Genomic DNA, 56,897 nt, shown 5'->3' with positions numbered 1-56,897 from the left:
CGGCGGGCGGTCGACCGTTTCCGCCGAGGAGTTCGCGGCCGGCGGCGCACCCGCCGGCACGGTCGTCACCGCCCTGCTGGTGCCCGCCGCGGGAGGGGCCGCCGCCTTCGAGAAGACCGCCGACCGGGCCACCCGGTACCCGGTGTGCGCCACCGCCGTACGGATCACCCCCGACGGACCGCGCATCGCCGTCACCGGAGCCACCGCCCGCCCGCTGCGGCTGCGCGGGGTCGAGGACCGGCTGCGCGGGGGCCCGTACACCACGGACGCCGTACTCGCGGCGTTCCGCGCCGAGCCCCGGGCGCTCTTCGTCCCCGGGCGCGGCACCTCGGCCGAGTACCTCGGCCACCTCGCGGGGGTGCTCACGGCCCGCGCGCTGGCAAGGGCCCAGGCCCTCGCCTGACCGTCATCACGGGTCCCACGCGGGGCCCATCACGGGGGAGTTGAGCAAGCAGTGGCCGACATGTCGAAAACGACCACGGGAGTCAGCGTGCACCCAGCCGCACCAGCGGCCAGTGCGCCCAGAGGTTCCGGCTTCTGGGTGGTGGGCGCGGTCCTCGTCCTGCTGATGCTCTCCTCCTCCGTGCCCTCCGCCCTCTACGTGCTCTACCAGGAGAAGTGGGACCTGTCCTCCGGCATGATCACGGTGGTGTTCGCGCTGTACGCGGTCACCGTGCTCGCCGGGCTCCTGCTGTTCGGGTCGCTGTCCGACACCCTCGGCCGGCGCCCGGTGCTGGCCGCCGGGCTGCTCCTCGCGATCGTCTCGATGGGCCTGTTCGCCTCGGCCCAGGGGCTCGGGCTGCTGCTCGCCGCCCGCGCCGTGCAGGGACTCGCCGTGGGCCTGGCCACCGGGGCGATGGGCGCTGCGCTGCTGGAACTCAGCCCCGCGTCCCGGCCCGCGCTCGGCGCCCAGGTCAACAGCGCCGGACCGACGGTGGGGATCGGGCTCGGCGGGATCGGGGCCGGCCTCCTCGTCCAGTACGCGCCCGCGCCGACCGTACTGAGCTACCTGCTGCTGGTCGGGGCCTTCGCCGTGACCCTGGTCGGTGTGGCCCGGATGCGCGAGAGCGCACCGGGGGCGGGGGGCCGCTTCCGGGTGGTCCCGCACCGGATCCACGTGCCGGCCGGCGCCCGCGGCCGGTTCGCGGTCCTCGTCCTGACCATCGTCGCCGTCTGGTCCGTGGGCGGCTTCTACCTCTCGCTGGGCCCGCACCTGGCCCTCTCGCTCCTGGAGTCGACCAACTACCTCGTCGGCGGAGCCACGGTCGCACTCCTCGCGGGCGCCGCCACCGCGGCCCAGCTGATGCTGGGCCGCACCGAGGCCCTGCACACAGCCGTGCTCGGGCTGTGCGGACTGCTCGCCGGGCTCGCCCTGGTCCTGCTCGCGCTGGGTCTCGGCTCGGCCGCCGTGTTCCTGGTGGCCACGGCGGTCCTCGGCAGCGGCTGGGGCGCCGCCTTCCTCGGCTCCTTCCGGGCGCTGAGCGCGCTGGCGGACCCGGCGCACCGCGGCGAACTGACCGCCGCCGTATACGTCTTCGCGTACCTCGCCATGAGCGTGCCGGCGGTCCTCGCCGGGATGCTCACCAACATCCACGGGCTGCACCGCACCTCGGTCGGCTTCATGGCCGCCGTCGCCGGGGTGTGCGCGCTGGCCCTGCTGGTCACCCTGCGGCTCGCCGCCCGCACCCGGGCCGAGGGGAGTCCCGCGTGAACGCCCTGGAACTGAGGTCCGCGCTGCGCGGGCTGGAGATCTTCGCCGGGATCACCGAGGACCAGCTGGACTGGCTGGTCTCGGTCTCCGAGCCCCGGGTACTCGCCGACGGCGAGGTGCTCTTCCGGGACGGCGAGGAGGCGACCGGCTTCCACGTCCTGCTCTCGGGCGGGCTGGTCGTCACCAAGGTCGTCGACGGCCGGGAGGAGGTGCTCACCCGGCACTCCACCGAGGAGGAGAGCGCCGCCGCCGAGGACCACGACGGCAAACCGTCGGCCGCCCACCGGTTCACCGGCGAACTGCCGCTGCTGACCGAGGGCTCCTACGTTGCCACCGCGGCGGCGAGCGGGCCGTCGACCACCGTCGTGGCCTACGCGAAGCCGGTCTTCTTCGAGATGCTGACCCGCTGCCACGGGGTGGCCGCCGTACTGATCCCCGTACTGGCCTGGCGGATCAAGTCCTCCGAGGTGCAGGCCCGCAAGCGGGCCACGGTGGAGGCGCTCGGCACCCTCGCCGCGGGCCTGGCCCACGAGCTGAACAACCCGGCGGCCGCCGTGGCCCGGGCCGCGCAGGAGCTGGCCCCCGCCCTCGACCGGCTCACCCGCACCGCCCAGGCGTGGGGCGCGGCCGCCACCGGCGCGGAGCGATCCGTGTTCGACCGGCTCGCGGAGGAACTGGACAAGCTGCCGCCGCCGGACATCACCGACCCGCTCGCCCAGGCCGACGCCGAGGAGGAGATCGCCGACTGGGCCGAGGAGGCGGGCACCGAACGGTCCGGTCTGCTCGGCTCGGGGGTGGCGGACCTCGGGCTGGAGCTGGGCTGGCTGCTGGAGCGGCTGGAGGGCGTCGGCGAGCCCGCCCTCGCCGCCGCCCTGGACCACCTGGCGGCGCTGCTGGAGATCCGCTCGCTCGCCGCGGAACTCCGGGCGGCCGGCCCGCGCATCTCCCAACTCGTCTCCGCCACCCGGGATTACGCCAATCTCGACCGCGCGCCCGAACAGCGCTTCCCGGTGACCGAAGGGCTGGAGAACACGCTGGTCGTGCTGCGTGCCAAGCTCGCCGGGATCAGCATCGTGCGCGCGTACGAGCCGGACCTGCCCGAACTGACGGGCTATCCGAGCGAGTTGAACCAGGTGTGGACCAACCTGGTCGACAACGCCGCCGAGGCCATGGAAGGGGCCGGCGTGCTCACGCTGCGCGCCCGTGCCGAAGGCGTCTGCATGGTCGTGGAGATCACCGACACGGGCCGCGGAATCCCGGAGGAATCCCTGCCGCGGATCTTCGAACCCTTCTACACGACGAAGGACGTGGGCAAGGGCACGGGCCTGGGGCTGCACCTCAGCTACCGCATCGTGACCCAGCGGCACCACGGGTCGATCACGGCCCGCTCGCGCCCGGGCGAGACCCGGATGGTCGTGCGGCTGCCGTTCGCCGGGAGCACCCAGTCCTGCGCCTCACCTGCCGAAGCACCCACTCCGACCAGTTCCCCGTCCAGCTCCTCCACCAGTTGAATGAACGGAGTCGACATGGCCAAGTACGACATCTCCAAGCTGCACCCGGTGTTCGTCCGCCAGATGGAAGCGCTGGCCGCCCTGGACATCGAGGCGGTCATGAAGAACTACACCGACGACGCGGTGCTGTTGCGCTTCGAGGGGGTCTCGGTGGGCATCGACGCCGTTCGCGAGACGTTCACCGGCTATCTCACCGTGAAGCCCACCCTGGTGGAACTCCAGGAGTACATCGAGACGGACGACACCATCTTCTATCGGGCGATCATGAACCTGAACGGTGAACCGGAGCACGCGTTCGGGACACTTGTCGTCCGCGATGGCCGAATCTGGCGGCAGACTGCCGGATTCGGCGGCTGACGGCCGAAATCTGGGTAGCGTGTGCGGGGAGGGCGGGGGGCGTACGCCCTCCCCGTATGTGCGAGTCGTAGATATATGCAGTGGCGAAGGGGAGGCCATGGAACGCGAAACCGGACGGATCGAGGCATTCAGTGATGGTGTATTCGCCATCATCATTACGATCCTCGTCCTGGAATTGAAGGTTCCGGAGGAAACGGGATCCGATTTCTGGCACGGGGTCCGGGAACAGTGGCCGCATTACGCCGCGTACGTGGTGAGTTTCCTCATCATCGGCGTGATGTGGGTGAATCACCACACCATCTTCAGTCACCTCAAGCGCGTCGACCGCCCGCTGTTGTTCCTGAATCTCCTGGTGCTGATGGTGGTGTCGGTGATTCCGTACACGACCAATGTCCTCGCCGAGCACCTCATGGAGGAAGGCGGTTCGGCGAACGCCGCGGCCGTGCTCTACAGTCTCGTCACCGTGGCCTACGCCTTGGCGTTCCTGGCCTTCTGGTGGTACGTCACCCAGGTCGGACACCTCTTCCACGAGCAGGTCGACAAGGAAGGTGCGCGGGCGACCAGGGTTCGTTTCGGTCTCGGCGCCATCGCCTACCCCCTGACCGTGCTCCTCGCGTTCTTCTCCGCACCGCTCACGCTTGTCGCACACTTCCTGATCGCGCTCTACTATGCGGCGAACCAGATCCCCATCCCACTCGTGGTAGAGGAAGAGCGGCTCGATACTGCCAGCGACCTCAGGAAGTAGCCGCCGGGGCCTACGGCCGTTCTCTGCGGTCAAGTAGGGTATTGGATCTAGCTGGTCGCGGGGGAGGCCCACATGGCTCGCGTAGTCCTGCCGGAGGATTCCACGAAGGAAATCTCCGAATTGATCGACGTCCTGATCTCTCTTCTCTTCGAGTCGTTACCCCGGCGGGACCAGCGAAACTGGGCCCGCGTTTATCTGAACGGCCTGGTGCGGACCACCGGAAAGAAAACCATCCGTAACATCGCCGGAACAGGAGCCAGTTCCGTCGAGCAGAGTCTTCAGCAGTTCATCAGCAAGTCCCCCTGGGACTGGACCCCGGTCCGCCGCTCCCTCGCCCAGCACCTCGAACGCACCGCGCAGCGCCCGCTGGCCTGGGTGCTCCAGCCCATGGTCATAGAGAAGGCGGGCGACCGCTCGGTCGGCGTCGGCCGGCAGTTCGTCCCCCAGCTCGGCCGCACCGCCAACTGTCAGCAGGCCAGCGGGATCTGGCTCGCCTCCAGCGAGGCGAGCTTCCCGGTCGAATGGACCCTCACCCTCCCCGGGCCCTGGACCAGCGAACTCCTGCGCCGCCGCAGGGCCGGCATCCCCGACACGGCCCGCTCCCTCACCCCCACCCAGGACGCCGTACACGCCGTCCAGCGGATGGCCGCCACCTGGCAACTCCAGCGCCGGCCCGTGGTGATGGAGGTCTCCAACGCCGACCTCCCGCAGAGCATCGAGTCCTTCGCCCTCCAGGACATCCCCTTCGTCTTCAAGGTCGACGGCTCGCTGCCCGTCTCCTTCGGTGGCGCCGGCCGCCACAAGCCGGGCCCCCACACCGCGCCCGCCCGCGAGCTCATCGACTCCCTGCGCTCACAGCGCCGCGTCGTCGAATGGACCCGGCACGGCAGGTCCGAAGGCGCGGTGACCCTGCTGACCTCGGCTTCCATCCTCGCCACCCCCAGCGAGGACCGGCCCGCACCCGCGCCGTCGACCCCGCTGCTGCTGCTGGGAGCCTGGACCGAAGCCGCCCTGCTGCCCTCCGAGTTCTGGATCACCAACATCGGCGACCGGCCCCTCGCCCAGCTGTTCCTGCTCGCCAAGCTCACCGACCGCGTCTCCCTCGACTTCACCGATATCTGCGAACCCGTGGGGATCCGGGACTTCGAGGGCCGCTCCTTCCGCGGCTGGCACCACCACGCCACCCTGGCCAGCGTCGCCCACGCCGCGAAACTCCTCGGCGCGCGCGACCCGGCGCACGACGCCTACACCGGAGCCGCCCGTTCCGTCGCCGCCCGTTCCGTCGCCACCCGGTCCGCCGCCGCGGCCCGGCCCGCCCTCCCCCGGCCGCCGGCCCCGGCCGTCATGCCGCCCCGGCCGCTCATTCCCGGCCAGACCCCGCGCCGTGAGTACATCCGCTGATGCTCGACATAGCCGAGGAGCTACGCGCGTGGTGTGCCGCGCGCCGGGAATTCGCCCTGGCCACCGTCGTCTCCGTCAGCGGCAGCGCGCCACGCGGACCGGGCGCCTCACTCGCCGTCGACGACCGGGGCACAGCGCTCGGCTCCATCTCCGGAGGCTGCGTGGAGTCCGCCGTGCACGAGCTCTGCCTCGACGCGATCGAATCCGGCCAGGGCGGCCTGCACCGCTTCGGCTACAGCGACGACGACGCCTTCGCCGTGGGCCTCACCTGCGGGGGAGTCCTGGACGTCCTGGTCACGCCGGTGCGCGGGCGCGACCCGGTGCGCCCGGTCCTCGGCTCGGTGCTCGACGCCGCCGCCGGCGGGACGCGGGCCGCGCTGGCCCGAGTGGTCAGCGGCCCCCGGCCCCAGCTCGGCCGAGCACTCGCCGTGCACGCCGACGGATCGCACGAGGGCACCCTGGGCGCGGGCGCGGAGCTGGACCGGGCCGCTACCGTGCAGGTCAGGGCGTTGCTGCTGGCCGGGCGCACCGGCACCGTCGAGCTCGGCACGGCCGGCGGACTGTGCGGAGAGCCGCTGACCCTGCTGGTCGAATCGGCCGCCGAACCGCCCCGGCTGATCGTCTACGGAGCCATCGACTTCGCCGCGGCCCTGGCGCGGATCGGCGCCTTCCTCGGCCACCGCGTCACCGTGTGCGACGCCCGGCCCGTCTTCGCGACCCCGGCCCGCTTCCCCGACGCCGACGAGGTCGTCGTGGACTGGCCGCACCGGCACCTGGCCGAGGAACGGGACGCGGGGCGGCTGGACTCCCGTACCGCCGTCTGCGTCCTCACCCACGACGCCAAGTTCGACGTACCCCTGCTCGCGCTCGCCCTGCGGCTGCCACTCGCGTACGTCGGCGCAATGGGATCGCGGCGCACCCACGCCGAACGGGCCGCGCGGCTGCGCGAGGAAGGAGTGCCGCAGGCCGCCCTGGACCGGCTGCGCTCCCCGATCGGCCTCGACCTGGGCGGCGCGACCCCCGAGGAGACGGCCCTGGCCATAGCCGCCGAGTTCACGGCGGTCCGGCACGGCGGCTCCGTCCTCCCACTGGCGCAGCGCCGCGGCCCGGTGCACCGGCGCACGGCGCAGGCCGCCGGGGCCGCCGTGAGTGGGTGAGAGACCGGCGCCGGACCGAAGTTCTGTAGGAACAGACCAGGCGGCCCGGTATGTCCTGGACGATCGACCCGGGCGGTGTAAACCCCGGGTCATGGGAGAATGAAGTACGTGCGTTTCCTCGGCTGCTGCCCTGTCGAGGCCATAGAAAGATCCTCCGATCGACTGGGATGTTCAGCACGTGCGTTTCCTCAATGACCTGAAGCCGCCGTACGACCTGACGTACGACGATGTGTTCATGGTGCCGAGCCGCTCCGCGGTCGGTTCCCGTCAGGGCGTCGACCTTTCCGCGCCCGACGGCACCGGCACCACCATTCCGCTCGTCGTGGCGAACATGACCGCCATCGCGGGCCGCCGGATGGCCGAGACGGTCGCCCGCCGCGGCGGCATCGTGGTCATCCCGCAGGACATCCCGATCGAGGTCGTCACCGACGTCATCTCCTGGGTGAAGACCCGCCACCTCGTGCTCGACACCCCGATCACCCTGGCGCCCACCCAGACCGTCGCCGACGCGCTGTCCCTGCTGCCCAAGCGCGCCCACGGCGCCGGCGTCGTCGTCGACGGCGAGGGCCGCCCGATCGGCGTCGTCACCGACCACGACCTCACCGGCGTGGACCGCTTCACCCAGCTCTCCGAGGTCATGTCGAAGGAGCTGCTGCTCATCGACGCCGACATCGACCCGCGCGAGGCTTTCAACAAGCTCGACGCCGGCCACCGCAAGCTGGCGCCGGCCGTCGACAAGGACGGCAAGCTCGTCGGCATCCTCACCCGCAAGGGCGCGCTGCGCGCGACCCTGTACACCCCGGCCACCGACGCCAACGGCAAGCTGCGCATCGCGGCCGCCGTCGGCATCAACGGCGACTTCGTGGCCAAGGCCAAGCAGCTGCTCGACGCGGGCGTGGACACGCTCGTCATCGACACGGCGCACGGCCACCAGGAGTCGATGATCAACGCGATCAAGGCCGTCCGCGCGCTGGACCCGCAGGTCCCGATCGTGGCCGGCAACATCGTCGCCGCCGAGGGCGTGCGCGACCTGATCGAGGCCGGCGCGGACATCATCAAGGTCGGTGTGGGCCCCGGCGCCATGTGCACCACCCGCATGATGACCGGCGTGGGCCGCCCGCAGTTCTCCGCGGTGCTGGAGTGCGCGGCCGAGGCCAAGAAGTTCGGCAAGCACGTGTGGGCCGACGGCGGCGTCCGTCACCCGCGCGACGTGGCGATGGCGCTGGCCGCCGGCGCGTCGAACGTCATGATCGGCTCCTGGTTCGCCGGTACGTACGAGTCCCCGGGCGACCTCCAGCAGTCCGCCGAGGGGCGCCTGTACAAGGAGTCCTTCGGCATGGCCTCCGCGCGTGCGGTGCAGAACCGTACGAGCGAGGAGTCGGCCTACGACCGGGCCCGCAAGGGTCTGTTCGAGGAGGGCATCTCCACCTCGCGCATGTTCCTCGACCCGGCCCGTCCGGGCGTCGAGGACCTGATCGACTCGATCATCGCGGGTGTCCGGTCCTCGTGCACCTACGCCGGTGCCGGATCCCTCGCGGAGTTCGAGGAGAAGGCCGTGGTCGGCGTCCAGTCGGCCGCGGGCTACGCCGAGGGCAAGCCGCTGCACGCCAGCTGGAGCTAGCTCCCACGTTTCCTCCCGTGGCCCCCGGGCCCGTCCCCACGGACGGCCCCGGGGGCCACGGCCGTTTCCCGGGCCACGGCCCTGTCCAGCAGGGGCTCCGCCCCGGACCCCGTGCCCCCGGCGGAACCGGTCGACCGTTCGACTTGTTCGGCCGACCGGTCGGCGACCCGCGGGGCGGGATACGCCAAGCGGCGGATAACTCCACGGCACCCCTCCGTCACGCTCAGGTCATCCGACCCGGAAGGGGCACCCCGTGACCAGAACCCTGACCCGTCGCACCGACGCCCACGCCCTCGCCCGGCTGCACGGCGAGCACGGCAAGGCCCTCTACGGCTTCCTCCTCGGCCTGACCCTCGGCGACCGGCACCGCGCCGAGGACCTCCTCCAGGAGACCCTCTTCCGCGCCTGGACCCACCCCGAGGCCCTGGAGAGCTCCCACGCCTCCGTGCGGCCCTGGCTCTACACCGTCGGCCGGCGCCTGGCCATCGACGCCCGGCGGGCCCGCCAGGTGCGCCCCGCCGAGGTCGGGCCGGACGCCCTGGAGCACTCCCCGGCCGCCGACGACCGCACCGAGGAGGCCGTCACCTCCCTGGACCTGCGCGAAGCCCTGCTGTCACTCAGCCCCGAGCACCGCGCCGTGCTGGTGCAGATCTACTTCCGCGGAGCCTCCGTCTGCGAGGCCGCCGAGGTACTCGGAGTTCCTCCCGGGACGGTGAAGTCCCGTACGTACTACGCCTTACGGGCGCTGCGCGCCGCCATGCCCGGCTACGGACCATCGGCGCCGGGCGCCCGGGCCGCCGCCTGAGCCGCCACCGCCGCCCGCGAGCGCACCTGGAGCTTGGCCAGGATGTGCGACACGTGCGTCTGCACCGTCCTGGGCGACAGGAACAGCGCGCTCGCGATCTCCGGATTCGAACGGCCCTGCGCCACCAGCAGCGCCACCTTCAGCTCGGCCGGGGTCAGCGCCTCCCAGCCGTTCGCCGGCCGCCGCCGGGCCGACCGGCTGCCCCGGCGCACCCCCAGGCTCCGCAGCCGGGCATCGGCCCGGGCGATGTCCCACAGGGCGCCCAGGTCCCCGTACGCCGCCACCGCGCGCGTCAGCGCCGACCGGGACCCGGCCAGATCGCCGCGCCAGGCCCGGGCCACCGCCAGGTCCTCCAGGGTGTGACCCAGTACCAGCGGCCACCCGCCGCGCTCCCCGTGCGCCACGGCCTGCGCCAGCAGCTCCGGATCCTGCGCGAACAGGCCCCGGCAGCGCAGCAGGGCCAGTGCCGGCCCCGGGTAATCGGGCAGCGCCGTCGCCACCCGCCCGCACGCCGCCACCGCCTCCCGCGCCGTACCCGTCTCCCCGCTCTCCAGGGCGAGCCGGACGATCTCCGACAGCACCCAGGGGCGCTCGTACGACACCGCGTCCTGCGCGTCCTCGGCGAGCTCGGGCAGCAGCGCGCGCAGCGCGTCGGCCGGGCGGCCGTCCCGCTCCGCCAACAGGGCCCGGGCCAGCAGCACGTGGGAGGCGTACCGGCGTGCCGCGGGCGTACCGAAGGCATCGGCCGACAGCTCCGCGAGCTCCGCGCCCGCCGCCTCCCGCTCGTCGCGGTGGCCCAGTACCAGCGCCCGCAGCCCGTGCACCACCACCGGCAGCCAGCCGTCGGACACCGGCAGCGCACGCGCCCGGGCCACGCCGGACACGGCTTCGTCCCAGTCACCGAGCCGGTAGTGGAACTCGGCGAGCCGCGCCTCGGTCACCACCAGCCGTCCCGCCGAGCCGGTCGCGGCCGCCAGCTCCCGCGCCTCCCGCAGGGCCGCCGCCACGATCTCCGGCTCGTCGAAGCGCAGGTGGCCCTCCGCCTGGTTCGCCAGCAGCAGCAACCGCATGTCGTTGGCGGCCGGACTGCGCCGCGCGTACGCGATCCCCTCCGCGACGTGGTGCAGCGAGTCCCGCCCGCGCCCCAGGTGGAACAGCGCGAACGACATCGCGTGATGGGCCTCCGCCGCGCACAGCGGATCGCCCAGCCGCCGAGCGCCCGCAACCACCGGCCCGGCCAGCGCGAACGCCTCGGCCGGCCGGTGCAGATCGGCCAGCGCCAGCACCCGGCAGGCCTCCAGCCGAAGTCGCCAGAGCGCCGAGGGGAACTCCTCCGCAAGCGCCCGCTCGGTCACTGCCAGGGAACGGTCCATGTCCCCCTGGATCATCAGCGCCGAGACCAGCTTGAAGTCCACCGCCGCCCGCCGGTCGGCGTCCGTGGTCCGGGCCCGCAGCGCGTCGAGGAGAGCCGCGGACTCCGTTCGCCGCAGCATCAGTGCCGCGTCCGCCAGCTGTTCCTCCAGCGCCTCCAGGGTCTCCCGCTCCCGCGGATCGCCCTGCGCGATGGCCCGCTCCAGCAGCTCGGCCGCGGTACCCGGGACCTCCGCGATCAGCGCCGGCGCCGAAGCGGCCAGCCAGCGCACCGCCCAGGGGCTCAGCCGGCCCGCGCGCAGCAGCTGTCCGGCGGTCCGGGCCGGGGCCAGCCCCGCCTCGGCGAACGCCCGCGCCGCGTCCTCATGCAGGGCCGTGCGCAGGGCTCCCGGCGTCTGCGCGTACAGCGCGCGCCGCAGCGCCGGGTGGCGAAAGCGCAGCAGGTCCCCGCTGTCCTCCAGCAGCCCCGCCAGCAGCGGCTCCTCCAGATCCGCGAGCAACTCCCGTGCGGGCCTGGCCTGTACGAGGGCCAACTCGCGCGCGGTGAACTCCGGGCCCAGCAGCGCCGCATGCCGCACGGTGGTGCGCGCCGGGCCGGAGAGCAAGTCGAGCCCGTGCGCCAGGGAAGCGGGCGGCGGCGGCAACTCGGCCACCGCGACGGACAGTTCGGCGCGGCCGCCCTCGACCCGGACGAGTCCGGACCACTGGGCGAGCAGGTCCCGCAGCAGCCGGGGATTACCGCCCGCCTGCTCCGCCGCCTCCCGCAGCCGTGGCCCGGGCGGCGCCCCCAGCAGGCCACGGACCAGCTCGGCCGACTCCGCCGCGGTCAACGGCTCCAGCCGGACCGTGCGCCCGCCCGGCGCCGCACACGGCCGCTGCGCACCGGGCCTGCGGGGCAGCGGCCGTCTGGTCGCCGCCAGCAGCAGCGGGAGCCGCCCGGCGCTCGCCGTCCGGGCCAGGCGCCGCCACAGGAGCAGGCTTGCCGGATCCGCCCAGTGCAGGTCGTCCAGCACCAGCAGCAGCGGCCGCTGCGCGCACCACTCCTCGACCCCGGCCGCCAGCAGGTCCATCGCCGCCAGCAGGGCGCCGCCGGGTGCCACCGCCCGCTCGGCCTCCCGCAGCAGCGCGACCACGGCGGCCCGGGCCGGGCCCGAAGGGTGCACGCAGTCCAGCGCGGCACGCAGCGGCAGGTCCGCCGCGAGCGCGTCGGCCGCCGCGTACCGCACCCGGCAGCCCAGCGCCGCCGCCTGCACCAGTGCCTCCCGCACGAAGGCGGTCCGGCCCGCCCCGGGCTCGCCCTCCACCATCAGGCAGGCGCCGTGAGCACCACCGCCCCGCACACCCCCGCGCACCCATTCCCGTAACTCGTCACGCTGCTGTTCCCGCCCGACCCGCACGTCGGCAATCCTCTCCGGTCACGTCGCGCCGGTCGAAGGATGCCACGGGCCGCTGCCGTCAGTACCGGTGAGGCGGGTGGCCCGGCGGTGAACTGTGCACGCCCGCACGGTACTTGGGTATGCGCACGGTGACCTTCATGCCGGCCCCGACGCCCGTCTCGATCACCGGCCCGTACTCGTCCCCGTACACCTGCCGGATCCGCTCGTCGACGTTGGGCAGCCCGACGCCGGACGAGGGGCCCCGGTGCTCCCCGGCCAGGATCCGGCGCAGCAGGGCCGGATCCATCCCGACGCCGTTGTCCTCCACCGTGATCACCGCCTCCGCACCCGCGTCCCGCGCGGTGATCGTGATCCGGCAGTCCCGGGGGGAGTCCTCCAGCCCGTGCTTGACGGCGTTCTCCACCAGCGGCTGGAGGCACAGGAACGGCAGCGCCACGGGCAGTACCTCCGGCGCCACCTGCAGGGTGACCTTCAGCCGGTCCCCGAACCGGGCTCCGGCCAGCGCCAGATACTGCTCGACGGACCGCAACTCCTCGGCCAGCGTGGTGAAATCACCGTGCCGCCGGAAGGAGTACCGGGTGAAGTCCGCGAACTCCAGCAGCAGGTCCCGGGCCCGCTCCGGATCCGTCCGGACGAACGAGGCGATCGCGGCAAGGGAGTTGAAGATGAAATGCGGGGAGATCTGCGCCCGCAGCGCCTTGATCTCCGCCTCCATCAGCCGGGTCCGCGACCGGTCCAGCTCCGAGAGCTCCAGCTGTACGGACACCCACCGCGCGACCTCCGTGGCCGCCCGCACCAGCACCGCCGACTCCCGCGACCCGTAGGCCACCAGCGCGCCCAGCATCCCGTCCTCGCCCGTGAGCGGGGCCACCACCGCCCACTTCAGCGGACAGTCCGGCCGCTGGCACTCGGTCCGCACGCTCTGGCTGCGCCCCGAATCCAGCATCACCGCCACCCGGGCCATCGCCCGCCGCTCGTGGTGGTCGGCGCCGGGGCCGTCCCACGCCAGCACCGACTCCCGGTCGGTCAGGCACAGCGCCTCCGTGCCCAGCAGCGACCGCAGCCGCCGGGCGGCCTTGCGGGCGGCGTCCTCGGTCAGCCCGGCGCGCAGCGGGGGAGCGGCCAGCGAAGCCGTGTGCAGGGTGTGGAAGGTGGCCCGCTCCACCGGGGTCCCGAGATCGAGGCCGGCTGCCCGCTCACCGCGCCGGGCGTGCCGGCGGCCCGCCGCCCAGCCCGCGCCCAGCAGCAGGACCGCGCCCGCCACCGCCAGCACCGCTACCACCGCCCCCGTCACCGGGCGCCCGCCGTCCGGTCCCCGGCCACGTCCTCCGGCAGGTGCAGCCGCGCCAGGGTGGCCGCCGTCCCGCCCGGGATCCTCGACCGGGTGCCCAGCGACACCAGCACCATCGTCAGGAACCCCAGCGGCACCGACCACGCCGCCGGCCATGCCAGCAGCGTGTGGATCCAGCCCGCCGGGGCCACGCCGCCCCGGGTCGCCAGTACCGCGCTCAGCGCAGCCCCGCCGCCCGTGACCAGCCCGGCCACCGCACCCGGCGGGGTCAGCCGGGGCCACCAGATGCCCAGGACCAGCAGCGGACAGAACGACGAGGCGGACACCGCGAAGGCCAGCCCCACCGCGTCCGCCACCGGCACGTCGCGCGCCAGCACGCTCCCGCCCAGCGGCACCAGGATCGCCACCAGCACCGCGAAGCGGAAGCTGCGCACCCCGCGGGCCGGCAGCAGGTCCTGGTGCAGCACCCCGGCCACCGCCATGGTCAGCCCCGAGGCCGTCGACAGGAACGCCGCGAAGGCGCCCCCGGCCAGCAGCGCCCCCAGCAGATCCCCGAGCAGCCCGCCCAGCATCCGCTCGGGCAGCACCAGCACCGCCGCGTCCGCGTCGCCGGTGAGGGCGAGCTCGGGCGCGTAGATCCGGCCCAGCGCCCCGTACACCGGCGGCAGCAGGTAGAAGACCCCGACCAGCCCGAGCACGACCAGCGTCGTGCGGCGCGCGGCCCGCCCGTTGGGGCTGGTGTAGAAGCGCACCGCGACGTGCGGCAGGCCCATCGTGCCGAGGAAGGTGGCCAGGATCAGCCCGTACGTCGCGTACAGCCGGTACTCCCGGCGGTCCCCGGACAGCGGCTCCGACCAGCTGGACACCCCGAGGCCCGCCTCCGCCCGCGTGTCGGGGACGGGCGTGTCCGGGCTGAACTCCAGCCGCGCGCGGGCCCGTACGGAGTGCTGCCCGGCGGCCAGGGTCACCGGGGCGGCCTCGTACGTCCGCCCGTCCACCTGCCCGGTCACCGTCACCGTCAGCGGCGCCTCCACCGACAGCCGTACGTCCTCGGCCAGCGTGACGGCGGTGTGCTCGCGGAAGACGGCCGGGGCGTCGAAGGAGGCCCGCGGCGCTCCGTCCCCGGCCCACGCGGCGACCAGGAAGAAGGCCGGGACCAGCAGGGCGGTGAGCTTGAGCCAGTACTGGAAGGCCTGTACGAAGGTGATGCTGCGCATCCCGCCGGCGGCCACGGCGGCGCTCACCACGACGGCGACGACCACCCCGCCCACCCAGTGCGGGGCCCCGGTCAGGATCGCCAGGGTCAGCCCCGCGCCCTGCAGCTGCGGCAGCAGGTACAGCCAGCCGACCCCGATGACGAACAGCACCGCGATCCGGCGCACCGCCTGGGACTCCAGCCGGGCCTCGGCGAAGTCGGGCAGCGTGTACGCGCCCGAGCGGCGCAGCGGGGCCGCCACCAGCACGAGCAGCACCAGGTACCCGGCGGTGTAGCCCACCGGATACCAGAGCATCTGCGGACCCTGGAGCAGCACCAGCCCGGCCACCCCGAGGAAGGACGCGGCGGAGAGGTACTCGCCGCTGATGGCCGCCGCGTTCAGGCGGGGCCCGACCGTGCGCGAGGCGACGTAGAAGTCGGAGGTGGTCCGGGATATCCGCAGACCCAGGGCGCCGACCAGGACCGTGACCAGTACGACGACGGTGACCGCGGTCAGCGCGTACGTCTGGTTCACCGGGCGGTCCTTCGGCAGGGGGTGCGGGGGTCCCCCGGCGGAGCGAGGGGGAGGGTGACGGGAGTCTACGCACGCCCCCTGACAGGGCAACAGGCACGATTCGGACCGGGTGGGGGCCCTGCGGCTCAGATCGCCGGGTCGCGGTGTTCCGCGCAGTCGCGCAGGGCGATCTCCAGCTCCACGTACGACTCCTCGGCGCGGCGGAAGGCCAGCGTCAGCGCCGCTTCCGCCCGGGGCGGCACCTGGTCGCGGACGTCCTCGCCGGCCTCGTACAGGATGTCGGCCCAGCGTGCGGCCGCGCTGCGCAGCCGGGCCAGCAGCGCCTCGGCCTCGGCGGGCCCGGTGGGCCGGGTGCGGGGCAGTCCGGTGAGGGCGTCGAGCAGCGCCTGGATTTCGGACATCTCGCTCCTCCCGCGCCGGAAGATCCACGATACGCGGGGGCGGTGCCCGGCAGAGCCGTTCACCGGGGCGGTGCGGCCGACGGTTCCGGCGGATCGCCGTACGCCCCTCGGCGTGCGACGAACGGCACCGCCGCGCCGCCGGACGGTCGCCGTCGCCCGGCCGGCGGTCGGCCGGAAGGCCGCCGTGGCCGCCCCGGCTCAGCCGGTCGCCTGGCGCATCAGGAGGTCCCGCAGCTCCCGCGCGTGCCTGCGGCTCACCTGGAGCTCCGCCGAGCCCACCCGGACGCTGGTGGTGCCCGCGTCCAGTCTCAGCTCGTCGATCCGGGACAGCGCCACCAGATGACGGCGGTGGATCCGTACGAACCCGCGCGCCGCCCACCGCTCCTCCAGCGTGGACAGCGGGATCCGGACCAGATGGCTGCCCTCGTCGGTGTGCAGCCGGGCGTAGTCGCCCTGGGCCTCGACGTAGGCGATGTCGGCGATCGCCACGAACCGGGTGACCCCGCCCAGTTCGACGGCGATCTGCTCCGGCGCGCGGTCGGCGACGGTGACCTCGGCCGCCGGGCGGCGCGGCACCGGTACGACGGGCAGGGCCGGCGCGGCCGGCGCGGCAGCGGCGAACGGACCGCCCGGCGCGCCCCCGGTGGCGGCCGCCGGAGCCTCCCCGGCCCGGCCCAGCTGCGCGCACGCGCGCCGCACGGCCTCGGCGAGCCGCTCCGGGCGTACGGGCTTGAGTACGTAGTCCACGGCCTTGAGGTCGAAGGCCTGCACGGCGAACCCCTCGTGGGCGGTGACGAACACGATCAGCGGCGGCCGGGCGAACCCGGCCAGCAGCCGGGCGATGTCCAGCCCGGTCAGCCCGGCCATGTGGATGTCCAGGAAGACCACGTCGATGCCGTCGGCCCCGTCCGGGCCGGTCTCCAGCGCCCGGGTGATCCGGCGCAGCGCCTCGGTGGCGTCCGAGGCCCCCTCCGCGCTGAGGATCCGCGGATCGGAGCGCAGCAGGTAGAGGAGCTCCTCCAGGAGCGGCTTCTCGTCGTCGACGGCCAGTACGCGCAGCATGCGGTGGAGTCTATGGACGAGTGCGCCGCGGGGAAACGGTGCGCGGCCCGCCTGCCGGGGGGGAGGGGGCAGGGGGCCGCGCGGCTCAAAGGTGGGGGAGGGGGGAGGGCGGTGGTCAGGAGGTGGGGGAGTGGAGGGCGGTCAGGAGGTGGTGATCAGCTTGCCGTCGGGCGAGACCGCGTACCAGGTGCCGCCGACGCCCTGCCCGTTGATGTCGCCGGCCTTCTTGTCGCCGGTGAAGGTGTAGACGGGCCAGCAGTCGATCGCCTGCTGCTTCTTGCCGTCGGGGCGGTCCAGTACGGAGTAGCCCTTCTCCACGATGCCCTTGGCGTTGGCCTTGTCCACCGGGGGCACCACCGGCCACTTGGCCACGCAGTCGCCGGTGCAGTTGGAGGCCATCGGCCACGCGGTGTCCTTCTTGAAGCGGTACACGGTCATGCCGTTGCCGTCGACGATGTGCTCGCCGAGCTTGGGGTCCTTGGCCACGGTCAGGGCGCCCGCGGCCGGCTGCGCGCCGCCCGCCTCGGGGGCGGCACCGGTGCCGGGAGCGGTGCCCGAGCCGCCGGCCGCCTTCGCGGCCTTCTTCCCGTCGGGTGCGAGTGCGAACCAGGTGCCGCCCACGCCCTGCCCGTTCAGGTCGCCCGCCTTGGCGTCCTTGGCGTAGCGGTACACCGGCCAGCCCCCCACGGTCAGCTGCTTGCTGCCGTCGCCGCGGACCACCTCGCCGAGCACCGACGGGTCCATGCCGGCGGCGGCGGTGGCGTCGCCGGCCGCGACCACCGGCCAGGTCTTGGCGCAGTCCCCTTCGCAGTTGGACTTCGGGGGCTTGGCGGTGTCCTTGTCGAAGCGGTAGAGCGTGAGCCCGGCACTGTCGGTGAGGACCTGGCCGACCTGCTCGTTCTGGGCGATCGCCAGCTGTCCGGCGCCCTTGGCCCCCGTCGACTCGGCGTCGCCCGGAGCCGCGCCCGCGCCGTAGTCGGAGCCGTAGTCGGATCCGGAAGCCTGGGCGGCAGCGGCAGCGGCAGCGGCCGGCTTGGCGTCGCCGGCCTTGCTTTCGTACCCGCCGTCGCAGGCCGTGGAGGTCAGTGCGACGACGACTGCCACGGCGGCCAGGGTGGTTGCGCGCTTCATGCCCATCTTGATCTCTCCCACGTGTGGTGTCTCCGTGTCCGCCGCCCGTCTCCGGTGCGTCGGCAACTGTGTGAAGGACACGCCCTGTTGGGGTCGATCTGTTCAAGCCGATGCGTGTGGGCTGTTTCACTCACCCCGTTCCGAACCCGGCACGCCGCAGAGCCGTGGCCACAGCGAGGCCGAGTACCTGGTGTCCGGCGTCGTTGGGGTGGAGTCCGTCCGCCAGGTGCTCGGGACCGAGCAGGTCACGGCCCGGGAGCACGGCGAGGCGGTCGTCCCCGGCGGCCATCCGGTCCCGCGTGGCGCGCTCCATCGCGTCGCGCAGGGCGCCCAGGGTGGCGCCCAGCTTGTTCGGGGTGCGCTCGGCGTCGGGCCGTAGGACGGGGGAGACCAGCAGGATCGGGGTCCGCGGGTGCCCCTGGCGGACCAGGTCGAGGAAGGCGCGGGTGGTCTCGTAGAGCAGCGGGGCGGAAAAGGGCACCCGGGACCAGCAGTTGGTGCCGAAGGCGAGGGTGAGGACGTCGGCGGGCAGGCCGGCGAGCTGTTCGGCCGTGGCGAGCTCCCCGCGGGCGGCGCCCGCGTAGCCGAGGTTCACGGTGTCCCAGCCCAGCGCCCGGCCGGTGACCGCGGGCCAGCCGTGGGCGGGGCGGGTGGACCACCAGCCCTCGGTGATGGAGTCGCCGTGCACGATCCAGCGCGGGGCGGGCGGCGGCGGGGCGAGCGGGCCGCCGATTCCGCGCAGGCCGAGGACCAGCGGGGACTGGGTCTCGGGCGGGTGGATGGTGAACGGGCCGCCACCGCCGGGAAGTTCGATCCGTACGACGGCTTCGGCGGCCGGTTCGGTGAACACCTCGCGGACCACCCCGTGCCGGTCCCACAGGGCGAAGCCGTGCGCGAGGTCGCGCAGGGCGTCGGTGGGGCCGGGAACCGTGGCCCGGTAGCGGATCTCCACCGCCCGCGCGGTCCCGGTGGTGAATTCCAGCCGGACCCCGATGGGCAGGGTGGCCCGCTCGCCGGTGTCCCAGGGCAGCCGCATGGTGTCGGCCGGGTCGGCCCGCACCGGGCGCCCCTTGTCCAGCCAGGCCACCCCGCGCAGGAAGGGTCCGGGGTCCTGCCACTCCTCGTCGGCGCCGATCGGTCCTCTCACGCGTCTCCTCCGTTCGCCGGGTGCGGGAATCCGCGGCCGGGTGCCGCGCCCCGCCCGCCCCCGGGCCGCCGGGTTCACCCGTACCCCGCCGGGGCCCGGATCGACCGCCGACGGGCGGACCGGTGGGGCCGCTCGGCCCCGGCCGCACGCTGCGGCAGATCTGATGAAGTGTCAAGAATGGGAACGGAGCGTTACCGCGCAGTGATCGATCATCCGCGCGCAACAAAGGGCCATCCGGGACAGATCCGCGCAACGATCGTTCGTCAATGTGCAAGGATGGTGCATTACGGGCGCTATCCCTCAGCTCGTAGGCTCACTCGCTGTACGTGGAGTGGCGTGGACCGCCTGCTCGGCGGTCCCCCATGCCCAGGCGCGCTTTCCGCGCGCCTGCTCCTGCTCAGGACCGCTGCGGTCGATGCCTTATCCCCACCCGCAGTGTCAAAGGAGTCCCCCCGTGCTCGAAACCGGCCAGGCGCCACCGCTCACCTCCGAGCCCCGCAAGCCTGTGAACCCTTTGCTGCGCCGCAAGCCGGTCGAGCAGATGGTGGCCGAGGGCGGCCAGGGTGAGGGCGGCACGCTGCGCCGCTCGCTCACCATGTGGCAGCTGACGATGATCAGCATCGGCGCCACCCTGGGTACCGGCATCTTCGTCGTCCTCGGCGAGGCCGCCCCCAAGGCCGGCCCGGCCGTGACGATCTCCTTCATCATCGCGGGCCTGACCGCGCTGTTCTCGGCCCTCTCCTACGCGGAGCTGGCCGGATCCGTGCCGGTCTCCGGCTCCTCGTACTCGTACTCCTACGCGACCATGGGCGAGTTCATCGCCTGGATCTGCGGCTGGTGCCTGGTCCTGGAGTACGCCGTCTCCGTAGCGGCCGTCGCCGTCGGCTGGGGCCAGTACCTCAACGAGCTCCTCGACGGGACCATAGGCATCACCATCCCGGAGAAGCTCGGTGCCCCGCTCGGTGAGGGCGGCTGGATCAACCTGCCCTCGCTGGTCGTGGTCCTGCTCGCCATGGTCTTCCTGATGCGCGGCGCCAAGGAGAGCGCCATGATCAACTCGATCATGGTCGCGGTGAAGATCGTCACGCTGGTGCTCTTCATCGGCATCGGCGTCATGGGCATCAAGTCCGGCAACTACGCCCCGCTCGCCCCGCTCGGCGTCACCGGCATCAGCGCCGCCGCCTCCACGCTCTTCTTCTCGTACATCGGCTTCGACGCGGCCTCCACCGCCGGTGAGGAAGCCAAGAACCCGAAGAAGGACCTGCCCCGCGCGATCATGCTCTCGCTGGGCATCGTCACCGTCCTGTACGTCCTCGTCGCCTTCGTCGCCGTCGGCGCCATGCCGTGGCAGGACTTCGAGGGCACCGAGGCCGCGCTGGCCCAGATCATGACCGACGTCACCGGTACCAGCGTCTGGGGCGTCGTCCTCGCCGCCGGCGCCGTGGTCGCCATCGCCTCCGTCGTCTTCGCCGTCCTCTACGGCCAGACCCGCATCCTCTTCGCGATGTCCCGCGACGGCCTGGTCCCCAAGGTCTTCGCCAAGGTCGACGAGAAGACGGGCGCCCCGCGCGCCAACGTCGTGATCGTCTCCATCTTCTGTGGCGCCCTCGCCGCGTTCGTCCCCCTGGGCGAGCTCGCCAACGCGACCAGCATCGGCACGCTCTTCGCCTTCGCCCTGGTCAACGTCGCCGTCGTGATCCTGCGCCGCACCAAGCCCGACATGCCGCGCACCTTCAAGGTGGCGCTGTACCCGGTCACGCCGATCCTCGGCTTCATCGCCTGCGCCTACATGATGTACAGCCTGCCGGGCGCGACCTGGGTCGCCTTCGGTGTCTGGATGGCCGTCGGCCTCGTGGTCTACTTCCTGTACGGCATCCGCCGCTCAGCATTGGCCACAGCAGAGAAGTGATCCACCCGCAGTGCGACTGAACGATCTCGACGAACGCATCGTGCACGCCCTCGCCGAGGACGCCCGCCGCTCCTACGCGGACATCGGCTCCGAGGTCGGCCTCTCCGCCCCCGCCGTGAAGCGGCGCGTGGACCGGCTGCGGGCCGAAGGTGCCATCACCGGCTTCACGGTCCGCGTGGACCCCGCCGCGATGGGCTGGGAGACCGAGGGCTTCATCGAGATCTACTGTCGCCACAACACCTCGCCGGACGACATCCGGCGAGGTCTGGAGCGGTACCCCGAGGTGGTGTCCGCGTCGACCGTCACCGGCGACGCGGACGCCCTCGTCCAGGTCTTCGCCTCCGACATGCGGCACTTCGAGCGGGTACTGGAACGCATCGCGGGCGAACCCTTCGTGGAACGCACCAAGTCCGTCCTGGTCCTCTCCCCGCTCCTGCGCCGCTTCACCTCGGGCGCGCCCGCATAGCCGGGCCCGCACGGCCGGGCCCGCGCGGCTAGGCCCGCAGAGCCGGCTCCACCCGGGCGAGCCGGGCGTGCCGTTCCTCCTCCGTGAGCCCGCCCCAGACGCCGAACGGCTCACGGGTGCGCAGCGCGTGATCGAGGCAGGCGGCCCGCACGGGGCACCCCGCGCAGACCCGCTTGGCGGCGGCATCCCGCTCCTCCCGGTCCTCGCCGCGCTCTCCGGCGGGATGGAAGAAGCGGCCGGAGCCCAGATCCCGGCAGGCCGCCCGGGACTGCCACTGCCAGAAGTGGTGCGCGGCGCCGGGCAGGCGTGAGACGTCGGTCATGGCAGTTCCTTTCTTTGGGTTGTCCCCGCGTCTGACCGCTGGACGGCCCGCGAAACCCCGCCGTAGTCGACGTCCTGCGGGTCACGCCTCCTTGGCCGGCGTACGGAGCCCCAGGAAGTCCGGCCGGCGCCGCAGGGTGAACCCCATCGACTCGTAGAGCCGCACCGCCCCCGTGTTCTGGGCCGCCGCGTGCAGGAACGGGCTGTCCCCGCGCTCGCGTACCGCGGCCGCGACCGCTCGTATCAGCCGGGCCGCCAGGCCCCGGCCCCGGTGGTCCGGGTGCGTGCACACCGCGCTGATCTCCGACCAGCCCGCCGGCCGCATCCGCTCCCCGGCCATCGCGACGAGCCGCCCCTCGCGGCGGATCCCGAGGTAGGTGCCCAGTTCGACGGTCCGGTCCATGAACGGGCCCGGCTTGGTCAGCTCGACCAGCTCCAGCATCTCCGGCACGTCGCCGGGCCCCAGCGCGACCGCCTCGGGCGCGGCCTCGGCCCGTACCGCCCGGCCGTCCAGCTGTACGCCGGGAATCGCCGCCACGGTCTCCCAGCCCGGCGGCGGGGTCAGCAGCCCGGTCACCCAGACCCCCTCGCCGGGTCCGGCCAGCGCCGCCAGATCCGCCCACGCACGGGGGTCCCGCGGGTCGGCCAGCGCCGCGAACGGGCTCGCGTCCAGCGCGTAGCGGGCGGCCAGGCCCGCGGGCCCGTGCTCGGCGAAGGCGCGGTGCGGTCCGGTCAGCGCGGCCCAGACCGGGTTGTCGAGCGCGTCGAGTACGTCGGGTACCTCGGGGGACATCGGTGCGGAGCTCCCTTTCCGTCGGTGCGGCCGTCACCGCCTTCTTGACGGCCCCATGCGCCACCACGAGACTGCGGAAGACGGCCACGACGGCCGGCGCCCGCCCCGGGAAGCCTAACGACCGCGGCACGGGCCTTGGAGGACGGGACGGGGGCGGGACCGGTGGACACAAGGACCCTCCGCCGCTGGTGGCTGACCCGGCGCCTGCACATCGACCTCCTGCGGGTGTGCAGCGCATTCACCACGCGAGGCTGAGCCCCTCCGGACAAGCACGGGCGACCCGGACCGCGCGCGCCCCGCGCCGCCGGGAACACCGCCCCGCCCAGGCCACTTCCGCGCGCCCGCCCCAGGAGAGTCATGTCGTACACCGCCCTGCCCCGCACCGGTCCGGCCCCCGCCCTGCGCGGCCGCATCGGGACCGGCTTCTCCCCCGTCCCGCACCGCTACCGCCTGTACCTCTCCGCCGGCTGTCCGCGCTCCCGGCAGGTGACGGCGGCCCTCGCCCTGCTGGGCATCGAGGACTCCGTCCGCGCCACCGTCCTCGGCGACGACACCGCGGCACCCGGGCACACCGAACTGCGCCTCGCGTACGAGGCGGCGGGCCACCACTTCGACGGCACCCCGACGGTCCCCGCCCTCGTAGACACCTGGAGCGGCCGGGTGGTCTGCGACCACGCCCCCGACATCCTCGACGACCTCCGTTTCCTGGCCTCGCACCCGGCCTTCCGCACGGGCTCCTGAGGGGGATCGCGGGGGCTCTCACCAGGCCCGCAGGGCCAGTGCGGGTCCCCGCGCAACGAATCTCCGGGCAGGCGGTGGAACACGCAACGAATCGATGCGCGCAGCGCAACGGTCACGGCTTGTCCGGGTCGAACGCGCGAACGTACCGTCTAAGGACCCCACCCCTCCTGCCACAGAGGTAGTCCATGCCCCCGCTGCGCACCGCCCTCCTCCAGAGCTCCGGACGGCTCGGCGACACCGCCGAGAACCTCAAGGCGCTCGACGAGGCCGCGGCGCGCGCCGCACAGGACGGGGCCGGGCTCCTCGTGACCTCGGAGATGTTCCTGACCGGCTACGCCCTCGCGGTCGAGGACATCGCCGGTCTCGCGGAGCCCGCCGACGGCGAGTCCGCCCACGTCATCGGCGGCATCGCCCGCCGTCACGGGATCGCGGTCCTCTACGGCTACCCCGAGCGGGACGGCGACACCGTCTACAACGCGGCGCAGCTCGTCGGCCCGGACGGCGCCCGGCTCGCGAACTACCGCAAGACCCACCTCTTCGGCTGCTTCGAGCAGGAAGCCTTCACCCCCGGCGACACCCCCGTCGTACAGGCGGACCTGCACGGCCTCCGCATCGGCATCATGATCTGCTACGACGTGGAGTTCCCCGAGAACGTCCGGGCGCACGCGCTCGCCGGCACCGACTTCCTGCTGGTGCCGACCGCGCAGATGCACCCGTTCCAGTTCGTCGCCGAACAGCTCGTCCCCGTACGGGCCTTCGAGAACCAGATGTACATCGCGTACGTCAACCGCACCGGCCCGGAAGGCGAGTTCGAGTTCGTCGGACTCAGCTGCCTGGCGAACCCCGACGGGGTCACCCGGACCCGGGCCGGCCGCGGCGAGGAGCTGGTGTTCGGCGAGGCCGATCCCGAGCTGCTGGCCGCCTCGCGCGAGAACAATCCGTACCTGCGCGACCGCCGCCCCGGGCTCTACGCCTCCCTCGTCTGAGTCCCGCCAGCGCCCTCCCCCTGCCCCACCCCCGCTAGGAGCCGTACCCCATGACGTCCACGGTGCCCACCACCGCCGTCCCGCACAGCGACGGACAGCCCCCGATCACCATGTTCGGGCCGGACTTCCCGTACGCGTACGACGACTTCCTCGCCCACCCGGCGGGCCTCGGTCAGATACCGGCGACCGAGCACGGCACCGAGGTCGCCGTCATCGGCGGCGGCCTGTCCGGCATCATCTCGGCCTACGAGCTCATGAAGATGGGCCTGAGGCCCGTCGTCTACGAGGCGGACCAGATCGGCGGCCGGCTGCGCACCGTCGGCTTCGAGGGCGCCGGCACCGAGGGCCTGACCGCGGAGATGGGCGCCATGCGCTTCCCGCCGTCCTCCACGGCGCTCCAGCACTACATCGACCTCGTCGGCCTGGTCACCGAGCCCTTCCCGAACCCGCTCGCCGAGGCCACCCCCTCGACGGTCGTGGACCTCAAGGGCGAGACACACTACGCCGAGACGATCGCCGACCTCCCGCAGATCTACCGGGATGTCGCCGAAGCGTGGAACGCGTGCCTCGACGAGGGCGCCGACTTCTCCGACATGAACACCGCGATGCGCGAGCGGGACGTCCCGCGCATCCGCGAGATCTGGGCCAAGCTCGTCGAGAAGCTCGACGACGAGACCTTCTACGGCTTCCTCTGCAAGTCCGAGGCCTTCCAGTCCTTCCGCAAGCGCGAGATCTTCGGCCAGGTCGGCTTCGGCACGGGCGGCTGGGACACCGACTTCCCGAACTCCATCCTGGAGATCCTCCGCGTCGTCTACACCGAGGCGGACGACCACCACCGCGGCATCGTCGGCGGCTCGCAGCAGCTGCCGGTGCGCCTGTGGGAGCGCGAGCCCGAGAAGATCGTCCACTGGGCGCAGGGCACCTCGCTGTCCTCGCTGCACGAGGGCACCCCGCGCCCGGCGGTGACCCGCCTGCACCGCACCGCGGGCAACCGCATCACGGTCACCGACGCGTCCGGCGACATCCGCACCTACCGCGCGGCGATCTTCACCGCGCAGTCCTGGATGCTGCTGTCCAAGATCGAGTGTGACGACACGCTGTTCCCGATCGACCACTGGACCGCGATGGAGCGCACCCACTACATGGAGAGCTCGAAGCTCTTCATCCCGGTGGACCGCCCGTTCTGGCTGGACAAGGCCGTCGACGACGCAGGGAACCCGACGGGCCGCGACGTCATGTCGATGACCCTCACGGACCGCATGACGCGCGGTACGTACCTCCTGGACAACGGCCCGGACAAGCCCGCCGTCATCTGCCTCTCGTACACCTGGTGCGACGACAGCCTGAAGTGGCTGCCGCTGTCCGCGAGCGAGCGGATGGAGGTCATGCTGAAGTCCCTCGGCGAGATCTACCCGAAGGTCGACATCCGCCGCCACATCATCGGCAACCCGGTGACCGTGTCCTGGGAGAACGAGCCCTACTTCATGGGCGCGTTCAAGGCCAACCTCCCCGGCCACTACCGCTACCAGCGGCGCCTGTTCACCCACTTCATGCAGGACCGCCTCCCCGAGGACAAGCGCGGCATCTTCCTCGCGGGCGACGACATCTCCTGGACGGCGGGCTGGGCCGAGGGTGCCGTCCAGACCGCCCTGAACGCGGTCTGGGGCGTCATGCACCACCTGGGCGGCACGACCGACTCCACCAACCCGGGCCCGGGCGACGTCTACGACGACATCGCCCCGGTCGAACTCCCGGAGGACTGACCTCCCCCTCCCGGACTCCGCCGGCGACACCCACGCCCCGGACCCCGTGACCACGGGCCGCCCCCGCGCAAACATCGCGGCGGCGGCCCGTACGCATGCCCGGCTGTCCGCCGCCCGCGGGAGAATCGCCCGCCCGGCGGTAAATACGGGTGCGGGTCGGGCCCGGGGTCGGCAGGGTGAGGGCATGAATGCCCCCTTCGACCAGGCCGGCTCGGGCCGATGGATCACCACCGCCGTCGAGGCGCACCTGCTGCGCGGCGCCCTCGACGTGGAACGCACCGCGCACGGGGTGCTCCCGCACCGGCTGCCCGCCCGCGCCCGCAGGCAGTTCCCCGACGCGAACCTGGCCTCGGTCGAGGCCCAGCCCTCCGGGGTGCGCCTCGCCTTCCGGACCCGGGCCACCGCCGTCGAGCTGGACGCGCTCCCCACCAAGCTGGTCTACCAGGGCGCCCCGGCCCGCCCGGACGGTGTGTACGAGCTGCTCGTCGACGGCCGCCCGGCCGGCCGGGGCAGCGTGTCGGGCGGCAACGTGCGCGTCGTCGACATGGCCACCGGGTCCGGGGACCTGCGCCCCGGCCCGCCCGGCACCGTCCGGTTCGCCGGGCTCCCCGCCGGGATGAAGGACATCGAGATCTGGCTGCCCCATACGGAGGTCACCGAGCTCATCGCCCTGCGCACCGACGCCCCGGTCGAGGACCTCCCCGACCGCGGCCGCAGGGTGTGGCTGCACCACGGCAGTTCCATCAGCCACGGCTCCTTCGCCGCCGACCCGACCGGCACCTGGCCGGCTCTCGCTGCCGCCCTGGGCGGCGTGGAGCTGGTCAATCTGGGATTCGGCGGCAACGCCCTGCTCGACCCCTTCACCGCGCGCGCCATCCGGGACACTCCCGCGGACCTGATCAGCCTCAAGATCGGCATCAATCTGGTCAACCACGACCTGATGCGCTTGCGTGCCTTCGTCCCGGCCGTGCACGGATTCCTCGACACCGTCCGCGAGGGGCACCCCACCACCCCGCTGCTGGTCGTCTCTCCCGTGCTGTGTCCCATCCACGAGGACACCCCGGGCCCCACCGGGGTGGACTTCGAGGGCGGAGAGCTGCGCTGCCGGGCGCTCGGCGACCCGGCGGACCGGGCCGCCGGGCGGCTGACGCTCGGCGTCATCCGGGACGAACTGGCGCGCGTCACCGCTCAGCGGGCGGCCGACGACCCGAACCTGCACCACCTCGACGGCCGCGCCCTCTACGGCGAAGCGGACTTCGCCGAACTGCCCCTGCCCGACCGGCTCCACCCGGACCCGGCCGGCCACCGCCGCATCGGCGAACGCTTCGCGGAACTGGCCTTCGGCGGCCGCGGTCCGTTCGCCGTCACAGGTGGCTGAGCCGGCCCGGTGTCAGCAGGCAGCGGCCGACCAGGCCGACGCCGGCGTCGAGGGACTCCCGGAACTCCTCGGCCAGGTCGGGGGAGCGGCGCAGCGTCCACAGCAGGCGGGCCGCCGCCCAGGCACCGGCGCGGGCGCGCTCCAGGCTCCACGAGCCGACCAGGTGGGTGAGCGGGTCGGCGATCTCCAGGAGGTCCGGGCCGGGCATCAGCTCCTCCCGGATGTGCTCCTCCAGGGCGACCAGGATGTCGCCGACCCGGTCGAAATCGGCTTCGAGGGCGGCCGGTTCGCAGTCCAGGGCGCGGCAGGTGGACACGACCGCCACCGCCAGGTCGTGGCCGATGTGCGCGTTGATCCCGGCCAGCGCGTGCTGGAGCGGCCGGATCCCGGGGTGGCGCCGGTACTGGAGCAGCGGCCGCCAGCAGGCCGGAGCCCGGTCCGCCTCCACCGCCGCCAGGTACCGCTCCGCGAACCGCACGCTGAGGGTCTGCGCCCGCCGCGGCGCCGGGAACCCGCCGTGTTCGATCCGCTGGTGCAGGGTCTGCGTCACCGTCAGGTAGACCCGGTTGAAGACGGCGACACCGTCCTGCGGCGGGAGCCGCTCGTCCAGGGCGCGCATCCGCGCCAGCACCGCTTCCATGGGAGGCAGAGTCGCAGGCGCCGAGCCGGATCCGGGTAACTTGGCCGTACGCTTCGCCGGTTCGGGCGAAACCGCGTCAACGCGGCGTGTCCGGGCCGTCCTGATCATCGTAGGCGGAGGTGCCCTCGTCGAGCAGGGGCTCCTGCTCCTTCATGTGCGCCGGGGCGAAGTACCGCAGCGTGTGGTAGCCGGTGATCACCACGATCGTGCCCAGCGCGATACCGCCCAGCTCGAAGCTGTCGGTGATCTGCAGCTTGACCCCGCCGACGCCGATGACGATGCCCGCCGCGGCAGGCACCAGGTTCAGCGGATTGCGCAGATCCACCCGGCCGCCCATCCAGATCTGGGCGCCGAGCAGGCCGATCATGCCGTACAGGATGACGGTGATGCCGCCCAGCACCCCGCCGGGGATCGCGGCGACGACCGCCCCGAACTTGGGGCACAGGCCGAAGAGCAGCGCGAACCCGGCCGCCGTCCAGTACGCCGCCGTGGAGTAGACCCGGGTGGCCGCCATGACGCCGATGTTCTCGGAGTACGTCGTGTTCGGCGGCCCGCCGACCGCCGTGGACAGCATGGACGCGGCGCCGTCGGCCGCGATGGCGGTGCCGAGCTTGTCGTCCAGCGGGTCGCCGGTCATCTCGCCGACGGCCTTGACGTGACCGGCGTTCTCGGCGATCAGCGCGATCACCACGGGCAGGGCGATCAGGATCGCCGACCACTCGAACTGCGGCGCGTGGAAGGACGGCAGCCCGATCCAGTCGGCCGCGCCGACCCCGGAGAGGTCCAGGCGCCAGTGGTCCACTGCCTCGCCGCCGCCCACCGTGGAGTGGATCTTGCCCAGGACGCGGTCGAGGACCCAGGAGAGCCCGTACCCGAAGACCAGTCCCAGGAAGATCGCGATCCGCGACCAGAACCCGCGCAGGCAGACCAGGGCGAGCCCCGTGACCAGCATCGTCAGCAACGCCGTCCACTGGTCCTGCGGCCAGTACGTCGAAGCCGTCACCGGCGCCAGGTTGAAGCCGATCAGCATCACCACCGCGCCCGTCACCACCGGAGGCATCGTCGCGTGGATGATCCGCGCCCCGAAGCGCTGCACGGCGAGGCCGGCCAGGAACAGCGCCGCGCCCACGACGAAGACGGCGCCGGTCACGACCGCGCTGTCGCCGCCCGAGGCGCGGATCGCCGCCGCGACACCGACGAAGGAGAGGGAGCAGCCCAGGTACGAGGGGACCCGGCCGCGCGTCGCCAGCAGGAAGATCACCGTCGCGACGCCGGACATCATGATGGCCAGGTTCGGGTCCAGGCCCATCAGCACCGGCGCGACGAAACTCGCCCCGAACATCGCGACGACGTGCTGGGCGCCGAGCCCCGCCGTCCGCGGCCACGAAAGCCGCTCGTCCGGTCGGACCACCGCGCCGGGGGCGGGGGTCCGCCCGTCACCGTGCAGGGTCCAGCCCACGCCGAGGCCCATGTTCCACCACTTCCGTCGTCGCCGCTGGCCGAGCTCCCGGACCGCGAGGCGGCCAGCGATATGTTACGGGCGGATTCCGGCAGGTTCGTCCCGATCGGCCTCGGGGGCCAGGGGCGCAGCCGGCTTCTGCCGCAGTACGGCGGCCCCCGCGACCAGCGCGAACGCCAGCAGGGTGACCAGCCCGAAGGAGACCACGAGCGAGGTCGCGTCCGCCACCGCCCCGATCGCCGACGGGGCGATCAGTCCCGATGTGTACGTGATCGTCGCGACACCCGCGATGGCCTGGGCCGGGGCCGGACCGCTGCGTGCCGCCGCCGCGAAGGCAAGCGGCACCACCACCGCGATGCCGAGCCCGATCAGCCCGAAGCCGGCCAGCGCCGCCGCGGGATGGCGGGCCGTCACCACGAGCAGCCCGCCCGCGGTGGCCAGTGCGCCGCCGGCCCGGACGGTGCGCACCGCCCCGAACCGGTCCACCACCCGGTCCCCGGCGAGCCGGGCGGCGGCCATGGTGAGCGCGAAGGCGGTGGTGGAGGCCGCCGCCAGACCGGCGTCCGTGTGCAGGACGTCCCGCAGGTAGACCGCCGACCAGTCCAGACTCGCGCCCTCCGCGAAGACCGCGCAGAAGCCGATCGCCCCGATGAACAGCGCGGACTTCGGCGGCAGCGCGAAGTGCGGCGGGGCCTGCGCCTCCTGATCGCTCCTCAGGTCCAGCACCCCGCGTACGGCGAGCAGCCCGGCCGCGGTGAGGGCCAGCGCGGCGATCAGGTGGTGCAGCTGGGCGTCCGCCCCCGCCTGGGCGGCGACGGCGCCGGCGGCCGAACCGAGCAGCGCGCCCGTGCTCCACATTCCGTGCAGCGAGGACATGATCGAGCGGCCCAGCCGGTTCTCGGTCTCCACGCCGAGCGCGTTCATCGCCACGTCGGACATGCCGGAGGTGGCCCCGTACACGAAGAGCGCGAAGCACAGGGTGGGCAGGTTCGGGGCGAGGCTCGGGAGGATCAGCGACAGGGTCCACAGTGCCAGCAGTGCGCGCAGCGCGGCGCGGGCGCCGAAACGGTGGTTGATCCGCCCCGCCAGCGGCATCGCGAGCGCTGCACCCAGGGCGGGGAAGGCGAGGGCCAGGCCCAGGGCGCCCGCGCTGAGCTGGGCGTGGTCCTGGATCCAGGGGATGCGGGTGGCGAAGGAGCCGGTGACGGCGCCGTGGGCGCAGAAGACGGCGGCGATGGCGAAGCGGGCATGGCGCAGGCGCGCCGGGCTGAGGTCGTGTTCCCCGGTCATGAGGATTAAACTATCAGGGACCCTGCCTGATAGATAACGGCCTCGACTCCCTAGGATGGGCGCCGTGACCTCTGCCCTCACTCCGGTACCGATCCCGTCCCCCGCCTCACCGAGCACGGCGCGCGCCATCAACGACCGCCTGGCCCTGCAACTGCTCCAGGAGGCCGGACCACTGACGGCCACCCAGCTCAAGACCCGGACCGGCCTCTCCCGCCCGTCGGTCGCCGACCTCGTGGACCGGCTCATCGGAGCCGGGCTGATCGAGGTCGTCGGGGAATCCGGCGAACAGCGCCGCGGCCCCAACGCCAAGCTGTACGGAATCGTCGCCCGCCGCGCCCACCTCGCCGCCCTGGACGTGCGGACGGACAGCGTCACCGCCGTGGTCACCGACCTCCTCGGCCGGCCCCTGGCCGAGGCCGCCCTGCCGGTCGGCGCCCCCGAGGACGCGGTCGCGGCCCTGCTGCGCACCGCCCGCGAGGCCGGGGCCGGTGAACTGCACACCGTCGTCATCGGCGCCCCCGGCCTCGTCGCCCCCGCCACCGGCGAACTCCGCGACACCAACGGCCTGCCCGCCTGGCACCGGGACCTGGTGGCGGCGCTGCAGCGGAGCCTGACCGCCGTGGTGGCCGTCGAGAACGAGACCAACCTGGCCGCCCTCGCCGAACAGCGCCTGGGGGTGGCCCGCGATCTGGACTCCTTCGTGCTCCTGTGGCTCGGCGCAGGGGTGGGCGCGGCCGTCGTCCTGGACGGGCGGCTGCGCCGGGGCGCCTCCGGCGGGGCGGGCGAGATCGGCTTCCTCCCGGTCCCGGGCACCGGCGGCCTGCCCTCGGCGACCGACTGCGGGGGCGGATTCCACGCCCTGGCGGGCCGGGACGCCGTGACGGCGCTCGCGCGCGAGCACGGCTTCACGGGCCCGGCGCAGGAGGCGGTGGCCGGGGCCGCGGGAGAGGCCTTCCTCGACGCCCTCGCCGAGCGCCTGGCGCTGGGCGCGGCGGCGGTCGCCGCGGTCCTGGACCCGGGATGCGTGGTCCTGGGGGGCGAACTGGGCCGAGCGGGCGGCGCCGCCCTGGCGGGGCGGGTGGCCGACCGGCTGACCGCGCTCACGCCGGTCCCCACCGAGGTCCGGGCCACCGCACTCGGCGGCCCGGCGGTTCTGGAGGGGGCCCGGCTGGCCGCGCGCGAGGCGGCGCAGGAGGTGCTGTTCGGGGGGTCGCCCGGCTGACGCGTCCCAGGCGCCCCTGCCCCTTCCGCTACCCCTTCCGCCCGGCCAGGAACTCCGCGAACGTGACCCGGCCCGCCGCGTGGGAGGGCGCCAGGTTGCCGCCGCGCCGGAAGCCCTCGTACGCCTTGCCCCACAGCGGCAGGGGGACCACCCGGCGGCGGCGCCCCGTCGCCGCGAGGTAGACCCGGCCCAGCTCCGGCAGGGTGCGGATCTCCGGGCCGCCCATGTCCGGGACGCGGCCCGCCGGGGCCGGGACGGCCAGTCCCGCCAGGCGGTGCGCCACCTCCTCGACCGCGATCGGCTGCACCCGGACCCCGTTCGGCAGCGGCACGACCGGAAGCTTCGCCGCCATGCCCACCACCTGCGCCACCAGGTCGTGGAACTGGGTCGTGCGCAGGATGGTGACGCCCAGCCCGGACTCCTCCAGCATCCGCTCCACCTTCAGCTTCATCCGGTAGTAGCCGAGGGGGACCACGTCCACGCCGACGATCGAGATGTAGACGATGTTCGTGACGGTCCCCGTCCGCCGGGCCGCCTCGATCAGGTGTCCGGCGGCCACCTCGTCGCCCTTGCCCCCGCCGCGCGTGTTGCTCGCGCAGTGCACGACGACCTCCGCGCCCGCCATGGCCGCGGCCAGCCCGCTGCCGTCCCGCAGGTCGACCGGGTGGTCCGGGGAGTGGCGGCTCAGTACGCGGACCTCGTGGCCCGCTTCCCGGAGGCGGGTGACGACGAGCGCGCCGAGGGTTCCGGTGCCTCCGGTGACGAGGATGGTGCTCATGGGGTCCTGCCCTTCGCTGGAGATGTTGTCCTCACCAGCAAAGACCGGACAGTCCTCGGAAACGTGACATCCGCCGCCGAACGGGTCCGGTCCGCGAGGACCCGCGGCCGTCCGCGCCCGGGGCCACGTGCGAGGACCCGGTGGCCGCCGGGCCACCGGGTCCTCACGTCTTCACTTCGCGCACGTCACCCAGCGGGTGTCAGCAGGCGCCCTGGTCCTTCCAGACGCCCCATTCACCCGTAGTGCCGGGCTCCTCGTTCTGCGTCCACCACTGGGCCTTCCAGTAGTGGCCCTTGTGGGAGACGACGTTTCCGCTGTTGTAGATCTGACCCGCCACGTACGCGGGGCCGGTGCAGGCACCGCCCGTCGGAGGCGTGGTGGTCGGGGGCGGCGTGGTCGGCGGAGTCGTGGTGGGCGGTGTGGTCGGCGGCGTGGTGCTGCCCGGCTGCACCACCGTGACGCCGCGCGCCAGGTCCCCGGCGAGCGCGTAGGTCGTACCGGAGATGTTCACCGTCCAGTTGGAGGGTGTGGAGACCGGCAGGTAGTAGTTGAACGCCAGGTCGACCGAGGCGCCCGGGGCCAGCGTCTGCCAGGCCGGGAGCTTGAGGGACACCCGGTGGAAGTCGCCCTTCAGGCCGCCGACGTTGCTGCCGGTGTGGTCGCTCTTGATCACTTTGGTGTCGAAGCCCGACTGGTCGGAGGCGTTGGCCGGGGCCGAGGTCGAGTAGTCGAACTGGAACTCCGTGCCGCCCGGCAGCGTCGTCTGGGTGTTGTTGGTGATCTTGAGCTTCGGGGTGATCGGGTAGTTGGAGTCGCCCAGCTTGAACTCGGTGAACTCCGTCTTGATGTCCACGGCCTGCGCCGGCAGCGCGGCGTTCGACTTCTTGGCGCCGTACGGGGCGGCCGCCTTGAACTTGTCGTACATCAGCGAGGTGAGCGTGGAGCCCATCTCGTACTGGCCCTTCGCGGCGTTCCAGCCGTAGTCGCCGGCCATCTCCCAGACCATGGTGCCGCCGATGCCGCGGTCCACCACGTAGTCGGCCTTGGCCGCCACCGACTGCTCGTCCTCGGTGGACAGGAAGACCTTCTTCTGTGCGTTCCACAGCCACGGCGCGACCAGCGTCGCGTCGTACTTGCGGGCGTAGGTGCCGGTCAGCGTGGTGTTCGCCGGGAAGCCGTACGAGGTGACGTAGTCGCCGACGATCCCCTTCTCCAGGTTCTTGGCGTGCCACATCGGGTTGGAACCGGCCGGCGCCTCGACGCCGTTGGTGTCCTTGTCGTGCCACAGGTTGTCGATGCCGACGGCGCCGTCACCGCACTTGGTCAGGCCCGCGCCCGCCGGGCAGGTGGTCGCGGGGGCCCTGCCCCACAGGCCGTCGGTACCGCCCTGCACGTTCTTGTGGCCGCGCGTGTAGTACGGCAGGCCGATGTTGATGCGGCCGGCCGGCATGGAGCCGCGGAAGTAGTGGTAGGCCCAGTCGGTGTTGAGGTAGCCGATGCCGCCGTACTGGGAGCTGCCGTAGACGTTCGCGGCGGCCAGCTCGGCGTCCTTGCCGTCGTCGAAGAGCGAGGCGTTCGGGCCGGCGAACTCGTTCCAGGCCCCGTGCAGGTCGTAGGACATGATGTTGACGTAGTCCAGGTACTTCTGCATCTGGAAGGTCTCCATGCCCCGCAGGAGGTAGCCGGAGGAGGGTGCGGCGACCGTGAGCAGGTAGTGCTTGCCGTCGGTGGCGCCGGCCCGGTCGAGCTTCTCGCGCAGGCTCTTCATCAGGGCGTCGTAGCCCTTGACGAGGCCGGCCCGGCGGGCGTTGGAGAGCTGCCAGTCCAGCGGGTTGCCCGCGTCCTTCATGGTGGTCGGGTACTCGTAGTCGATGTCGACGCCGTTGAACCCGTACTTGCGGATGAACTCGACCGAGGAGTCCGCGAACGTGTCGATGCCGGCCTGGTTGACCGAGCCGTCGGCGTTGGTGGCCATCGAGTAGAAGCCGCCGGAGGCGACGCGGTTGCCGTCGTCGCCGAAGTAGCCGCCGGTCTCGGCCCAGCCACCGACCGAGATCAGCGTCTTGACGTTCGGGTACTGCTTCTTGAACTTGGTCAGCTGGTTGAAGTGGCCCTTGTACGGGAGGGCCGGGTCCATCTCGGCACCCGCGACGCCCGGCCAGGTCATTCCGGTGGCGGCGTTGTTCGCGCCGTCCGCGCCGACGGAGATCTTGTTGTCGCCGCCCACGTGGGCGAAGGCGTAGTTCAAATGGGTGACCTTGGACCACGGGACGTTGTTGGCGAGGTAGGCGGGGGTGCCGTCCTTGCCGGTGCGCCAGCCGGTGAAGTAGCCGATGACGCGACGCTGGTGGTCGGCGCCCATCTTCTCGCGGCCTTCGGTGTCGTACACCGAGCAGTACGGGACGTCGACACCGGCCGTCTTGTACAGCCCGTCGGGGCGACAGCTCTCGTTGTCGGCGGCGTGCGAGACGCCCGCCGAGAGTCCGCCGACCAGCAGTCCGGCGATTGCGGCGCCGGATGCCAGGAGCATCGCTCTCGTACGTGTGGGGGACGGCATGGTGCCTCCTGGGGAGGGGAGGATGGCAGGACACGGCAGCAGCAACAGGCAGAAGGACAGCTGTGGTTGGCCCGTGACGTGCGCACATCTGACGGGCCGTTCCCGGGGAAGACGAGGGGAACGTTAAGAGGACTAGACCAACCCGTCAATAGGTCTGGACCAAAGCGCCGGCGGAAGCGGGGGCGGCGTACAGGTGGGGTGCGCGTGGCGCAATACGTTCGCTCAAGAACGGCTGTCTTGTGACCCAGGCCACAGCACTTCACCCGCATGGCCGCCGATCGCCCGTGGCAGACTGGCTTCAGTACCAGTAAGCAGCGCACTCCGGGGTCGGTGTAATTCCGAACCGGCGGTTATAGTCCGCGACCCGTCCGCAGCCAGCGGCCGGTTGACCAGGTGAGATTCCTGGACCGACGGTTAAAGTCCGGATGGGAGGCAGTGCGCGGCGGGCCAGTGACCGGTACGCCGCCGTCGGCGGTTCGTCGGCATATCCCTGCGGATATGTCTGACCGGACCGTTTTTCCGGCCTCGGCGTCCCCGTGTGCGCTGTACCGCTTCATCTGTCGTATCCCGACAGGCCCCGGAGTCCGTGCCCGATGAGGCAGGAGGACCCGGTGGCGACACACGCAGCGCACGCGGCACCCGACGCGGACACCCGTGCCATGCGCCGAGCCGTCGAACTCGCCGCCCGCGGACTCGGCTCCACCAGCCCCAACCCCGTCGTCGGCTGCGTCGTCACCGACGCCGCGGGCACCGTCGTCGGCGAAGGCTGGCACGAGCGGGCCGGCGGCCCGCACGCCGAGGTCCACGCGCTGCGCGCGGCGGGCGGGGCCGCCCGGGGCGGCACCGCGTACGTCACCCTGGAACCCTGCAACCACACCGGCCGCACCGGCCCCTGCGCCCGCGCCCTCGTCGAGGCCGGGATCACCCGCGTGGTCTACGCCGTCCCCGACCCGAACCCGCAGGCCAGCGGTGGCGCCGCCACCCTGCGCACCGCCGGGGTCGACACCACGGCCGGGCTGCTGCGGGAGGAGGCCGAGGCCGGCAACGCCGCCTGGCTGACCTCCGTACGCCTGGGGCGGCCGCACGTCACCTGGAAGTACGCCGCCACCCTCGACGGCCGCAGCGCCGCCGCGGACGGCAGCAGCCGCTGGATCACCTCCGCCGAGTCCCGCGGCGACGTCCACCGGCTGCGCGCCGAGAGCGACGCCGTCCTGGTGGGCGGCGGCACCCTGCGCGCCGACGACCCGCACCTCGCCGTACGCGGCATCGACGGCGCCACGCAACCGCTGCGGATCGCCCTCGACACCCGCGCCACGGTCCTGCCCACCGCCCGCATCCTCGACGGCGCCGCGCCCACCCTGCTCGTCGTCGGCGAGGACGCCGACACCCGGCACCTGCCCGGCGTCGAGCTGCTCCGGCTGCCCCTGCACGACGGCCGCATCGGCGTGCACGACCTCCTCGCCCACCTGAACCTCCGCGGCGTGCGTTCCGTCCTGCTGGAAGGCGGGCCCGTCCTGGCCGGAGCCTTCCTCGAGGGCGGAGCCGTCGACCGCGTCATCGGCTACATCGCCCCGGCCCTGCTCGGCGCGGGCCCCGCGGCCCTCGCCGACGCCGGAATCAAGAACATCTCCGGTGCGTTGCGCCTCGACATCACCGAGGCCGTCCGCATCGGCCCCGATCTCCGCATCACCGCAGTCCCCGTCACCGCCACCGTCACCGCCACCAAGGAGCACTGAAGTGTTCACCGGAATCGTCGAAGAACTGGGCGAGGTCGCCGCCGTCGAGCAGCTCGCGGAGGCCTCCCGCTTCCGTCTGCGCGGCCCCCTCGTCACCGAGGGCGCCAAGCACGGCGACTCCATCGCCGTCAACGGCGTCTGCCTGACCGTCGTGGAGACCGCCGACGGCGAGTTCACCGCCGACGTGATGCAGGAGACCCTGAACCGCTCCAGCCTCGGCGCCCTGGCCGAGGGCTCCCGCGTCAACCTGGAGCGCCCGATGGCGCTCGGCGGGCGGCTCGGCGGCCACCTGGTCCAGGGGCACGTGGACGGCACCGGCACGATCCTCTCCCGGACGCCCTCGGAGCACTGGGAGATCGTCAAGATCGCACTTCCGGAGAACCTTTCGCGGTACGTCGTCGAGAAGGGCTCCATCACGGTCGACGGCGTCAGCCTCACCGTGGTCGAGGCCGCCGCCGACTGGTTCACCATCAGCCTCATCCCCACGACCCTCGCGCTGACCACGCTCGGCATCAAGCAGAGCGGCGACCCGGTCAACCTGGAGGTCGACGTCCTCGCCAAGTACGTCGAACGCCTGCTGGCCGCCGGCGTGAACCCGCTGCACGCGACGGGGGACGACCGGTGAGCGCCCTGACCTGGCTCAACACGGAGGCGTTCACCGTCTTCGGTCAGAAGGTCATCTGGTCCGACATGATCGGCAACCTGATGGGCCTGGCCGCCCTCGCCCTCGGCTGGCGCCGCTCCATATGGACCTGGCCCGCCCAGCTCCTGTCCGGCCTGATCCTCATCGCCGCCTACGCCTCCGCCCACCTCTCCGGCGGCGTCGGCAAGCAACTGCTGGTCATCGGCGTGGCGGTGTGGGGCTGGCGCGCCTGGCAGCTCGGCAAGCAGCAGGCGCAGGACGGCTCCATCGCCGTGCGCACCGCCACCTGGAAGGAGCGCGGCCTGCTCCTCGCCGGAGCGGCGCTGGGCACCCTCGCCGTCGGCGGCCTCTTCACCCTCTTCCCGCACCTGTCCTGGAGCCCGTGGGCCGACGCGTACATCTTCGTCGGCACCATCGTCGCGATGGTCGCCCAGGCCCGCGGCCTCGTCGAGTTCTGGTTCGCCTGGCTCCTCGTCGACCTGGTCGGCGTACCCCTCGCCTTCAACAACGGCCTGGCCTTCTCCGGCCTCGTCTACGTCGTGTACTTCGCCCTCGTGCTGTGGGGCGCCTACGACTGGTACCAGCGCTCGCGCACCACCACCGCCCCGGCCATGGAAGGAGCAACGGCATGACCACCCTCAAGCCCGTGCCCGACATCCCCGAAGAGACCTTCCGCCTCGACCCCGTCGAGCAGGCCATCCGCGACATCGCGGCGGGCCGCCCGATCGTCGTCGTCGACGACGAGGACCGCGAGAACGAGGGGGACCTCGTCATCGCCGCCGAGAAGGCCACTCCCGAGATCATCGCCTTCATGATGAGCGAGTGCCGGGGCCTGATCTGCGCCCCCATGGAGGGCCCCGAGCTGGACCGGCTCGAACTCCCCCAGATGGTCCAGAACAACACCGAGTCCATGCAGACGGCCTTCACCGTCTCCGTCGACGCCACCGCTGCCCACGGCGTCACCACCGGCATCTCGGCCGCCGACCGCGCCACCACCCTGCGGCTGCTCGCGGGCGGCGTCTCCCAGCCCGCCGACTTCGTCCGCCCCGGCCACGTCTTCCCGCTCCGGGCCAAGCCCGGCGGCGTGCTGGTCCGCAACGGCCACACCGAGGCCGCCGTCGACCTCGCCCGCCTCGCGGGCCTACGCCCGGTCGGCGCCATCGTCGAGATCGCCGGCGAGGACGGCGTCATGCTGCGCCTGCCGGAGCTGATCCCCTTCGCCCGCAAGCACGGTCTGACGATCATCTCCATCGAGGACCTGATCGCCTACCGCCGCTCCGCCGAGCCGACCGTGCGCCGCGAGGCCGAGGTCAGCCTGCCGACCGCCTTCGGCGACTTCACCGCGTACGGCTACCGCTCCACCGTCGACGGGGTCGAGCACGTCGCCCTCGTCCACGGCGAGATCGGCGCCGGCGGCGGGGTCGAGGACGTCCTGGTCCGGATGCACTCCGAGTGCCTGACGGGCGACATCTTCGCCTCCCAGCGCTGCGACTGCGGCCCCCAGCTGCACGCTTCCATGGAGCGGATCAAGGCCGAGGGCCGCGGAGTCGTCGTCTACCTGCGCGGCCACGAGGGCCGCGGCATCGGACTGCTGTCCAAGCTGCGCGCGTACGAGCTCCAGGAGCGCGGCCGCGACACCCTCGACGCCAACCTGGAGCTCGGCCTGCCCGCCGACGCCCGCGACTACGGAGCCGGCGCGCAGATCCTCGCCGACCTCGGCGTGCGCAGCGTCCGGCTGCTGACCAACAACCCCGACAAGTCCGCCGCCCTCGTACAGCACGGCATCACGGTCACCGGCCGGGAGTCGATGCCCGTGGAGGCCGGCGAGCACAACCTGCGGTACCTGCGCACCAAGCGGGACCGGATGGGCCATGACCTGCCCTGGCTGGAGGGGGCCGTGACCACCTCCGCCTGCGGCAACCAGTAACCGAACACCCGAACACCCGGCACACGAGAACACCCACACGAACCACCGAGGAGCAGAGCTGTGAGCGGCAAGGGCGCACCCGAACTGAGCGTGAAGAACTGCGGAGACCTCCGAGTCGCCGTGATCGCGGCCCAGTGGCACGAGAAGGTCATGGACGGGCTGGTCGACGGCGCCCTGCGGGCCCTGCACGAGCTGGGCATCGACGAGCCCACGCTGCTGCGCGTCCCCGGCAGCTTCGAGCTCCCCGTCGTGGCGAAGGTACTCGCCGGTCGCGGTTACGATGCCATCGTCGCCCTCGGTGTGGTCATCCGCGGCGGCACCCCGCACTTCGACTACGTCTGCCAGGGCGTCACCCAAGGCCTGGTGCAGGTGTCGATCGACACCGGAGTCCCCGTCGGCTTCGGTGTTCTGACCTGCGACAACGACGAGCAGGCGCTGGACCGCGCCGGGCTCGAAGGGTCGAATGAGGACAAGGGGCACGAAGCGGTCACCGCCGCCGTCTCCACCGCCATGACCCTGCGGACCGTCAGCGAACCCTGGCGCTGAGTGGCGTAAGGGAACCCCGTATTCTGAGGACCATCATGGCGAACGAATCCCTCAAGACCTTCGAAGAGCTCTTCACCGAGCTCCAGGCCAAGGCCAACGGCGACCCCAGCACCTCCCGTACCGCCGAGCTCGTCGGCAAGGGTGTCCATGCCATCGGCAAGAAGGTCGTCGAGGAGGCCGCCGAGGTCTGGATGGCCGCCGAGTACGAGGGCAAGGAAGCCGCCGCCGAGGAGATCTCCCAGCTGCTCTACCACGTCCAGGTGATGATGGTGGCGCGCGGGATCTCCCTCGACGACGTCTACTCCCACCTCTGATCCCCGGTACGTACACCCGCCCGTATCCACGCACATCCACGCATCAAAGGAAGCCCCATGCTGCGCATCGCCGTCCCCAACAAGGGTTCACTCTCCGGACCGGCGTCGGCGATGCTCCATGAGGCCGGCTACCGGATGCGCAAGGAGTCCAAGGAGCTCGTGGTCGTCGACCCCGAGAACGGGGTCGAGTTCTTCTACCTCCGCCCCAAGGACATCGCGATCTACGTCTCCTCGGGCAAGCTCGACATCGGCATCACCGGCCGCGACCTGCTGCTCGACTCCGGCGCCAGCGCCGAGGAGATCCTGCCGCTGAACTTCGGCCGCTCCACCTTCCGCTACGCCACCCTCCCCGGCACCGCGAAGGGCCCCGAGGACTTCCACGGGATGACCATCGCGACCTCGTACGAGGGAATCGTCGCCAAGCACCTCGCGGAGAAGGGCATCGACGCCTCCGTCGTCCACCTCGACGGCGCGGTCGAGACCGCCATCCAGCTCGGCGTCGCCCAGATCATCGCGGACGTCGTCGAGACCGGCACCAGCCTGCGCAACGCGGGCCTGGAGGTGATCGGCGAGCCGATCCTCACCTCCGAGGCCGTCGTCATCCGCGGCAACGGCACCGACGCCGACAACCCGCAGGCCCAGCAGTTCCTGCGCCGCCTCCAGGGCGTCCTGGTGGCCCGCAGCTACGTGATGATGGACTACGACTGCCGCGCCGAGCACCTGGAGCGCGCGGTCGCCCTCACCCCGGGCCTGGAGTCGCCGACCGTCTCCCCCCTGCACAACGAGGGCTGGGTCGCGGTCCGTGCCATGGTCCCGGCCAAGGAGGCCCAGCGGATCATGGACGACCTGTACGAGCTCGGCGCGCGCGCGATCCTCACCACGTCCATCCACGCCTGCCGGCTCTGACCCCCACGCGACCCCCAGAAGGCACCCACACGCATGACCGAGCCCGCCGCCCAGCCCGTACCGCCCGCCCTGCCGGTCACCTTCCGGCCGACCCGCACCCGGGCCGTCCTGCTGAGCGCCGGGCTCGCCATGTTCCTCACCATCACGGCGGTCGCCTTCCTGCTGGAGAACCTCAGCACGGGGGAACGGATCAGCTTCGTCTTCACCGCCGTCCTGCTGAGCTCCGTCCCCGTCCTGCTCAGCCGTCCCAAGGTGGTCGCGGACGAAGCCGGGGTCACCGTCGTCAACCTGACCACCACCCGCCGGCTGGAGTGGGCGCAGATCCTGCGCGTCAACCTCCGCCCCGGCGACCCGTGGGTGTTCCTCGACCTCAGCGACGGCACCAGCCTGCCCGCCCTCGGCATCCAGCCGGGCGTCGCCAAGGCCCAGGCGATCGGCGACGCCCGCGCCCTGCGCGCCCTCGCCGAAACCCGGGGAACAGGCGCGCACGACCACTGAGTCCACCGAGTCTCGTGGCTGCGTACCGTTGCGGCCGCGATCTCAATGACTACCCTGGTGACGGGGCGCAGCCATGCGCCCTCCCACTTGCCCCGGGGCCCCCGGGTCCTGCGGGTCACCTGCGACTTGAGGAGTGACTCCCTCCAGCAATGGACGGATCGTCCGGTAATATCCGCGCCGCCCTCCCCACGGAGGCGGCGGCATGACCATCCCGCTACTCCTGCTTGCGGCGGCTTTCGTTCTGATCCTCGCCAACGGCTTCTTCGTGGCAGCCGAATTCGGGCTCGTCACGGTGGAGAAGCCCGAGGCCGAGCGCGCCGCAGCCGACGGTGACCGCCGTGCCCGCACGGTGGTCGAGGCCCTGCGAGAGCTGTCCTTCCAGCTCTCCGGCACCCAGCTCGGCATCACCATCACCTCCCTCGTGGTCGGCATGCTCGCCGAGCCCGCCCTCGCCGCACTGCTGGCCGGGCCGCTCGCCGCGACCGGCCTCCCCGGGGGAGCCGCGTCCGGCGTCTCCGTGGTCATCGGCATGCTGCTCGCCTCCGCCGTCCAGATGGTCGTCGGCGAGCTCGTCCCGAAGAACTGGGCCGTCTCGCGGCCGCTCCAGGTGGCCCGCTTCGTCGCCGGCCCCCAGAACGCCTTCTCCCGTGCCTTCCGGCCGGTCATCGCCGGTCTCAACGCCGTCGCCAACCGCCTCGTGCGGGCGCTCGGCGTGGAGCCGACCGACGAGATGGCCTCCGCCCGCACGCCCGGCGAACTGGTCTCCCTGGTCCGCCATTCGGCCCAGGCCGGCGCCCTCGAACAGGACACCGCCGACCTCTTCGTACGGACCCTCTCGCTGGGCGAGCTCACGGCCCAGCACGTCATGACCCCCCGGGTGAAGGTCAGTGCCCTGATGAACACGGCCACCGCGGCCGACGTGCTCAACCTGACCCGAGCCACCGGCCTGTCCCGTTTCCCCGTGTACCGCGACCGCATCGACGAGATCACCGGCGTGGTCCACCTCAAGGACGCCCTCGCCGTCCCCGAGTCCGATCGCGGCCGCACCACCGTGGCGCGGATCTGCGTCGCCCCGCTGCTGGTGCCCGGCTCCCTGCCGGTGCAGCCGCTGCTGGAACGGTTGCGCAGCGAACAGCCGATGGCCGTGGTCGTCGACGAGTACGGCGGCACCGCCGGTGTGGTCACCCTGGAGGACATCGTGGAGGAACTCGTCGGAGAGGTCCGCGACGAGCACGACCTCGCCGAGGACGAGGGCCCCGAACTGGCCGCCGTACCCGCAGAGGACGGCCGCCCCTCCTGGGAGGCCGACGGCAGCTGCCGGGTGCAGGCCCTGCGCCGGATAGGCCTGGAGGTGCCCGACGGCCCGTACGAGACCGTCGCCGGCCTCGTCGCCGACCTCCTCGGCCGGATCCCCGCCCCCGGGGACCGGGCGGAGCTGCCAGGCTGGCGGCTGTCCGTCCGTCAGGTCGGCCGCAACCGCGCGGAACGGGTCCGGCTGGTCCGGCTGACACCGGTCCCCGCCGCCGGTCCGCACGGCTCCGGCTCCGGCCACGCCGTCCCGGCGCGGCTCGGCGCGAGCCGCGCCGGCGAACCGGCCCCGCATCCGGCAGAGCTGGAAGGCGCCACCCGATGAACGCGCTCCAGCTCCTCTTCGCCCTGCTGCTGGTCCTAGCCAACGGCTTCTTCGTCGGCGCCGAGTTCGCACTCGTCTCCGTACGGCGCAGCCAGATCGAGCCCCTGGCGGCCGGATCCAAGCGGGCCCGGCAGGTGCTCCACGGCCTGGAGAACCTGCCCCGCATGATGGCCGCCGCGCAGTTCGGCATCACCATGTGCTCGCTCACCCTCGGCGCGGTCGCCGAACCCACCGTGGCCCGGCTGCTGGAGCCCGTCTTCCACGCCGTCCACGTACCGCAGGGCCTGATCCACCCCCTCGGCTACGCGTTCGCGCTCGCCGCCGTGGTCTTCCTGCACCTGGTCATCGGCGAGATGGTCCCCAAGAACCTCGCCATGGCCGCCCCCGAGAAGACCGCCCTGTGGTTCAGCCCCGGCCTGGTGGCCTTCGCCCGCCTGTGCGGGCCGGTCACCACCGCGCTCGGCGCCTGCGCCAAGCTCGTCCTGCGGCTCTTCAAGGTCGAGCCCAAGGACGAGGTCGAGGCCGTCTACACCAGCGCCCAGCTCGGCAGGCTGCTCAAGGACTCCCGGCAGGCCGGGCTCCTGGAGCCGGTCGAGCAGGAGCGCCTGGAGGACGCCCTGGAACTGGGCAGCCGCCCGGTCACCGACGTGCTCCTCGACCGGGACCGCATCGTCACGGTCGATCCCTCGGTCACCCCGCGCCAGATCGAGCGGCTGACGGTGCGCACCGGGTACTCCCGGTTCCCCGTCCGCTCCGCCAGCGGTGCCTTCATGGGCTACCTGCACGTCAAGGACGTACTGGACCTGGAAGACCGGGAGCGGGCCGTGCCCCAGCGGGTCTGGCGCCGGATGACCACCCTGTCCGCCACCCTCCCGCTCGACGACGCGCTCAGCGTCATGCGGCGGGACGCCACCCACCTCGCCCAGGTCGCGGACGCGTCCGGGCGGGTGCTCGGCCTGGTCGCCATGGAGGACGTCCTGGAGATGCTGGTCGGCGAGGTCCGCGACCCGGCCCACCGCACGCCCCCGCCGGCCCGCCGGCCCGAGCTCCGCTCGGAGGGCGCCCTGACCGGCTGACGCCGTCGCCGGACCCGCCGTACGACGGGTCCGGCGGCCGCCGCCGTCACAGCGACGGCGGCTCCGGGCGCTCCTGGGGGCCGCGCCCCGACAGGACCTCCCCGTACGCCTGCATCAGGTCCGGCAGCCGCAGCGTCGCCAGGTCGTCGCGGGAGGGCTCGCCCGCGAAGCCCGCCAGCCGCAGGTCCCGGTAGGCGCAGCTCTTCTCGTACAGGGTGCGCAGGAAGCGGCCGTTGCCGAGCTCGTCGATCCAGCCTTGCTCCACCACGTGGGCGCTGATGCTGCGCAGCTCCTCCAGCGCCTCCTCGTCCCAGCCGTCCCCGTTCGCTTCCGCCAGCACCCCGCCGATCGCGGTCAGTTCCGGCGGCCGGTAGCTGGGGAAGTCCACCCGGGAGGTGAACCGCGAGGACAGCCCCGGATTCGCCGCCAGCAGCCGGTCCATCCCGGCCGGATAGCCCGCCAGGATCACCACCAGGTGGTCCCGGTTGTCCTCGGCGCGCTTCAGGAGCACCTGGAGGGCCTCGTCCCCGTACGCGTCACCCTTGCTGTAGCCCGAGTTGGACAGGCTGTACGCCTCGTCCACGAACAGCACCCCGCCGATCGCCGAATCGATCAGCTCGTTCGCCTTCACCGCGGTCTGGCCGAGGAACTCGCCCACCAGATCGGAGCGCTGGGCCTCCACCAGGTGGTCGCCGCCCAGCAGGCCCAGCGCGTAGAAGACCCGGCCCAGGATCCGGGCCACCGTCGTCTTGCCCGTGCCCGAGGGGCCGGAGAACACGAAATGCCGTTTCGGCGGCTGAACCGGCAGTCCCTGCCCCGCCCGCAGCCGTGCCATGTGCAACTGCGCGGAGAGCGCCTTCACCTGCCGTTTGACCGGCTCCAGCCCCACCATCCGCTCCAGCTCCGCCAGCGCCTCGGCGAGCGCGTCCGGGTCGGGCGGCCCGGCCGGCAGGCCCGCGGGCGCGCCCTGCGGCGGGACGGACACCTTGCGCCGTACCCCCTCCGCCCGGCCCGTGGGGGGCGGCGGACCGGTCAGCGGGTCCGGCTCGACCTGGCCGTCCGCCGCGATGTCCTGGACGGGCCCGCCGCCCAGCGCCACCGCCGCGAAGTTCCCGCCCGCCGGAGACGGGCCGTGGCCGCCGTAGCTCCCGAACCCGGAATACCCGGCCGCCCCGTCGGCCATACCGGCCATGCCGTCGGTGTCGTCGCCGTCCTCGATGGCCGTCAGCCGGGCCGCCGTGTCCATGAACGCCGGGTCCACCCGGTGCACCGCCCGGTACAGCGGCAGCGCCGCCGCACTGCGCCCGGTGCCCTCGTGCGCCCGCGCCAGCCAGTACCGCAGCTCCTTGCGCTGCGGCTGCTCGCTCCGGCACCGCATCAGCGCCGCCGACAGCATCGGCTCCGCCTGGCCGTACATCTCCAGCCGGACCCGCGCCATCCCGCCGAACAGCCCCGCCTCGATGCCCAGCAGCGGATCGTCCACCAGCGGCTCGGTGTGCCGCACCAACTGCTCCCAGTCCTTGACCAGGTAGGCCCGGCAGGCGTGCAGGAAGCGCACCTGCGGATCGGTGTCCACCGGAGGCAGCGCGGCCAGCGCCTGGTCCAGCTCGGGCACGTGGCGGCCGTCCAGCCAGTGCGAGGCGTGGGCCAGCAGCAGGTCCCGCCGGCTCTCCAGCACCGGCTGCACCCACCAGCCCAGCCAGTACCAGGAATTCAGCGTCCGGCGGTGCCGGGCCCGCTGTTCGCCGAAGCGGTCCCGGTGCGCGTACATGCGCAATAACGCGTTGGTGGTGTCGACCCGCAGCGCGTGCAGGCCCAGCCAGGCGTCGGCCATCGCGGGATCGAGTCGTACGGCCGCCCGGAACTCCTCCTCGGCCTGCGGATAGGCGCCCATGGTGCAGGCGTCGACTCCGCGCAGCCAGGCGAGTTCGGCCGGGGCGTGTGTGCTGCCCGGCGTGCCGAAATCCATCACGTCCCCCACAAGCCAGCCCCCGTGGTGCGCGGCAACCCCCGCTTCGAGCGCGCGAGTTGCCCACTGCGCCGATGAAATCAGGGCTGCATCGTACCTGCGGTTTCGCACCTTACGTAGGGCGCGACGGGCCCGGTTCCCGTGTGCGCCCCGACAGTACCCGGTGACTCAGGGTGAAGGAGGTGTCCGCGCCGGCGGAGTCCGAGGGCAGAACGAAGCCCCCGATCACGGGGGAACAACCGGGGGCTTCGTGTCCGCGGCAGCCGCGAAGGCCGCGCATTGAGAACGTACGACCGTTTCGGGCCCCAGGTCAAGCGGGTCGGTGGAGGCCCGGCGGAGCGGAATTCCGGGGCCGCCCAGGCCCGGGGGAGTCCGTCACCTTCGGTGACCGAAGAGCTGATTCACGCCGTCGCACCGGTCCCGGAAGACCACTCGTATCCCGTACTGCTCTGGCGTACCAGGGTGTCGGCGAAGGGGCGCGAAGGGTCATCCGAGAAGTGCGCGAGCTCCGCGCGCTCCCATCCGTCCCAGAAGTCGGAAAGGTCATGTCCGTCCCGGTTTCGCCCACGCCCCCAGGACTGCTCGCGCGGCGTCTCCATCCACAGCAGCCGCGCCAGATGCGGGCGCAGCGCCCGCCGGCCGGCCCCGACTCCCTCGACGAGCAGCACCGGCGCCGGCTCCAGCAGCCGCCCCGGGCCGAAGCGGCGCTCCGCCCAGTCGTACGGGGCCCAGTGCGCGGGCCGCCCGGCGGCCAGCGGCTCCAGCACCTGCGCGCGCAGCCGCTGCTGCCAGCCGAACAGCTCCTCATGGGTGGCCACGTCGTCCAGGTGCAGCACGGGCGCGTCACCGAGCGCCCCGGCGAGCCGGTCCGCGAAGGTGCTCTTGCCGGACCCGGCGTGCCCGTCGATCCCGATCAACCGCACCGGGCCGAGGGAGGGGGGCAGTGCCTCCAGTTCCCGCGCGAGTGACTCAAGTGACTGGTGTGGCTCCACCCGACCAGCGTAGGACAGGCGCTCCGGAGGACCGACACGACCGGTGGCTTCGCCGCCGGGCCGACGGGAACTGGAAGGGTGAGCCCATCGAAGCACCGACCCACCCTGGGGGAACCTCGCGATGACCGCACCCACACCGCGCAGGGCCGTACTCGTCGCCGCACTGGCGGTCGCCACCGCGGCCACCGCCACCACCGTCTCCGGCGGCAGCGCCACGGCCGCCGCCCCCGCGGCTCCGCGGGGTGGGGGCCGCACCGTCGACAACCGGTTCTGGTTCTCGTACGACCACTGGAAGGCCGGAGTCCACCAGGGAACCACCGCCGTCGGCGGCGCCCGGGCCGGCCTGCAGATCGCGACCGCCGCGGGCCGCACCGAGTACGCCGACCCGCACACCGGGAAGAAGAGCACCTGGGAGTACGCCACCTGGACCTCCCCGGTGCACCGCTCCGCCGTGCCCGCCACCGAGGCCGTCGCCTCCTGGAACGCCCGCACTCCCGCCGGCACCTGGATCCAGACCGAACTGCGCGGCACCTACAACGACGGCACCGCCAGCCCCTGGTACGTCATGGGCCGCTGGGCCTCCGGGGACGGCGACATCCGCCGCACCTCCGTGGACGGCCAGACCGACGGCAGGTCCACCGTCTGGACCGACACCCTGGCCGTCGACGCCCCGGCGGCGGGCCTGCGCATCACCGACTGGCAGCTGCGCCTGACCCTGTACCGCAGGCCCGGCGCCGACCGCGGACCCACCGTCCGGCTGGCCGGCGCCATGCTCTCCGACGTCCCGGACCGGTTCACCGTGCCGGCCTCCCCGCCCTCCGGCCAGGCCCACGAGCTGAAGGTCCCGCGCTACTCGCAGGAGGTCCACACCGGGCGCTACCCCGAGTACGACAACGGGGGCGAGGCCTGGTGCAGCCCCACCTCTTCCCAGATGGTCATCGAGTTCTGGGGCCGCAGAGCCGCCGCCACCTCGCTGGGCTGGGTCGACCCGAAGTACTCCGACCCGCAGGTGTGCCACGCCGCGCGATCCACCTACGACGCCGCCTACAAGGGTTGCGGCAACTGGCCCTTCAACGCCGCCTACGCGGCCACCTACCCCGGGCTCGCCGGGGTCGTCACCCGCCTCACCTCCCTCGCCGAACTGGAGACCCTGGTCCGGGCGGGCATCCCCGCCATCACCTCACAGTCCTTCCGCCCCGAGGAATTGACCGGCGCCGGATACGGCACAGCGGGCCACCTGATGACCGTCATCGGCTTCACGGCCGCCGGTGACGTCGTCGCCAACGACCCCAACTCGCCCGACAACGCCTCCGTCCGCCGCGTCTACCGGCGCCGCGAGTTCGAGAACATCTGGCTGCGCACCAGGCGTCACAATGCGGCCGGCAAGGTCGTATCGGGCACCGGAGGCGTCTGCTACCTCTACGCCCCGGCCGCACCGGGCCCGGCTCAGGCCGCGGCACTGCTGGCGGTGGGGGTGCTCTGAAATTCACCTTTGACCTGCCGGCCTGAATGGGCGGAACATTATGGGGTAAATGGGAGATAAAGGCTTCTCAAGGAGAGGCGGCCAACCATGACCACCCATTCGAGCATCGAGCACCACCCCGACCTCGCAGAGATGCGCACGCGCTTCGAGCGGGTGACCACCACCCCCGCGGCGCAGGCCGTGGAGGCAATGGCCCTGGTCACGGGCCTGTACCTGGCCGCCTCGCCGTGGATCGCGGGGTTCGGCATCCTCCTTCTGCCGCTGGCCATCAACAACCTGATCACGGGCCTGGCGTACTGCCTGTGCATGGGCGGTCTGGGTTCTGCGTACGAGCGCACCCATGCGATGGCGTGGACGGCGGTCGCCCTCGGTGCGTGGACGATCATCGCCCCGTGGGCCATCGCCGGCGAGATGGACACGACCCGCACGGTGGTCAACAACGTGATCACCGGCGCCGTGGCCCTGTGCCTCGGCCTCGCGATGGCGGCGATGGCGGGCCGCAACCGCGAGACACGCGTCTGACCGGGACGCCGGAAGGGCACGCCCGCCGGGCCCCAGCCGCACCGCACATGCCGGGGCGGCCGGGGCCCGGTGGCGTGACCCGCGCCACGAGTGACCATCGTCTCTACCGCGAAAGCCGCGAACGCTGGCACATTGGACACCATGACCGCCAACAGCGCCGCCCCCGCCGCCCGTGTCCGAAACCTCGTCCGCACCGGCGGGCCCAAGGACGATTCCTCCTGGCTGGAGCACGTGCTCGGCTGGACGCTCGTGGTCGTGGTCGCCATGTTCGTCACCCAGCTCGGCTGGCTGTAACCGCTCTCCCGCCCCACCTCTTCGCGCGCCCGTCACGTTCCTCGTGGCGGGCGTTTTCGCGTTCCCGCGCCGCCACGTCGGCGCGCCGGATTGACGGAACTGGATCACCCCTGCACTATTCCACTAACCAGTTAGTGGAACGAGGTGGAGGACATGGAGTTCCGCGTCGACCGGCGCAGCGGTGTCGCCACCTATCTACAGCTCGTCACCCAGGTCAAGCAGGCCCTTCGGCTCGGCGTACTGGAGCCCGGCGACCGGCTGCCCACGGCCAGGGAGGTGGTCGAGGCCACCGCGATCAACCCGAACACCGTGCTCAAGGCGTACCGGGAGCTGGAGCGCGAAGGGCTCGTCGAGCCGCGTCCCGGCGCGGGCACCTTCGTACGCCGCTCCCTGTCCCGACCCGAGGCCGCCGCCGACTCGCCGCTCCGCCTGGACCTGGCGGCCTGGATGGCCCGGGCACGCGAGGCCGGCCTGGACCGTGAGGACATCACGGCCCTGATCGCCGCCGCCGTGGACGAAAGCTTCACCGCACCCGAACCCGGACCGGGACCCGGACCGTACTCCGGATCCCCCGGCAGAGAGGACACCACGTGAGCGACCCGACCGTCGCTACGGCACTCCAGGCGACGCGGCTGGGAAGGGAGTTCCGCGGCCGCAGCGCCCTGAGGGACTGCGATCTCGTCCTGCCCGCCGGGCGCGTCACCGCGCTCGTCGGCCCCAACGGCGCCGGCAAGAGCACCCTGCTCCAGCTCGCGGCCGGCCTGCAGCGCCCCACCACCGGGCGCATAAGCGTCTTCGGCCACACCCCGGGATCCCGCGCGGCCCGCGAACGCACGGCCTTCCTCGCCCAGGAGAAGCCGCTCCACCCGCGGTTCACCGTCGAGGACACCCTGCGCCTGGGCCGCGAACTGAACCGCCGCTGGGACCAGGCCGCCGCCGAACGCCTCGTACGGGCCGCAGGCATCTCCCTCTCCAGCCGCGTCGGCTCCCTCTCCGGCGGGAACCGCACCCGCGTCGCCCTGGCGCTCACCCTCGGCAAACGCGCCCGCCTCCTGCTCCTGGACGAGCCGCTCGCCGACCTCGACCCGGTGGCCCGGCACGACGTCACGGCCCTGCTCATGGCCGAGGCCGCCGACCGCGGCGTCACCATCGTCATGTCCTCGCACGTCCTGTCCGAGCTGGAGGACGTCTGCGATCACGTCCTGCTCCTCAAGGACGGCGCCGTACGCCTCGCCGGCGACGCCCAGGAGCTCTGCGCCGCGCACACCCGGCTCACCGGCCGCGCGGACCCGTTCGAAACCGACGGCCTGCCCCGAGAGTTCGACCGGGACACCGTCGTGCACGCCGTCACCGCCGGCCGTCAGATCACCGCCCTCGTCCGAGGCCCCGTACGCGGCCCCGTCCCGGGCGGCGAAGAGCGCTGGATCAGCGAAACCCCCTCCCTGGAGGACCTGTTGCTCGCCCACCTGCGCGCCCCGGGCGCCCCGCGCACCGACCGTACGGAGGCGGCCGCGTGAAGGGCGTCCTGTGGCTGGCCTGGCGCCAGCAGCGACTGATGATCGGCGTCGGCACCGTGCTCCTCCTGGCCGTCACGGCCTGGGTCGCGTACCGGCGCTCCGAGACGATGACCGAGATCGACGCCTACGGCTTCGTCCCCTGCAAGGGCTGGAACGGCGGGTGCGAAAGCCTGGGCAGCTTCGCGGTCCTGAACGGCAGCACCGACGCGATCAGAGCCCTCGGCACCCTCGGCCTCGCCCTCCCCGCCCTCATCGGCGCGTTCTGGGGCGCCCCGCTGCTGGGCCGCGAGATGGAGACCGGCACCTTCAAACTCGCGCTCACCCAGGGCGTCAGTGGCCGCCGCTGGTTCGCCGCCCGCTTCGGCCTCGCCGCGGTCTTCGCCGTGATCGCCTCCCTCCAGATCGCCGCGCTCGTCGCCTGGTGGTGGTCGCCCGTCTCCAACACCCTGGACGGCCTCTACTGGTACGACGCCTACATCTACAACGCGACCGGACCCGCCTCCGTGGCCTGCGCCCTCTTCGGCCTCGCCGCCGGCACGGCCGTCGGCCTGCTGGTCCGCCGCACCCTGCCCGCCATGGCCGTGACCATCGCCGTGATCGGCACGACGACCGTACTCACCAGGCTCCTGCGGACCGGCTGGATCGACCCCGAGACGCGGATCACCCCGGGCATGACGCCCAAGAAGAGGGTCGGCAGCGCCTGGTCCACCGGGGAATTCGGCTACCTCACCCCCGACGGGCGGGAACACGACATCAACACCCCCGTCTGCCAGACCTCCGGCGAGGAGCTCCGGCAGTGCATGGAGCAGCACGACTTCGTCGCCCGCTACCACAAGGTCTATCCCAGCAGCGACTTCTGGACCTTCCAGTGGATCGAGACCGCGCTCTACCTGGGCGTCGCCGCCGCACTGGTGGCCCTGGTCCTGTACGTCCTGCGCCGCCCCACCGCGACGGCGCGCGCCGCCGCGACCGTCACCACCACCACCGCGGCCGTCACCGCGCCCGCCGGAGTCTGACCGTCCGGACCCTTCTCGCCCGCCACCCACAGGGGAACCCTCATGGCCACGAAGAAGAACCTTCACGCCGACCGCACCAGCGTCACCCACAAGGTCCGCTACGCGCTGAGCAACCCGACCCGCATCGCCCCCTACGTACGCCGCGCCGCCCGCGACGCCTGGCTGCGCCACAAGCACCCCGACCACGTGGGCTACTACCGCGCCGTCATGGCCTCCGACACCAGCCGCAACCCCGAGGCCGCCGTCGGCAGCCAGACCCACGAACGCTGGCTGGCCCTGGGCCGGATGCAGTTCGACTACCTGGTCGAGCACGGCCTCACGCCCGCCCACCGCATGCTCGACATCGGCTGCGGAAACCTGCGGGCCGGCTGGCGCTTCATCGAACACCTCGACACCGGCCACTACTACGGCATCGACATCTCGCCCGACATCCTCATCTCCGCCAAGGAGACCCTGACCAGACAGGGTCTCCAGGCCAAGCTGCCGCACCTGACCATCACCCGGGACCTCACCCTGGACTTCCTGCCCGAGCGCCACTTCGACGTCGTGCACGCCCACAGCGTCTTCTCCCACTCGCCGATCGAGATCATCGACGAGTGCTTCGCACACGTGGAGCGCGTACTGGCCCCGGGCGGCTGGTTCGACTTCACCTTCGACCGCACCGAGGGCACCGAGCACCAGGTACTGCGCGAGGACTTCTACTACCGCACCCGGACCCTGGTGGACCTCGCCGCGAAGCACGGCCTCACCGCCCGCTTCATGGACGACTGGGAGCGGCTCGGACACGGCCAGTCCAAGATCCGCGTCACCGTCGGCTGACTCCGCCCGGACCGGTGCCGGGCCGGGTCCGCCCGGCCTGCGCCGGTCCGGGATCCCCGCCGCGTCCGTTCGCGGGGGAAGTGCTGCCATACTTCAGGCGTCTTGTGGCAGTTCGAGGCTAGGGCCGAATTTGAACAATAGTCAACAGCGTGGTGCGACCCTGCGTTCGCAGGTCCGCAGGGCCGAACTCATAGCGACCGGACGCAAGTTGTTCGCCGACACCTCGTACGACGCACTGTCCATGGACGACATCGCCAAGCAGGCGGGCGTCGCCAAGGGGCTCATCTACTACTACTTCAAGAGCAAGCGCGGCTACTACCTCGCCATCGTCGAGGACTCGGTCGCCGAGCTCGTCGCCCGCGCCGGCGGGGACACCGAGCTCCCCGGCGCCGAACGGGTCCGGCGGACCATCGACGGCTACCTCTCCTACGCCGAGCACCACCACGCCGCGTACCGCACCATCGTCACCGGTGGCGTCGGCTCCGACGCCGAGGTGCTGGCCATCCGCGACGCAGTCCGCGAGGAGCTGGTCGCCACCATCGCCGAAGGCGCGTACGGGCGCCGCACGCTCCCGCAGATCGCCCGGCTCGCCCTCGTGGGATGGCTTTCCTCGGTCGAGGGGATCACCCTGGAATGGATCGGCGGCCTCGCCGCGGACGCGGCCGGCCGGCCGGGCCGCGCCGAACTGGGCGCCCTGCTCGTACGCCAGCTGCGCGCGACGCTGACCGTCATCGAGGAGTTCGTCCCGGAGTGCCCGGCACCTCCCGCCCCCGAAGAGCCGTCCGAACAGCTTGGTGATCTTGCCCCGGTGACGGGAAGCCCCTGATCGGGCATACTCAAGCCGCCGCAGCCGCTGAACAGGCCCTTCCGTGATCCGGAGGGCAGCATCGGCTGTGAGAGTACCGAGACCCGGCGTCGCGTCCCACACCTCACGCGCCGCCGCCGTGCCCGACCAGGGAGGAGAGCGCCGCCATGACAGACCGCGCCCCGCAGCCGGTGGACCGTCAGCTGCCCACCGAGGAGTCCCGGGACCTCCTCGCCCTCGTACGTGAGATCGCCCAGCGGGAGATCCGCCCCGTGGCCGCCGAGGAGGAGGACTCCGGGCGCTTCCCCCGCGAGATCTTCACGCTGCTGTCGGAGGCCGGGCTGCTCGGCCTCCCGTACCCCGGCGAATACGGCGGCGGCGAGCAGCCCTACGAGGTCTACCTCCAGGTCCTGGAGGAGCTGGCCGCGGCCCGCCTGACCGTCGGCCTCGGGGTCAGCGTGCACTCCCTGGCCTGCCACGGCCTGGCCGGCTACGGCACCAAGGAGCAGCAGGGCGCCCACCTGCCCGCGATGCTCGGTGGCGGCCTGCTGGGCGCGTACGCCCTCTCCGAGCCGGCCGCGGGTTCCGACGCCGCCTCGCTCACCACCAAGGCGGTGCGCGACGGCGACGACTGGATCATCACCGGCACCAAGGCGTGGATCACCCACGGTGGCGTCGCCGACTTCTACACCGTCCTCGCCCGCACCGGCGCCGAGGGCCCCAAGGGCATCACGGCCTTCCTGGTCCCCGGCAACGCGGACGGCCTGACCGCGGCCGTGCCCGAGAAGAAGATGGGCATGAAGGGCTCGCCCACGGCCCAGCTCCACTTCGACGGGGTACGGGTGCCGGACTCGCGCCGCATCGGCGAGGAGGGGCAGGGCTTCACCATCGCCCTGGCCGCACTCGACGCGGGGCGCCTGGGCATCGCCGCCTGCGCCATCGGCGTCGCCCAGGCGGCGCTGGACGAGGCACTGGTGTACGCGCTGGACCGCAAGCAGTTCGGGCACCCGATCGCGGACTTCCAGGGGCTGCGCTTCATGCTGGCCGACATGGCCACCAAGATCGAGGCGGGCCGGGCGCTGTACCTCGCCGCGGCGCGGCTGCGGGACGCGGGCAAGCCGTTCTCCCGGCAGGCCGCCATGGCCAAGCTGTTCTGCACCGACGCGGCGATGGCGGTCACCACGGACGCGGTCCAGGTCCTGGGCGGCTACGGCTACACCGCGGACTTCCCGGTGGAGCGGCTGATGCGGGAGGCGAAGGTCCTCCAGATCGTCGAGGGCACCAACCAGATCCAGCGCATGGTCATCGCCCGCCACCTGGCGGGTCCGGAAACGCGCTAGCTGCGGGAGCCCCGGGGGTGCCTGCGGGTGCCTGCGGGAGCCTAGGGGTGCTGGGCGGGTGCCGGGCGGGTCTCCATCTTGCACCTGGACGGGCGGCGGCGCGGCTCGCGCTCCGGGTCAGTTCCCGAACAACGGGCCGCTGGGCCAGATCGGGGAGGTGCTGATCCGGGACCACTCCGGGTCCCGCCGCCCCGGCACGGTCCGGCCGTCCTCCGCCCAGCGGGCGATCAGCGCGCTGTAGATGGGCGGATCGGGATGCCGCTGCCGGGATCCCTGCTGAACCGATTCTTCGTAACCGGGCGGCGTCGGCCGCCGACGGCGTCCCGTCCGTGGCGTGGAAGTCTCAACCGTGGTCATGCCGGACCAACGCGGCATGCCGCCCACGAGTAATCGCCTCCCCATCCCGGGGATCCGTTCGAGGGGTCCCCGGGAAGCTGGCTGGGCGGGAGCGGGGGTGTGGGGCGGGAGCGGGGGTGTGGGGCGGGGGCTGGGCTTCGGGGGGCGGGATGTCCGCTGGGCGGCGTCGGGGAGGCGGGGCGGTGGCTTCGGGAGTCGGGGCCTCAACCGGGCGGCGTCAGGGACGTGGGGCGGGAGCACGGCGGGGTGTAGTCCTTGGGCGGTGTCAGGGGCGTGGGGCAGGGTCATGGTGGGCTGCCACCCCCGGACCGAATCAGGGACGTGGTCGGTGGCTTCGGGCGGGTTGTTGCCCTTGGGCGGGATCAGAGTGGGGCTGGGGGTTTCCCGTCCGTCCCATCGTCTTCCGGGCCGGGCCGGTCCCTCAAGGGCGCTCCTTCGTCGCGTCGCTGCGCGATGGCCTTCGGCCACCCTTGACCGACCGGCCCGACCCGGAAAGTTCGAGGACAGACGGGAACCCCCCAAAAGAACGGTCACCGGTGTTCGTGTCCAGGGCCGGGTCCATCAGGGATGCGGATGCCCGTTCCCACGAGGGGTCAGCCAGGCCGCATCACCGAGCCCGGCCAGGGTCGGGGGCGCGGCCACGGTCCTACCCGCACCGGGCGGCGCCCAGAAGCCCCTCGGGGTCGGGGGGCGCCCCCAATCGCTACGCGCTCCTCATGTCTCGGCGTCCGGCGGCCGTCCGGGGCTGGGAATAGGCCGCCACGGATCGCTATGTGGCTGGGGTGGGTGGGCGGGGATCGGCCCGGCATGTGGCTGGGCATGGGCCGCCTCGGGGGGTGCGTGTGGGCGCGCTTGGCTGGCGTCTGCGGGCTGCCGGAAGCGCCCCATCAGCGCGAGACGGGGGCGTCTGCGGTCGTCTGCGGGCGGTCGTGGGCGCGGAATGCGGTCTGGTGGGTGGGAATCCGGTCTGGTGGAGTGTGGTGCCGGATTTTTCGGGCTCTCGCTCCGGGAAGTGATCCACTAGCCCTCAACTCGCCGCCAAATAGGGACAAACGACCCGCAGTCGCGTGCCGGTGGGCGTATGTGGGGATCGTGGGCGGCTTATGTCCGGCCCCGGACGGCCGTCGGACGCTGAGAGGTGAGGAGCGCGTAGCGATCTGACGCGCATGCCCCGCCTGGCCGACCCCGGTGGGCTTCTGGGCGCTGCCCGGTGCGGGCTGGCTCGGGGAAACGGGGCCCTGCGTCACTGATGTCCCTCGGTGCCCTCCCGTCCCCCGTGACCGTTCTTTTGGGGGGTTCCCGTCTGTCCTCGAAGTTTCCGGGTCGGGCCGGTCGGTCAAGGGTGGCCGAAGGCCATCGCGCA

Annotated in this window: 50 protein-coding genes, 1 pseudogene and 1 riboswitch (1 of these 52 running past the window's edge); of the genes and pseudogenes, 35 read left to right on the top strand and 16 right to left on the bottom strand. The window is 72.6% G+C overall.

Going from position 1 to position 56,897, the window contains the following annotated elements; all coding sequences use genetic code 11:
• The 9 genes from ACFYOB_RS34350 to ACFYOB_RS34310 form a co-directional block, all read left to right on the top strand.
• On the top strand, positions 1–403 hold the final stretch of the coding sequence (locus ACFYOB_RS34350; RefSeq protein WP_388566965.1) for an FAD binding domain-containing protein. The gene continues 425 nt to the left of window position 1, outside the view; the window shows 403 of its 828 coding nt (coding positions 426–828); its start codon lies off the left edge, out of view; the stop codon is at positions 401–403.
• Between the two features lie 60 nt (positions 404–463).
• Complete coding sequence (locus ACFYOB_RS34345) at positions 464–1,711, top strand: MFS transporter (RefSeq protein WP_388566962.1); 1,248 nt, start codon at positions 464–466, stop codon at positions 1,709–1,711.
• Positions 1,708–3,222, top strand: coding sequence for an ATP-binding protein (locus ACFYOB_RS34340; protein ID WP_388566959.1), 1,515 nt, complete (start codon positions 1,708–1,710; stop codon positions 3,220–3,222). The genes ACFYOB_RS34345 and ACFYOB_RS34340 overlap by 4 nt, the downstream gene beginning before the upstream one ends.
• On the top strand, positions 3,223–3,579 hold the full coding sequence (locus ACFYOB_RS34335) for a nuclear transport factor 2 family protein (protein ID WP_388566956.1): 357 nt from the start codon (positions 3,223–3,225) through the stop codon (positions 3,577–3,579). It begins immediately after the preceding gene.
• 97 nt (positions 3,580–3,676) lie between these two features.
• Positions 3,677–4,324, top strand: coding sequence for a TMEM175 family protein (locus ACFYOB_RS34330; RefSeq protein WP_388566953.1), 648 nt, complete (start codon positions 3,677–3,679; stop codon positions 4,322–4,324).
• Between the two features lie 72 nt (positions 4,325–4,396).
• Positions 4,397–5,725 carry an IS701 family transposase gene (locus ACFYOB_RS34325; RefSeq protein WP_388566950.1) on the top strand — a complete coding sequence of 443 codons (1,329 nt, stop codon included), beginning with the start codon at positions 4,397–4,399 and terminating at the stop codon, positions 5,723–5,725.
• On the top strand, positions 5,725–6,882 hold the full coding sequence (locus ACFYOB_RS34320; RefSeq protein ID WP_388566948.1) for an XdhC family protein: 1,158 nt from the start codon (positions 5,725–5,727) through the stop codon (positions 6,880–6,882). Before ACFYOB_RS34325 ends, ACFYOB_RS34320 begins: the two co-directional genes overlap by 1 nt.
• Before the next feature lie 178 nt (positions 6,883–7,060).
• A complete protein-coding gene (locus tag ACFYOB_RS34315; protein ID WP_388566945.1) occupies positions 7,061–8,503 on the top strand; it encodes a GuaB1 family IMP dehydrogenase-related protein in 1,443 nt (480 codons plus the stop codon).
• Between the two features lie 253 nt (positions 8,504–8,756).
• Entirely contained in the window at positions 8,757–9,308 is a 552-nt protein-coding gene (locus tag ACFYOB_RS34310; RefSeq protein WP_388566942.1) for a sigma-70 family RNA polymerase sigma factor, read from the top strand.
• Here the strand turns inward: ACFYOB_RS34310 and ACFYOB_RS34305 are convergent.
• The 7 genes from ACFYOB_RS34305 to ACFYOB_RS34275 form a co-directional block, all read right to left on the bottom strand.
• Positions 9,269–12,076: a LuxR C-terminal-related transcriptional regulator gene (locus ACFYOB_RS34305; RefSeq protein WP_388566940.1), complete on the bottom strand. Its 2,808-nt coding sequence runs from the start codon at positions 12,074–12,076 to the stop codon at positions 9,269–9,271. The two genes, ACFYOB_RS34310 and ACFYOB_RS34305, sit on opposite strands and share 40 nt — an antisense overlap.
• 58 nt (positions 12,077–12,134) lie before the next feature.
• On the bottom strand, positions 12,135–13,370 hold the full coding sequence (locus tag ACFYOB_RS34300; RefSeq protein ID WP_388566937.1) for a sensor histidine kinase: 1,236 nt from the start codon (positions 13,368–13,370) through the stop codon (positions 12,135–12,137).
• The gene (locus tag ACFYOB_RS34295; RefSeq protein ID WP_388566934.1) at positions 13,367–15,097 is read right to left on the bottom strand and encodes a cation acetate symporter; all 1,731 of its coding nucleotides are present in this window, start codon (positions 15,095–15,097) and stop codon (positions 13,367–13,369) included. The genes ACFYOB_RS34300 and ACFYOB_RS34295 overlap by 4 nt, the downstream gene beginning before the upstream one ends.
• Positions 15,098–15,222: 125 nt before the next feature.
• Positions 15,223–15,498 carry a hypothetical protein gene (locus ACFYOB_RS34290; protein ID WP_388566932.1) on the bottom strand — a complete coding sequence of 92 codons (276 nt, stop codon included), beginning with the start codon at positions 15,496–15,498 and terminating at the stop codon, positions 15,223–15,225.
• A gap of 198 nt (positions 15,499–15,696) precedes the next feature.
• Positions 15,697–16,560: a LytR/AlgR family response regulator transcription factor gene (locus tag ACFYOB_RS34285; RefSeq protein ID WP_388566929.1), complete on the bottom strand. Its 864-nt coding sequence runs from the start codon at positions 16,558–16,560 to the stop codon at positions 15,697–15,699.
• A gap of 141 nt (positions 16,561–16,701) precedes the next feature.
• The gene (locus ACFYOB_RS34280) at positions 16,702–17,697 is read right to left on the bottom strand and encodes an SCO0930 family lipoprotein (protein ID WP_388567092.1); all 996 of its coding nucleotides are present in this window, start codon (positions 17,695–17,697) and stop codon (positions 16,702–16,704) included.
• Positions 17,698–17,821: 124 nt separating this feature from the next.
• Positions 17,822–18,838 (bottom strand): GDSL-type esterase/lipase family protein, encoded by a 1,017-nt coding sequence (locus ACFYOB_RS34275; protein ID WP_388566926.1) that lies wholly within the window; start codon positions 18,836–18,838, stop codon positions 17,822–17,824.
• 454 nt (positions 18,839–19,292) lie between these two features.
• Here ACFYOB_RS34275 and ACFYOB_RS34270 point away from each other — a divergent pair, with 454 nt between their 5' ends.
• Positions 19,293–20,747, top strand: coding sequence for an amino acid transporter (locus ACFYOB_RS34270; RefSeq protein WP_388566923.1), 1,455 nt, complete (start codon positions 19,293–19,295; stop codon positions 20,745–20,747).
• A 10-nt stretch (positions 20,748–20,757) separates the two neighbouring features.
• Positions 20,758–21,213: an Lrp/AsnC family transcriptional regulator gene (locus tag ACFYOB_RS34265; RefSeq protein WP_007262967.1), complete on the top strand. Its 456-nt coding sequence runs from the start codon at positions 20,758–20,760 to the stop codon at positions 21,211–21,213.
• 28 nt (positions 21,214–21,241) lie between these two features.
• On the opposite strand, the gene ACFYOB_RS34260 is transcribed toward ACFYOB_RS34265, so the two are convergent.
• Together ACFYOB_RS34260 and ACFYOB_RS34255 are read right to left on the bottom strand one after the other, a co-directional pair.
• Positions 21,242–21,535 carry a WhiB family transcriptional regulator gene (locus ACFYOB_RS34260; protein ID WP_388566920.1) on the bottom strand — a complete coding sequence of 98 codons (294 nt, stop codon included), beginning with the start codon at positions 21,533–21,535 and terminating at the stop codon, positions 21,242–21,244.
• An 81-nt stretch (positions 21,536–21,616) separates the two neighbouring features.
• A complete protein-coding gene (locus tag ACFYOB_RS34255) occupies positions 21,617–22,327 on the bottom strand; it encodes a GNAT family N-acetyltransferase (RefSeq protein ID WP_388566917.1) in 711 nt (236 codons plus the stop codon).
• Positions 22,328–22,684: 357 nt separating this feature from the next.
• Between ACFYOB_RS34255 and ACFYOB_RS34250 the strand changes: the two genes are divergently transcribed.
• The 4 genes from ACFYOB_RS34250 to ACFYOB_RS34235 all read left to right on the top strand — a co-directional run bounded on the left by ACFYOB_RS34250 (position 22,685) and on the right by ACFYOB_RS34235 (position 27,195).
• On the top strand, positions 22,685–23,068 hold the full coding sequence (locus ACFYOB_RS34250) for a hypothetical protein (RefSeq protein ID WP_388566915.1): 384 nt from the start codon (positions 22,685–22,687) through the stop codon (positions 23,066–23,068).
• Positions 23,069–23,253: 185 nt separating this feature from the next.
• Positions 23,254–24,054, top strand: coding sequence for a carbon-nitrogen hydrolase family protein (locus ACFYOB_RS34245; RefSeq protein ID WP_388566912.1), 801 nt, complete (start codon positions 23,254–23,256; stop codon positions 24,052–24,054).
• A 50-nt stretch (positions 24,055–24,104) separates the two neighbouring features.
• On the top strand, positions 24,105–25,817 hold the full coding sequence (locus tag ACFYOB_RS34240; protein ID WP_388566909.1) for a flavin monoamine oxidase family protein: 1,713 nt from the start codon (positions 24,105–24,107) through the stop codon (positions 25,815–25,817).
• 184 nt (positions 25,818–26,001) lie between these two features.
• Entirely contained in the window at positions 26,002–27,195 is a 1,194-nt protein-coding gene (locus tag ACFYOB_RS34235) for a GDSL-type esterase/lipase family protein (RefSeq protein WP_388566906.1), read from the top strand.
• Here ACFYOB_RS34235 and ACFYOB_RS34230 read toward each other — a convergent pair.
• The 3 genes from ACFYOB_RS34230 to ACFYOB_RS34220 form a co-directional block, all read right to left on the bottom strand.
• Positions 27,182–27,835, bottom strand: a complete 654-nt coding sequence (locus ACFYOB_RS34230) for a DUF5995 family protein (protein WP_388566904.1) — start codon at positions 27,833–27,835, stop codon at positions 27,182–27,184. The genes ACFYOB_RS34235 and ACFYOB_RS34230 overlap by 14 nt on opposite strands.
• Positions 27,836–27,911: 76 nt before the next feature.
• Positions 27,912–29,306: a uracil-xanthine permease family protein gene (locus tag ACFYOB_RS34225; RefSeq protein WP_388566901.1), complete on the bottom strand. Its 1,395-nt coding sequence runs from the start codon at positions 29,304–29,306 to the stop codon at positions 27,912–27,914.
• 63 nt (positions 29,307–29,369) lie between these two features.
• Positions 29,370–30,584 (bottom strand): MFS transporter, encoded by a 1,215-nt coding sequence (locus tag ACFYOB_RS34220; protein ID WP_388566898.1) that lies wholly within the window; start codon positions 30,582–30,584, stop codon positions 29,370–29,372.
• A gap of 55 nt (positions 30,585–30,639) precedes the next feature.
• Here ACFYOB_RS34220 and ACFYOB_RS34215 point away from each other — a divergent pair, with 55 nt between their 5' ends.
• On the top strand, positions 30,640–31,806 hold the full coding sequence (locus tag ACFYOB_RS34215) for an ROK family transcriptional regulator (RefSeq protein ID WP_388566895.1): 1,167 nt from the start codon (positions 30,640–30,642) through the stop codon (positions 31,804–31,806).
• Positions 31,807–31,834: 28 nt separating this feature from the next.
• Here ACFYOB_RS34215 and ACFYOB_RS34210 read toward each other — a convergent pair whose 3' ends face one another.
• Complete coding sequence (locus tag ACFYOB_RS34210) at positions 31,835–32,584, bottom strand: SDR family oxidoreductase (RefSeq protein WP_388566892.1); 750 nt, start codon at positions 32,582–32,584, stop codon at positions 31,835–31,837.
• Between the two features lie 199 nt (positions 32,585–32,783).
• On the bottom strand, positions 32,784–35,141 hold the full coding sequence (locus tag ACFYOB_RS34205) for a chitinase C-terminal domain-containing protein (RefSeq protein ID WP_388566889.1): 2,358 nt from the start codon (positions 35,139–35,141) through the stop codon (positions 32,784–32,786).
• Positions 35,142–35,453: 312 nt separating this feature from the next.
• Positions 35,454–35,584: riboswitch (FMN riboswitch) on the top strand.
• A 150-nt stretch (positions 35,585–35,734) separates the two neighbouring features.
• Between ACFYOB_RS34205 and ribD the strand changes: the two genes are divergently transcribed.
• From ribD to ACFYOB_RS34155, 10 genes are all read left to right on the top strand, one after another.
• Positions 35,735–36,877, top strand: coding sequence for a bifunctional diaminohydroxyphosphoribosylaminopyrimidine deaminase/5-amino-6-(5-phosphoribosylamino)uracil reductase RibD (gene ribD / locus ACFYOB_RS34200; RefSeq protein WP_388566886.1), 1,143 nt, complete (start codon positions 35,735–35,737; stop codon positions 36,875–36,877).
• Between the two features lies 1 nt (position 36,878).
• The gene (locus ACFYOB_RS34195) at positions 36,879–37,502 is read left to right on the top strand and encodes a riboflavin synthase (protein WP_388566884.1); all 624 of its coding nucleotides are present in this window, start codon (positions 36,879–36,881) and stop codon (positions 37,500–37,502) included.
• Entirely contained in the window at positions 37,499–38,152 is a 654-nt protein-coding gene (locus tag ACFYOB_RS34190; RefSeq protein ID WP_388566881.1) for a nicotinamide riboside transporter PnuC, read from the top strand. Before ACFYOB_RS34195 ends, ACFYOB_RS34190 begins: the two co-directional genes overlap by 4 nt.
• Positions 38,149–39,447 carry a bifunctional 3,4-dihydroxy-2-butanone-4-phosphate synthase/GTP cyclohydrolase II gene (locus ACFYOB_RS34185; RefSeq protein WP_388566878.1) on the top strand — a complete coding sequence of 433 codons (1,299 nt, stop codon included), beginning with the start codon at positions 38,149–38,151 and terminating at the stop codon, positions 39,445–39,447. Before ACFYOB_RS34190 ends, ACFYOB_RS34185 begins: the two co-directional genes overlap by 4 nt.
• Before the next feature lie 60 nt (positions 39,448–39,507).
• Positions 39,508–39,993, top strand: a complete 486-nt coding sequence (gene ribH / locus ACFYOB_RS34180) for a 6,7-dimethyl-8-ribityllumazine synthase (RefSeq protein ID WP_007262951.1) — start codon at positions 39,508–39,510, stop codon at positions 39,991–39,993.
• Positions 39,994–40,028: 35 nt separating this feature from the next.
• Positions 40,029–40,307 carry a phosphoribosyl-ATP diphosphatase gene (locus ACFYOB_RS34175; protein WP_328924628.1) on the top strand — a complete coding sequence of 93 codons (279 nt, stop codon included), beginning with the start codon at positions 40,029–40,031 and terminating at the stop codon, positions 40,305–40,307.
• A gap of 57 nt (positions 40,308–40,364) precedes the next feature.
• Positions 40,365–41,213 (top strand): ATP phosphoribosyltransferase, encoded by an 849-nt coding sequence (hisG, locus tag ACFYOB_RS34170; protein ID WP_388566874.1) that lies wholly within the window; start codon positions 40,365–40,367, stop codon positions 41,211–41,213.
• A gap of 33 nt (positions 41,214–41,246) precedes the next feature.
• A complete protein-coding gene (locus tag ACFYOB_RS34165; protein WP_388566872.1) occupies positions 41,247–41,711 on the top strand; it encodes a PH domain-containing protein in 465 nt (154 codons plus the stop codon).
• A gap of 202 nt (positions 41,712–41,913) precedes the next feature.
• Positions 41,914–43,344 (top strand): hemolysin family protein, encoded by a 1,431-nt coding sequence (locus tag ACFYOB_RS34160; RefSeq protein WP_388566869.1) that lies wholly within the window; start codon positions 41,914–41,916, stop codon positions 43,342–43,344.
• On the top strand, positions 43,341–44,420 hold the full coding sequence (locus tag ACFYOB_RS34155; protein ID WP_388566867.1) for a hemolysin family protein: 1,080 nt from the start codon (positions 43,341–43,343) through the stop codon (positions 44,418–44,420). Before ACFYOB_RS34160 ends, ACFYOB_RS34155 begins: the two co-directional genes overlap by 4 nt.
• A gap of 46 nt (positions 44,421–44,466) precedes the next feature.
• On the opposite strand, the gene ACFYOB_RS34150 is transcribed toward ACFYOB_RS34155, so the two are convergent.
• Together ACFYOB_RS34150 and ACFYOB_RS34145 are read right to left on the bottom strand one after the other, a co-directional pair.
• Positions 44,467–46,389 carry an AAA family ATPase gene (locus tag ACFYOB_RS34150; protein ID WP_388566864.1) on the bottom strand — a complete coding sequence of 641 codons (1,923 nt, stop codon included), beginning with the start codon at positions 46,387–46,389 and terminating at the stop codon, positions 44,467–44,469.
• Between the two features lie 401 nt (positions 46,390–46,790).
• Entirely contained in the window at positions 46,791–47,381 is a 591-nt protein-coding gene (locus ACFYOB_RS34145; RefSeq protein ID WP_388566861.1) for a uridine kinase, read from the bottom strand.
• A 121-nt stretch (positions 47,382–47,502) separates the two neighbouring features.
• Here ACFYOB_RS34145 and ACFYOB_RS34140 point away from each other — a divergent pair, with 121 nt between their 5' ends.
• From ACFYOB_RS34140 to ACFYOB_RS34100, 9 genes and pseudogenes are all read left to right on the top strand, one after another.
• Positions 47,503–48,864: a peptidase C39 family protein gene (locus ACFYOB_RS34140; RefSeq protein ID WP_388566858.1), complete on the top strand. Its 1,362-nt coding sequence runs from the start codon at positions 47,503–47,505 to the stop codon at positions 48,862–48,864.
• A gap of 87 nt (positions 48,865–48,951) precedes the next feature.
• Positions 48,952–49,386: an SPW repeat protein gene (locus ACFYOB_RS34135; protein WP_376680769.1), complete on the top strand. Its 435-nt coding sequence runs from the start codon at positions 48,952–48,954 to the stop codon at positions 49,384–49,386.
• Between the two features lie 141 nt (positions 49,387–49,527).
• Entirely contained in the window at positions 49,528–49,680 is a 153-nt protein-coding gene (locus tag ACFYOB_RS34130; protein ID WP_388566856.1) for an SCO1431 family membrane protein, read from the top strand.
• Between the two features lie 153 nt (positions 49,681–49,833).
• Positions 49,834–50,274, top strand: a complete 441-nt coding sequence (locus ACFYOB_RS34125; protein ID WP_388566853.1) for a GntR family transcriptional regulator — start codon at positions 49,834–49,836, stop codon at positions 50,272–50,274.
• Between the two features lie 98 nt (positions 50,275–50,372).
• Positions 50,373–51,197, top strand: a pseudogene (locus tag ACFYOB_RS34120) (ABC transporter ATP-binding protein); the annotation flags it as partial.
• Entirely contained in the window at positions 51,194–52,213 is a 1,020-nt protein-coding gene (locus ACFYOB_RS34115) for an ABC transporter permease subunit (protein WP_388566852.1), read from the top strand. The pseudogene ACFYOB_RS34120 and the gene ACFYOB_RS34115, both read left to right, overlap by 4 nt.
• 42 nt (positions 52,214–52,255) lie before the next feature.
• Positions 52,256–53,032, top strand: a complete 777-nt coding sequence (locus ACFYOB_RS34110) for a class I SAM-dependent methyltransferase (protein ID WP_388566849.1) — start codon at positions 52,256–52,258, stop codon at positions 53,030–53,032.
• Positions 53,033–53,162: 130 nt separating this feature from the next.
• On the top strand, positions 53,163–53,858 hold the full coding sequence (locus ACFYOB_RS34105; protein WP_388566846.1) for a TetR/AcrR family transcriptional regulator: 696 nt from the start codon (positions 53,163–53,165) through the stop codon (positions 53,856–53,858).
• 146 nt (positions 53,859–54,004) lie between these two features.
• Positions 54,005–55,177, top strand: coding sequence for an acyl-CoA dehydrogenase family protein (locus ACFYOB_RS34100; protein ID WP_388566844.1), 1,173 nt, complete (start codon positions 54,005–54,007; stop codon positions 55,175–55,177).
• The last annotated feature ends 1,720 nt before the right edge of the window (positions 55,178–56,897 follow it).

Source organism: Streptomyces sp. NPDC006463 (assembly GCF_042870715.1).
Taxonomy (GTDB): domain Bacteria; phylum Actinomycetota; class Actinomycetes; order Streptomycetales; family Streptomycetaceae; genus Streptomyces.
This window is presented reverse-complemented; position numbering and strand designations above follow the sequence as displayed.

Coding starts and splice junctions, on each gene's coding strand:
- ACFYOB_RS34345 (WP_388566962.1), top strand. CDS start 464: ATGTCGAAAACGACCACGGGAGTCAGCGTGCACCCAGCCGCACCAGCG.
- ACFYOB_RS34335 (WP_388566956.1), top strand. CDS start 3,223: ATGAACGGAGTCGACATGGCCAAGTACGACATCTCCAAGCTGCACCCG.
- ACFYOB_RS34330 (WP_388566953.1), top strand. CDS start 3,677: ATGGAACGCGAAACCGGACGGATCGAGGCATTCAGTGATGGTGTATTC.
- ACFYOB_RS34325 (WP_388566950.1), top strand. CDS start 4,397: ATGGCTCGCGTAGTCCTGCCGGAGGATTCCACGAAGGAAATCTCCGAA.
- ACFYOB_RS34320 (WP_388566948.1), top strand. CDS start 5,725: ATGCTCGACATAGCCGAGGAGCTACGCGCGTGGTGTGCCGCGCGCCGG.
- ACFYOB_RS34290 (WP_388566932.1), bottom strand. CDS start 15,498: ATGTCCGAAATCCAGGCGCTGCTCGACGCCCTCACCGGACTGCCCCGC.
- ACFYOB_RS34285 (WP_388566929.1), bottom strand. CDS start 16,560: ATGCTGCGCGTACTGGCCGTCGACGACGAGAAGCCGCTCCTGGAGGAG.
- ACFYOB_RS34280 (WP_388567092.1), bottom strand. CDS start 17,697: ATGGGCATGAAGCGCGCAACCACCCTGGCCGCCGTGGCAGTCGTCGTC.
- ACFYOB_RS34260 (WP_388566920.1), bottom strand. CDS start 21,535: ATGACCGACGTCTCACGCCTGCCCGGCGCCGCGCACCACTTCTGGCAG.
- ACFYOB_RS34255 (WP_388566917.1), bottom strand. CDS start 22,327: ATGTCCCCCGAGGTACCCGACGTACTCGACGCGCTCGACAACCCGGTC.
- ACFYOB_RS34250 (WP_388566915.1), top strand. CDS start 22,685: ATGTCGTACACCGCCCTGCCCCGCACCGGTCCGGCCCCCGCCCTGCGC.
- ACFYOB_RS34245 (WP_388566912.1), top strand. CDS start 23,254: ATGCCCCCGCTGCGCACCGCCCTCCTCCAGAGCTCCGGACGGCTCGGC.
- ACFYOB_RS34240 (WP_388566909.1), top strand. CDS start 24,105: ATGACGTCCACGGTGCCCACCACCGCCGTCCCGCACAGCGACGGACAG.
- ACFYOB_RS34235 (WP_388566906.1), top strand. CDS start 26,002: ATGAATGCCCCCTTCGACCAGGCCGGCTCGGGCCGATGGATCACCACC.
- ACFYOB_RS34230 (WP_388566904.1), bottom strand. CDS start 27,835: ATGGAAGCGGTGCTGGCGCGGATGCGCGCCCTGGACGAGCGGCTCCCG.
- ACFYOB_RS34225 (WP_388566901.1), bottom strand. CDS start 29,306: ATGGGCCTCGGCGTGGGCTGGACCCTGCACGGTGACGGGCGGACCCCC.
- ACFYOB_RS34220 (WP_388566898.1), bottom strand. CDS start 30,584: ATGACCGGGGAACACGACCTCAGCCCGGCGCGCCTGCGCCATGCCCGC.
- ACFYOB_RS34215 (WP_388566895.1), top strand. CDS start 30,640: ATGGGCGCCGTGACCTCTGCCCTCACTCCGGTACCGATCCCGTCCCCC.
- ACFYOB_RS34210 (WP_388566892.1), bottom strand. CDS start 32,584: ATGAGCACCATCCTCGTCACCGGAGGCACCGGAACCCTCGGCGCGCTC.
- ACFYOB_RS34205 (WP_388566889.1), bottom strand. CDS start 35,141: ATGCCGTCCCCCACACGTACGAGAGCGATGCTCCTGGCATCCGGCGCC.
- ribD (WP_388566886.1), top strand. CDS start 35,735: ATGAGGCAGGAGGACCCGGTGGCGACACACGCAGCGCACGCGGCACCC.
- ACFYOB_RS34185 (WP_388566878.1), top strand. CDS start 38,149: ATGACCACCCTCAAGCCCGTGCCCGACATCCCCGAAGAGACCTTCCGC.
- ACFYOB_RS34175 (WP_328924628.1), top strand. CDS start 40,029: ATGGCGAACGAATCCCTCAAGACCTTCGAAGAGCTCTTCACCGAGCTC.
- hisG (WP_388566874.1), top strand. CDS start 40,365: ATGCTGCGCATCGCCGTCCCCAACAAGGGTTCACTCTCCGGACCGGCG.
- ACFYOB_RS34165 (WP_388566872.1), top strand. CDS start 41,247: ATGACCGAGCCCGCCGCCCAGCCCGTACCGCCCGCCCTGCCGGTCACC.
- ACFYOB_RS34160 (WP_388566869.1), top strand. CDS start 41,914: ATGACCATCCCGCTACTCCTGCTTGCGGCGGCTTTCGTTCTGATCCTC.
- ACFYOB_RS34155 (WP_388566867.1), top strand. CDS start 43,341: ATGAACGCGCTCCAGCTCCTCTTCGCCCTGCTGCTGGTCCTAGCCAAC.
- ACFYOB_RS34150 (WP_388566864.1), bottom strand. CDS start 46,389: ATGGATTTCGGCACGCCGGGCAGCACACACGCCCCGGCCGAACTCGCC.
- ACFYOB_RS34140 (WP_388566858.1), top strand. CDS start 47,503: ATGACCGCACCCACACCGCGCAGGGCCGTACTCGTCGCCGCACTGGCG.
- ACFYOB_RS34135 (WP_376680769.1), top strand. CDS start 48,952: ATGACCACCCATTCGAGCATCGAGCACCACCCCGACCTCGCAGAGATG.
- ACFYOB_RS34130 (WP_388566856.1), top strand. CDS start 49,528: ATGACCGCCAACAGCGCCGCCCCCGCCGCCCGTGTCCGAAACCTCGTC.
- ACFYOB_RS34125 (WP_388566853.1), top strand. CDS start 49,834: ATGGAGTTCCGCGTCGACCGGCGCAGCGGTGTCGCCACCTATCTACAG.
- ACFYOB_RS34110 (WP_388566849.1), top strand. CDS start 52,256: ATGGCCACGAAGAAGAACCTTCACGCCGACCGCACCAGCGTCACCCAC.
- ACFYOB_RS34100 (WP_388566844.1), top strand. CDS start 54,005: ATGACAGACCGCGCCCCGCAGCCGGTGGACCGTCAGCTGCCCACCGAG.